Source organism: Pseudomonas amygdali (assembly GCF_002699855.1).
GTDB classification, from domain to species: domain Bacteria; phylum Pseudomonadota; class Gammaproteobacteria; order Pseudomonadales; family Pseudomonadaceae; genus Aquipseudomonas; species Aquipseudomonas amygdali.
The window spans coordinates 1-56398 of the sequence record NZ_LKBW01000146.1 but is presented as its reverse complement, the minus strand read 5'-3'; the positions used below and the strand labels follow the sequence as shown (position 1 = coordinate 56398).

Annotated in this window: 53 protein-coding genes, 1 pseudogene and 1 riboswitch; of the genes and pseudogenes, 39 read left to right on the top strand and 15 right to left on the bottom strand. The window is 58.6% G+C overall.

Going from position 1 to position 56398, the window contains the following annotated elements; translation table 11 throughout:
• Positions 1-195: 195 nt before the first annotated feature.
• Complete coding sequence (locus tag AO277_RS12175; RefSeq protein ID WP_044318079.1) at positions 196-1524, bottom strand: PQQ-dependent sugar dehydrogenase; 1329 nt, start codon at positions 1522-1524, stop codon at positions 196-198.
• A gap of 119 nt (positions 1525-1643) precedes the next feature.
• Positions 1644-1857, top strand: a riboswitch (cobalamin riboswitch).
• Between the two features lie 91 nt (positions 1858-1948).
• On the opposite strand from AO277_RS12175, the gene cobO reads away from it, so the two are divergent.
• From cobO to AO277_RS12115, 13 genes are all read left to right on the top strand, one after another.
• A complete protein-coding gene (cobO, locus tag AO277_RS12170; protein ID WP_044318078.1) occupies positions 1949-2560 on the top strand; it encodes a cob(I)yrinic acid a,c-diamide adenosyltransferase in 612 nt (203 codons plus the stop codon).
• 39 nt (positions 2561-2599) lie between these two features.
• Complete coding sequence (locus tag AO277_RS12165) at positions 2600-3895, top strand: cobyrinic acid a,c-diamide synthase CobB (RefSeq protein ID WP_004657233.1); 1296 nt, start codon at positions 2600-2602, stop codon at positions 3893-3895.
• Positions 3892-4542 carry a 5,6-dimethylbenzimidazole synthase gene (bluB, locus tag AO277_RS12160; protein ID WP_044318077.1) on the top strand — a complete coding sequence of 217 codons (651 nt, stop codon included), beginning with the start codon at positions 3892-3894 and terminating at the stop codon, positions 4540-4542. The genes AO277_RS12165 and bluB overlap by 4 nt, the downstream gene beginning before the upstream one ends.
• On the top strand, positions 4539-5447 hold the full coding sequence (gene cbiB / locus AO277_RS12155) for an adenosylcobinamide-phosphate synthase CbiB (protein WP_044318076.1): 909 nt from the start codon (positions 4539-4541) through the stop codon (positions 5445-5447). Before bluB ends, cbiB begins: the two co-directional genes overlap by 4 nt.
• Positions 5440-6444 carry a threonine-phosphate decarboxylase CobD gene (gene cobD / locus AO277_RS12150; RefSeq protein WP_044318075.1) on the top strand — a complete coding sequence of 335 codons (1005 nt, stop codon included), beginning with the start codon at positions 5440-5442 and terminating at the stop codon, positions 6442-6444. The genes cbiB and cobD overlap by 8 nt, the downstream gene beginning before the upstream one ends.
• Positions 6441-7901, top strand: coding sequence for a cobyric acid synthase (locus AO277_RS12145; RefSeq protein ID WP_044318074.1), 1461 nt, complete (start codon positions 6441-6443; stop codon positions 7899-7901). The genes cobD and AO277_RS12145 overlap by 4 nt, the downstream gene beginning before the upstream one ends.
• Positions 7902-8423, top strand: a complete 522-nt coding sequence (cobU, locus tag AO277_RS12140) for a bifunctional adenosylcobinamide kinase/adenosylcobinamide-phosphate guanylyltransferase (RefSeq protein ID WP_044318073.1) — start codon at positions 7902-7904, stop codon at positions 8421-8423.
• Positions 8420-9472 carry a nicotinate-nucleotide--dimethylbenzimidazole phosphoribosyltransferase gene (cobT, locus tag AO277_RS12135; protein ID WP_002554595.1) on the top strand — a complete coding sequence of 351 codons (1053 nt, stop codon included), beginning with the start codon at positions 8420-8422 and terminating at the stop codon, positions 9470-9472. Before cobU ends, cobT begins: the two co-directional genes overlap by 4 nt.
• Complete coding sequence (cobC, locus tag AO277_RS12130) at positions 9469-10041, top strand: alpha-ribazole phosphatase family protein (protein ID WP_002554594.1); 573 nt, start codon at positions 9469-9471, stop codon at positions 10039-10041. Before cobT ends, cobC begins: the two co-directional genes overlap by 4 nt.
• Position 10042: 1 nt before the next feature.
• Positions 10043-10774, top strand: a complete 732-nt coding sequence (locus AO277_RS12125; RefSeq protein ID WP_044318072.1) for an adenosylcobinamide-GDP ribazoletransferase — start codon at positions 10043-10045, stop codon at positions 10772-10774.
• A 96-nt stretch (positions 10775-10870) separates the two neighbouring features.
• On the top strand, positions 10871-12079 hold the full coding sequence (locus AO277_RS12120; protein ID WP_002554592.1) for an MFS transporter: 1209 nt from the start codon (positions 10871-10873) through the stop codon (positions 12077-12079).
• Positions 12076-12198, top strand: coding sequence for a hypothetical protein (locus tag AO277_RS29100; protein ID WP_044318071.1), 123 nt, complete (start codon positions 12076-12078; stop codon positions 12196-12198). Before AO277_RS12120 ends, AO277_RS29100 begins: the two co-directional genes overlap by 4 nt.
• A gap of 61 nt (positions 12199-12259) precedes the next feature.
• On the top strand, positions 12260-12811 hold the full coding sequence (locus AO277_RS12115) for a glutathione peroxidase (RefSeq protein ID WP_044318070.1): 552 nt from the start codon (positions 12260-12262) through the stop codon (positions 12809-12811).
• 276 nt (positions 12812-13087) lie between these two features.
• On the opposite strand, the gene AO277_RS12110 is transcribed toward AO277_RS12115, so the two are convergent.
• The 3 genes from AO277_RS12110 to AO277_RS12100 form a co-directional block, all read right to left on the bottom strand.
• Complete coding sequence (locus AO277_RS12110) at positions 13088-14371, bottom strand: OmpP1/FadL family transporter (RefSeq protein WP_002554589.1); 1284 nt, start codon at positions 14369-14371, stop codon at positions 13088-13090.
• 242 nt (positions 14372-14613) lie between these two features.
• The gene (locus AO277_RS12105) at positions 14614-14832 is read right to left on the bottom strand and encodes a hypothetical protein (RefSeq protein ID WP_002554588.1); all 219 of its coding nucleotides are present in this window, start codon (positions 14830-14832) and stop codon (positions 14614-14616) included.
• A gap of 480 nt (positions 14833-15312) precedes the next feature.
• Positions 15313-15618 carry a hypothetical protein gene (locus AO277_RS12100; protein ID WP_002554587.1) on the bottom strand — a complete coding sequence of 102 codons (306 nt, stop codon included), beginning with the start codon at positions 15616-15618 and terminating at the stop codon, positions 15313-15315.
• A gap of 748 nt (positions 15619-16366) precedes the next feature.
• Here AO277_RS12100 and AO277_RS12095 point away from each other — a divergent pair.
• Together AO277_RS12095 and AO277_RS29420 are read left to right on the top strand one after the other, a co-directional pair.
• Positions 16367-17731, top strand: coding sequence for a DNA recombination protein RmuC (locus AO277_RS12095; protein WP_169748172.1), 1365 nt, complete (start codon positions 16367-16369; stop codon positions 17729-17731).
• A 198-nt stretch (positions 17732-17929) separates the two neighbouring features.
• On the top strand, positions 17930-18052 hold the full coding sequence (locus AO277_RS29420) for a PA1414 family protein (protein ID WP_101165338.1): 123 nt from the start codon (positions 17930-17932) through the stop codon (positions 18050-18052).
• Between the two features lie 87 nt (positions 18053-18139).
• Here AO277_RS29420 and AO277_RS12090 read toward each other — a convergent pair whose 3' ends face one another.
• Entirely contained in the window at positions 18140-18433 is a 294-nt protein-coding gene (locus AO277_RS12090; RefSeq protein ID WP_002554585.1) for a hypothetical protein, read from the bottom strand.
• Between the two features lie 225 nt (positions 18434-18658).
• Between AO277_RS12090 and AO277_RS12080 the strand changes: the two genes are divergently transcribed.
• Together AO277_RS12080 and AO277_RS12075 are read left to right on the top strand one after the other, a co-directional pair.
• The gene (locus AO277_RS12080; RefSeq protein ID WP_044318068.1) at positions 18659-19258 is read left to right on the top strand and encodes a tRNA-uridine aminocarboxypropyltransferase; all 600 of its coding nucleotides are present in this window, start codon (positions 18659-18661) and stop codon (positions 19256-19258) included.
• A 100-nt stretch (positions 19259-19358) separates the two neighbouring features.
• Complete coding sequence (locus AO277_RS12075) at positions 19359-20318, top strand: DMT family transporter (RefSeq protein WP_044318067.1); 960 nt, start codon at positions 19359-19361, stop codon at positions 20316-20318.
• 18 nt (positions 20319-20336) lie between these two features.
• Here AO277_RS12075 and AO277_RS12070 read toward each other — a convergent pair whose 3' ends face one another.
• Both AO277_RS12070 and AO277_RS12065 read right to left on the bottom strand, forming a co-directional pair.
• Positions 20337-20951, bottom strand: a complete 615-nt coding sequence (locus AO277_RS12070) for an NAD(P)H-dependent oxidoreductase (protein ID WP_002554582.1) — start codon at positions 20949-20951, stop codon at positions 20337-20339.
• Positions 20944-22338: a class II fumarate hydratase gene (locus tag AO277_RS12065; protein ID WP_002554581.1), complete on the bottom strand. Its 1395-nt coding sequence runs from the start codon at positions 22336-22338 to the stop codon at positions 20944-20946. The genes AO277_RS12070 and AO277_RS12065 overlap by 8 nt, the downstream gene beginning before the upstream one ends.
• A 169-nt stretch (positions 22339-22507) precedes the next feature.
• Here AO277_RS12065 and AO277_RS12060 point away from each other — a divergent pair, with 169 nt between their 5' ends.
• The 7 genes from AO277_RS12060 (at position 22508) to AO277_RS12030 (ending at position 30326) form a co-directional block, all read left to right on the top strand.
• Positions 22508-23035 carry a DUF2059 domain-containing protein gene (locus AO277_RS12060; RefSeq protein WP_003314637.1) on the top strand — a complete coding sequence of 176 codons (528 nt, stop codon included), beginning with the start codon at positions 22508-22510 and terminating at the stop codon, positions 23033-23035.
• A 15-nt stretch (positions 23036-23050) separates the two neighbouring features.
• Positions 23051-23344: a BolA family protein gene (locus AO277_RS12055; protein ID WP_002554579.1), complete on the top strand. Its 294-nt coding sequence runs from the start codon at positions 23051-23053 to the stop codon at positions 23342-23344.
• 187 nt (positions 23345-23531) lie between these two features.
• Positions 23532-24470 carry an oxygen-dependent tRNA uridine(34) hydroxylase TrhO gene (gene trhO, locus AO277_RS12050; protein WP_044318080.1) on the top strand — a complete coding sequence of 313 codons (939 nt, stop codon included), beginning with the start codon at positions 23532-23534 and terminating at the stop codon, positions 24468-24470.
• A gap of 3 nt (positions 24471-24473) precedes the next feature.
• On the top strand, positions 24474-25106 hold the full coding sequence (locus AO277_RS12045) for a DsbA family protein (RefSeq protein WP_044318066.1): 633 nt from the start codon (positions 24474-24476) through the stop codon (positions 25104-25106).
• Complete coding sequence (locus AO277_RS12040) at positions 25099-26925, top strand: ABC transporter ATP-binding protein (protein ID WP_044318065.1); 1827 nt, start codon at positions 25099-25101, stop codon at positions 26923-26925. The genes AO277_RS12045 and AO277_RS12040 overlap by 8 nt, the downstream gene beginning before the upstream one ends.
• Positions 26926-27048: 123 nt before the next feature.
• Entirely contained in the window at positions 27049-29511 is a 2463-nt protein-coding gene (locus AO277_RS12035) for an EAL domain-containing protein (protein ID WP_044318064.1), read from the top strand.
• Positions 29512-29540: 29 nt separating this feature from the next.
• The gene (locus tag AO277_RS12030) at positions 29541-30326 is read left to right on the top strand and encodes an iron-containing redox enzyme family protein (RefSeq protein WP_044318063.1); all 786 of its coding nucleotides are present in this window, start codon (positions 29541-29543) and stop codon (positions 30324-30326) included.
• 29 nt (positions 30327-30355) lie between these two features.
• Here AO277_RS12030 and AO277_RS12025 read toward each other — a convergent pair whose 3' ends face one another.
• From AO277_RS12025 to AO277_RS12005, 5 genes are all read right to left on the bottom strand, one after another.
• Positions 30356-31282, bottom strand: a complete 927-nt coding sequence (locus tag AO277_RS12025) for a GGDEF domain-containing protein (protein ID WP_044318062.1) — start codon at positions 31280-31282, stop codon at positions 30356-30358.
• Positions 31283-31496: 214 nt separating this feature from the next.
• Complete coding sequence (locus AO277_RS12020; RefSeq protein ID WP_044318061.1) at positions 31497-32237, bottom strand: YciK family oxidoreductase; 741 nt, start codon at positions 32235-32237, stop codon at positions 31497-31499.
• A gap of 12 nt (positions 32238-32249) precedes the next feature.
• Positions 32250-32921 (bottom strand): N-acetylmuramic acid 6-phosphate phosphatase MupP, encoded by a 672-nt coding sequence (gene mupP / locus AO277_RS12015; RefSeq protein WP_044318060.1) that lies wholly within the window; start codon positions 32919-32921, stop codon positions 32250-32252.
• 3 nt (positions 32922-32924) lie between these two features.
• Entirely contained in the window at positions 32925-33623 is a 699-nt protein-coding gene (ubiG, locus tag AO277_RS12010; RefSeq protein ID WP_002554570.1) for a bifunctional 2-polyprenyl-6-hydroxyphenol methylase/3-demethylubiquinol 3-O-methyltransferase UbiG, read from the bottom strand.
• A gap of 85 nt (positions 33624-33708) precedes the next feature.
• Complete coding sequence (locus tag AO277_RS12005) at positions 33709-35040, bottom strand: TRZ/ATZ family hydrolase (RefSeq protein ID WP_044318059.1); 1332 nt, start codon at positions 35038-35040, stop codon at positions 33709-33711.
• Positions 35041-35160: 120 nt separating this feature from the next.
• On the opposite strand from AO277_RS12005, the gene mtnA reads away from it, so the two are divergent.
• From mtnA to AO277_RS11935, 14 genes are all read left to right on the top strand, one after another.
• Positions 35161-36237, top strand: a complete 1077-nt coding sequence (gene mtnA, locus AO277_RS12000) for an S-methyl-5-thioribose-1-phosphate isomerase (RefSeq protein ID WP_044318058.1) — start codon at positions 35161-35163, stop codon at positions 36235-36237.
• A gap of 304 nt (positions 36238-36541) precedes the next feature.
• The gene (gyrA, locus tag AO277_RS11995; RefSeq protein WP_002554567.1) at positions 36542-39328 is read left to right on the top strand and encodes a DNA gyrase subunit A; all 2787 of its coding nucleotides are present in this window, start codon (positions 36542-36544) and stop codon (positions 39326-39328) included.
• A gap of 204 nt (positions 39329-39532) precedes the next feature.
• The gene (serC, locus tag AO277_RS11990) at positions 39533-40618 is read left to right on the top strand and encodes a 3-phosphoserine/phosphohydroxythreonine transaminase (RefSeq protein WP_044318057.1); all 1086 of its coding nucleotides are present in this window, start codon (positions 39533-39535) and stop codon (positions 40616-40618) included.
• Complete coding sequence (gene pheA, locus AO277_RS11985) at positions 40618-41712, top strand: prephenate dehydratase (RefSeq protein WP_044318056.1); 1095 nt, start codon at positions 40618-40620, stop codon at positions 41710-41712. Before serC ends, pheA begins: the two co-directional genes overlap by 1 nt.
• A gap of 57 nt (positions 41713-41769) precedes the next feature.
• A complete protein-coding gene (locus AO277_RS11980; RefSeq protein WP_044318055.1) occupies positions 41770-43374 on the top strand; it encodes a prephenate dehydrogenase/arogenate dehydrogenase family protein in 1605 nt (534 codons plus the stop codon).
• Complete coding sequence (gene cmk / locus AO277_RS11975) at positions 43371-44060, top strand: (d)CMP kinase (protein WP_002554563.1); 690 nt, start codon at positions 43371-43373, stop codon at positions 44058-44060. Before AO277_RS11980 ends, cmk begins: the two co-directional genes overlap by 4 nt.
• A gap of 121 nt (positions 44061-44181) precedes the next feature.
• Entirely contained in the window at positions 44182-45873 is a 1692-nt protein-coding gene (gene rpsA, locus AO277_RS11970) for a 30S ribosomal protein S1 (RefSeq protein WP_002554562.1), read from the top strand.
• Positions 45874-46193: 320 nt separating this feature from the next.
• Positions 46194-46490 carry an integration host factor subunit beta gene (gene ihfB, locus AO277_RS11965; RefSeq protein WP_002554561.1) on the top strand — a complete coding sequence of 99 codons (297 nt, stop codon included), beginning with the start codon at positions 46194-46196 and terminating at the stop codon, positions 46488-46490.
• A gap of 24 nt (positions 46491-46514) precedes the next feature.
• Positions 46515-46757 carry a lipopolysaccharide assembly protein LapA domain-containing protein gene (locus AO277_RS11960; RefSeq protein WP_005731290.1) on the top strand — a complete coding sequence of 81 codons (243 nt, stop codon included), beginning with the start codon at positions 46515-46517 and terminating at the stop codon, positions 46755-46757.
• Between the two features lie 420 nt (positions 46758-47177).
• Entirely contained in the window at positions 47178-48614 is a 1437-nt protein-coding gene (locus tag AO277_RS11955) for an MBL fold metallo-hydrolase (protein WP_044318054.1), read from the top strand.
• A gap of 262 nt (positions 48615-48876) precedes the next feature.
• Positions 48877-49857 (top strand): UDP-glucose 4-epimerase family protein, encoded by a 981-nt coding sequence (locus AO277_RS11950; RefSeq protein WP_044318053.1) that lies wholly within the window; start codon positions 48877-48879, stop codon positions 49855-49857.
• Positions 49850-50866: an MraY family glycosyltransferase gene (locus tag AO277_RS11945; protein WP_005731293.1), complete on the top strand. Its 1017-nt coding sequence runs from the start codon at positions 49850-49852 to the stop codon at positions 50864-50866. Before AO277_RS11950 ends, AO277_RS11945 begins: the two co-directional genes overlap by 8 nt.
• A gap of 99 nt (positions 50867-50965) precedes the next feature.
• Positions 50966-52960 carry a polysaccharide biosynthesis protein gene (locus AO277_RS11940; RefSeq protein WP_004665954.1) on the top strand — a complete coding sequence of 665 codons (1995 nt, stop codon included), beginning with the start codon at positions 50966-50968 and terminating at the stop codon, positions 52958-52960.
• 159 nt (positions 52961-53119) lie between these two features.
• Positions 53120-53467: a ComEA family DNA-binding protein gene (locus AO277_RS11935; protein ID WP_002554556.1), complete on the top strand. Its 348-nt coding sequence runs from the start codon at positions 53120-53122 to the stop codon at positions 53465-53467.
• 104 nt (positions 53468-53571) lie between these two features.
• On the opposite strand, the gene AO277_RS11930 is transcribed toward AO277_RS11935, so the two are convergent.
• Positions 53572-54141, bottom strand: a complete 570-nt coding sequence (locus AO277_RS11930) for a TetR/AcrR family transcriptional regulator (protein ID WP_002554555.1) — start codon at positions 54139-54141, stop codon at positions 53572-53574.
• Positions 54142-54584: 443 nt separating this feature from the next.
• On the opposite strand from AO277_RS11930, the gene AO277_RS11925 reads away from it, so the two are divergent.
• Positions 54585-55862 carry an aromatic amino acid transport family protein gene (locus AO277_RS11925; protein ID WP_044318052.1) on the top strand — a complete coding sequence of 426 codons (1278 nt, stop codon included), beginning with the start codon at positions 54585-54587 and terminating at the stop codon, positions 55860-55862.
• A gap of 72 nt (positions 55863-55934) precedes the next feature.
• Here the strand turns inward: AO277_RS11925 and AO277_RS11920 are convergent, their stop codons facing one another.
• Positions 55935-56141 carry a hypothetical protein gene (locus AO277_RS11920; RefSeq protein WP_002554553.1) on the bottom strand — a complete coding sequence of 69 codons (207 nt, stop codon included), beginning with the start codon at positions 56139-56141 and terminating at the stop codon, positions 55935-55937.
• 123 nt (positions 56142-56264) lie between these two features.
• Positions 56265-56333 (bottom strand): annotated as a pseudogene (locus tag AO277_RS11915) (transcription elongation factor GreAB); the annotation flags it as partial.
• Positions 56334-56398 lie beyond the last annotated feature (65 nt).

The following is a 56398-nucleotide window of genomic DNA, read 5'->3' as shown; positions in this document are numbered from 1 at the left end:
CAGGATGCAGGCCGCCAAGGCAGCGTAAGTGGATAATTGTCCAACCTTCGGGGGGCATACCATCCGGACGTGCGGAACGATCATCGCAATTATCGTGCGACGCGGAGCGTCGAGAACTGCATTCCCACGCTGGAGCGTGCGGAACGATAACTCAACTAACGTACGACGCTCTGCGTCAACCCTCTACGCTCGGCGTTATTGAGCTGCCTTGGCCGAGGTCACGCGCCAGATTTTGTTGCCGACATCGTCTGCCACCAGCAAGCCGCCGCGCTGATCATTGACCACGCCAACCGGGCGGCCCATGGCTTTTTCGTCTTTGTTGAGGAAACCGGTCAGCACATCGACTGGAGCGCCGTTGGGCTTGCCGCCGCTGAAGGGCACGAACACCACTTTATAGCCGCTGTGCGGTTTGCGGTTCCATGAGCCGTGCTGGCCAATGAACAGGCCTTCGTTGAACGGCGCCGCCAGCGTCTTGCCATCGGCGAATACCAACCCTAACGAGGCCGTATGCGGGCCGACTGCGTAATCCGGTGCGATGGCCTTGGCGACCAGTGCCGGGTTCTGCGGTTTGACGTGCTCGTCGACATGCTGGCCGTAGTAGCTGTAGGGCCAGCCGTAGAAAGCGCCATCCTGCACCGAGGTCACGTAGTCTGGTACCAGGTCGCTGCCGATTTCGTCACGCTCGTTGACCGCCGTCCACAGCTTGCCGGTTTTGGGTTCCCAGTCCATGCCGTTGGGGTTGCGAAGGCCCGAGGCGAAAATGCGGTGGTTGCCGGTGGCAGCGTCCACTTCCCAGATGGCTGCACGACCTTCTTCCTTGTCCATGCCGTTCTCGGCCACGTTGCTGTTGGAGCCCACTGTGACGTACAGCTTGCTGCCATCCTTGCTGGCAATGACGTTTTTGGTCCAGTGGTGGTTGAGCGTGCCGCCCGGCAGGTCGACCACTTTGGTCGGCTGCGCGCTGATCGAGGTCTGGCCCGCTTCATACGGGAAGCTGATCAGGCGGTCGGTGTCGGCGACATAGAGCTTGTTGCCCACTAGCGTCATGCCAAACGGCGAATTGAGGTTTTGCAGGAACACGGTGCGGGTCTCTGCGACGCCGTCCTTGTCCACGTCGCGCAGCAGAGTAATGCGGTTGGCGCTTGGCACGCCCGCACCGGCGCGGCCCATGACTTTTTCCATTACCCAGCCGCGAATACCTTTGGAATCATCCGGTTTGGCCGGCGAATTGGTTTCCGCCACCAGCACGTCACCATTGGGCAATACATACAGCCAGCGCGGGTGGTCCAGGTTTTCGGCGAACGCTGCCACCTGTGTGCCCGGCGCGGCGACCGGTTTTGCGCCTTTTTCCCAGCCTACGGCAGGGGCGATGTTGACGGTCGGGATCAGCGTCTTGTTAGGCTCCGGCAGTTTGGGCGAGGGGCCTGTTCCATCCGAGACTTGCAGGGTCGAAGACTCGCCGCAGGCAGCGAGGCCACCGGCAACCAGAAGCAACACTGCGTAGTGGGGTCTGAGTCTGAACATGGTGAATCTCCATAAACAAGGGCGTGGTCCGATAATTGATAGAGGCACTGCGAACCGTCTGGGTTCAATCACGTTTCACAGCGTCGGTGTCGATTGACGCTCCCAGCCCAACCCTCTACCCTTCGCGGTTTGTTTCAGGTGCTCTGCAATCCTTGATTGGCAGGGTGAAACAGGGAAGCCGGTGTGGATCAATCGATCCGATCCCGGCGCTGCCCCCGCAACGGTAAATGAGTCAAGGCTGTGCCTGACGCCACTGTGTTTCGACATGGGAAGGCGCGCAGCCGGGGTAACCCGCTCATGAGCCCGGAGACCGGCCTGAACCACTCAATGGCATCACGGAGGGTGATGCTCTGTGCAGGCCGTTGCCGTGCTGTCCAGTGCTGTCCTTCCGTCTGTTGTCGACTGCCACGAGCGGAGAACCCGGATGAACGAATCCCCCGAACGCGACGAACGCCATCTGGCGCGCATGCTGCGCAAGAAAGCCGTGATGGACGAGCGCATTGCCAGCTCACCCAACAAGTGCGGCCTGCTGCTGGTCTTGACCGGCAACGGCAAAGGCAAGAGCAGCTCGGCATTCGGCATGCTTGCCAGGGCCATGGGCCACGACATGCAGTGCGGCGTGGTGCAGTTCATCAAGGGCCGCAACAGCACTGGCGAAGAAATGTTTTTCCGCCGTTTCCCCGAGCAGGTGCGCTATCACGTGATGGGCGAGGGCTTCACCTGGGAAACCCAGGATCGCCAGCGTGACATTGCCGCTGCCGAAGCCGCCTGGGCCGTGTCTCGGGAAATGCTCCGCGATCCGGCCATTGGTCTGGTGGTGCTCGACGAACTGAACATTGCCCTCAAGCATGGTTACCTCGACCTTGAACAAGTGCTGAGTGACCTGCAGGCCCGCCCACCTATGCAGCATGTGCTGGTGACCGGCCGCGGTGCCAAACCCGAATTGATCGACCTGGCTGATACGGTTTCCGATATCGGCGTGGTCAAGCACGCGTTTCAGGCCGGTATCCGGGCGCAGAAAGGTATCGAGCTGTGAATAATCCTTTATTGGGCGCACTGCAATGAGAGCACTGCAATGAGAGCTCCGCGCGATTGCCCGGCGGTTTTGATCGCCGCGCCTGCCTCCGGGCAAGGTAAGACTACCGTCACCGCGGCACTGGCACGTTTGCACCGCAACCAGGGCCGCAAGGTCCGGGTGTTCAAGTGCGGGCCGGATTTTCTCGACCCGATGATTCTCGAGCGGGCCAGCGGCGCACCGGTCTACCAGCTGGACATGTGGATGGTCGGTGCCGACGAAAGCCGTCGCCTGTTGTGGGAAGCCGCAGATGAGGCAGACCTGATCCTGATCGAAGGCGTCATGGGGTTGTTCGACGGCACACCGTCCAGCGCTGATCTGGCCCGCCACTTTGGCGTACCGGTGTTGGGGGTGATCGACGGCACGGCGATGGCGCAGACGTTTGGCGCGCTGGCGCTCGGGCTGGCGCGTTATCAGCCGGATCTGCCGTTTGCCGGCGTGCTGGCCAATCGGGTTGGCACGGTACGCCACGCGCAGTTGCTGGAAAACAGTCTGACCGAAGGCCTGCGCTGGTATGGCGCACTGTCCCGGGAAGTCGGTTTCGAATTGCCCAGCCGCCATTTGGGGCTGGTCCAGGCCAGCGAACTCAATGATCTGGATGTGCGGCTGGACATGGCTGCCGCCGCGCTGGCCAGCACCTGCGAAGTGGCCTTGCCGCCAGCCGTAACCTTTACCGCGCCCGACCCGGTTCAGGTCGAGCCGTTGCTCAGCGGTGTGCGCATCGCCATTGCCCGCGACGAGGCCTTTGCCTTTCTGTACGGCGCAAGCCTGGACCTGCTGCGAAACATGGGCGCAGAGCTGAGTTTCTTCTCGCCGATCCATGACCGCGAGCTGCCCGACGCCGACAGCCTGTACCTGCCGGGTGGCTACCCGGAGTTGCACCACGTTGCTTTGGCGGAAAACCTGACGATGCAGGCATCGATCAGGGCGCACCATATCGCTGGCAAGCCGATTCTGGCCGAGTGCGGCGGCATGCTTTATTTACTCGAAGCCTTGACCGATGTGGAGGGCGTGCGCGCCGAACTGGTCGGCTTGCTGTCCGGTGAGGCGGTCATGCAGAAGCGTCTGGCGGCGCTGGCCTTGCAAGCGGTTGAGCTGCCCGAGGGTACGTTGCACGGTCACACGTATCACCATTCGCTGACCAGCACCGAGTTGCAGCCGATTGCCCGTGGCGTCAGCCCCAACGGCGGGCGTGGCGCAGAGGCAGTCTACCGCCTGGGTCGTCTGACCGCGTCCTACGTGCATTTCTATTTCCCTTCCTGCCCTCAGGCGATTGCGGCGCTGTTCAAACCATGACCGAACAAGCGTTCAGCCCTGAAGAGCGGGCTGCGGTGTACCGGGCCATCGCCGAGCGTCGCGACATGCGCCACTTCGTCGGCGGCACGGTGGCGCCCGAGTTGCTGGCGCGCTTGCTGGAAGCCGCACACCAGGCACCCAGTGTTGGGCTGATGCAGCCGTGGCGCTTCATTCGCATCAGCGATCCGGCGTTGCGCGGAAAAATGCAGGCGCAGGTAGAAGAAGAACGTATCCGCACTGCCCAGGCACTGGGCGAGCGCACCGACGAGTTCATGAAGCTCAAGGTCGAAGGGATCAATGACTGCGCCGAAGTGTTGGTCGCCGCACTGATGGAAGGGCGTGAACAGCATATTTTCGGCCGCCGCACCTTGCCGGAAATGGACATGGCCTCGCTGTCCTGCGCGATCCAGAACCTGTGGCTGGCATCGCGTGCAGAAGGTCTGGGCATGGGCTGGGTGTCGCTGTTCGACCCCGAGGCATTGGCCGAACTGCTGGGCATGCCTGACGGCGCGAAGCCGCTGGCGATCATTTGCCTGGGGCCGGTCAAGGAGTTCTATCCTGCGCCCATGCTGGTGATGGAAGGCTGGGCGCAGGCGCGTCCGCTGCACGAGCTGCTGTACGAGAATCAATGGGGAGTGGATCAATGAGTGTGGCGCTGTTGAGCGTCGCCGGGGTTGCGCTGGATGCGCTGCTCGGTGAGCCAAAACGATGGCATCCGCTGGTGGCGTTCGGCAACTTCGCCAATCGGGTCGAGCAGCGTTTCAACAGCGGTGGCCGTGGCTGGCGCAGTCATGGCGTTACCGCCTGGGTTATCACCGTAGTGCCGTTGACGCTGCTGGCCACGCTACTGAGCTGGTTGCCCGGTATTGGCTGGCTGGTCGAGGTTCTGGCGCTGTATTGCGCGCTGGGCATGCGCAGCCTGGGCGAACATGTTCAGCCGGTGGCGCAAGCGTTGCGCAGTGACGATCTGGTCGAGGCACGCCAGCGGGTCGGTTATCTGGTCAGTCGCCAGACCAGCGAACTGGATGCCACCGAAGTGGCTCGCGCGGCTACCGAATCAGTGCTGGAGAACGGCAGTGATGCGGTGTTCGCCGCGCTGTTCTGGTTTGTCGTGGCCGGTGCGCCCGGCGTGGTGCTGTACCGGCTGAGCAACACGCTGGACGCCATGTGGGGTTACCGCAACGAGCGCTTCGAGCGTTTTGGCTGGGCTGCGGCGAAGATCGACGATCTGCTCAACTATATTCCCGCACGTCTTGTGGCATTGACTTACGCCTTGTTGGGCAAGACCCGACTGGCGCTGCGCTGCTGGCGTACGCAGGCCCCGGCCTGGGACAGTCCGAATGCAGGTCCGGTGATGGCCGCTGGCGCGGGTGCGCTGGGTGTCGAACTGGGCGGGGCGGCGATCTATCACGGCGAGCTGCATCAGCGTCCGCAATTGGGTGAAGGTGCACCTGCCGATGCAGACTCGATCGATCGCGGCTGGCAACTGGTGCAGCGCGGCGTCTGGTTGTGGTTGCTGGTCATATGCGTGGTAGCTGAATTCTATGCTTGAGCACGGCGGTCGGTTGCGCGCCGCAGCGCAGCATTACGGTATCGAACTGGCTGACTGGCTGGACCTGTCCACGGGCATTGCACCCTGGTCGTGGCCCATCCCGGAGATTCCGACGCGTGCCTGGGCGCGGTTGCCCGAGACCGACGATGGCCTGGAATCGGCGGCCTGCCGCTATTACGGCGTACCTCGCTTATTGCCGGTGTCCGGCTCGCAGGCCGCGATTCAAGCGTTGCCGCGGGTACGCAGCGGAGGTCGGGTTGGCGTGCTGTCGCCCTGCTACGCCGAGCATGCACATGCATGGCGCAAGAACGGCTTCGTGGTCCGTGAGGTCAGCGAGCAGGAGGTCGAATACTTTCTCGACACTCTTGATGTGCTGGTGGTGGTCAACCCGAACAATCCGACCGGTCTGCACCTGAGCGCCGAGCGCCTGCTGGAATGGCATGCGCGACTGGCCGAGCGCGGTGGCTGGCTGGTCGTCGATGAAGCGTTTATGGATAACACGCCGGGCCTGAGCCTGGCTGCCGAGACGTGGCGCACCGGGCTGATTGTGCTGCGCTCGTTCGGCAAGTTTTTTGGCCTGGCCGGTGTCAGGCTCGGTTTTGTCATGGCCGAGCCGGTATTGCTGAGGATGCTGGCGCAGGAAATCGGCCCATGGTCGGTTAGCGGGCCAACACGAATCATCGGTCAGGTGTGCCTCAATGATCAGGAAGGGCACGCCCGTCAGCGTCAACGCAGCGAGCAGGCTCGCGAGCGTCTGGTGGCCTTGCTCGACCAGTACGGGCTGAGCCCGCAGGGCGGTTGTGCGCTGTTTCAGTGGCGGTTGACCCCTGAAGCGCAAACGCTCTATGAGTTCTGTGCGCGACGTGGCGTATTGTTGCGTCTTTTCAAGGGCGGCACACCCGAGTCGTCCAGCCTGCGCTTCGGTCTGCCCCGCGACGAGGCCGACTGGCTGCGTTTGCACACTGTTCTGCTTGAATACCGCAAGGAATACCCATGACCACGCTGATGGTACAAGGCACCACCTCCGACGCCGGCAAAAGCACACTGGTGACGGCACTGTGCCGCTGGCTGACCCGACAGGGCGTCAAGGTCGTGTCATTCAAACCGCAGAACATGGCGCTCAACAGCGCTGTAACGGCGGACGGCGGCGAGATCGGCCGCGCCCAGGCGGTGCAGGCGCAGGCGTGCTTTCTGGAGCCGCACACTGACATGAACCCGGTGCTGCTCAAGCCCAACAGTGATACGGGTGCGCAGGTGATCATTCACGGCCGTGCGGTCACCACCATGAACGCGGTGGCTTATCACGGCTACAAAGAGATCGCCATGCAGGCGGTGCTGGAATCCCATCGGCGCCTGGGTGAAAGATACCCGGTGATCGTGGTCGAGGGCGCGGGCTCTCCGGCCGAGATCAACCTGCGCGCCAACGATATCGCCAACATGGGCTTTGCCGAGGCGGTCGACTGCCCGGTGCTATTGATTGCCGACATCAATCGCGGCGGGGTGTTTGCCCATCTGGTCGGCACGCTGGAGTTGCTGTCGCCCAGCGAACAGGCGCGGGTCAAGGGGTTCATCATCAACCGTTTTCGCGGCGACATCGCCTTGCTGCAACCGGGCCTGGACTGGCTGGAAGCACGCACCGGCAAGCCGGTGGTTGGCGTGCTGCCCTACGTGATGGACCTGCACCTGGAAGCCGAAGACGGCCTGGACCAGCGTCAGACCGACAAGGTCGAGCATGTGCTGAACGTGGTGGTGCCAGTGCTACCGCGCATCAGTAACCACACCGATTTCGACCCGCTGCGCCTGCACCCTCAGGTCAATCTGCAGTTCATCGGTCCCGGCCAGGCGATTCCTCCTGCTGACCTGATCATTCTGCCCGGCTCGAAAAGCGTGCGCAGCGATCTGAACTACCTGCGCAGCCATGGCTGGGACACCGCCATCGAGCGGCATTTGCGTTATGGCGGCAAGCTGATGGGGATCTGCGGCGGCCTGCAAATGCTCGGTGAGCAGGTGCACGATCCTCTCGGGCTGGAAGGCGCAGCCGGGTCCAGCGCCGGGTTTGGCCTAATGGCAATGAGCACGGTGCTGGAAGCGGAAAAGCAACTGCGCAATGTGCGCGGTCGTCTGACCCTGGAAGACGCCGAGGTCAGCGGCTACGAAATTCATGCCGGGGTAACGACAGGGCCGGCGCTGGAGCAGGCTGCCGTGCAACTGGACGACGGGCGTTGCGATGGCGCGCAGAGTGTCGACGGGCAGGTGCTCGGGACTTACCTGCACGGCCTGTTCGAATCACCTGCGGCCTGTAGCGCGTTACTGCGCTGGGCGGGGTTGGCGAACGTGCAGTCCGTCGACTATCACGCCCTGCGCGAGCGCGACATAGAACGTCTGGCGGACCTGGTGGAAAAACACCTGGACGGCCCATTGCTTCGCGAACTGTGTGGCCTGGAGGCGAACTGAATGCTGCAATTGATCCTCGGCGGCGCGCGTTCCGGCAAGAGTCGCCTGGCGGAAAAACTGGCCGCCGACTGCACGCTGAAGGTGACCTACATCGCCACCAGTCAGCCTCTCGATGGCGAAATGAATCAGCGTGTTGCGAGCCATCGCGCACGCCGTCCCGAGCACTGGGGGTTGGTCGAAGAGCCGATCGAGCTGGCGCGGGTGCTGCGCGAAAATGCGGCGCCCGATTGCTGCCTGCTAGTCGATTGCCTGACCCTCTGGCTGACCAATCTGCTGATGCTCGACAACCCCGAGCGCCTGCTTCAAGAACGTGAATCCCTGCTCGACAGCCTTGCCGGGCTGCTGGGTGAAATCATTTTTGTCAGCAACGAAACCGGGCTTGGCGTCGTGCCGCTCGGCGAACTGACCCGTCGCTATGTCGATGAAGCCGGCCTGTTGCATCAGGCGCTGGCCGAGCGTTGCCAGCGTGTCGTGTTGACCGTTGCCAGCTTGCCCCTGACGTTGAAAGGAACCGCGCTATGAGTAATTCCTGGTGGCTCAAGCCTGCACAGGCCATTGATGTACCGATGCGCGAGGCGGCACTGGCCCGTCAGCAACAGTTGACCAAGCCGGCGGGTTCGCTGGCACAACTGGAGCGTCTGGCGGTACAGCTTGCCAGCCTGCAAGGGCGCGAGCGTCCGGCTGCCGACAAATTGTGGATCGCGATCTTTGCCGGCGATCATGGTGTGGTGGCCGAAGGTGTATCGGCCTATCCACAGGAAGTCACCGGCCAGATGCTGCATAACTTCGTCAACGGTGGCGCAGCGATCAGCGTGCTGGCGCGCCAGCTCTCGGCGCAGCTGGACGTGGTGGATCTGGGTACCGTGGCGCCTCTGGATTTGCCGGGCGTGCGTCATTTGCGCATCGGCGCGGGCACCGCCAATTTCGCCCACGGGCCAGCCATGAGCGCCGAACAGGGGCTTGCTGCTCTACAGGCCGGGCGCGACAGCGTGTTGCGCGCCAAGGCGGTCGGCACCGAGCTGTTTATCGGTGGCGAGATGGGCATCGGCAATACCACGGCGGCCAGCGCCGTCGCCTGCTCGGTGCTGGAATGTGCCGCGCCGTTGCTGGTCGGTCCCGGCACCGGGCTGAACGCCGAGGGCATCGAGCACAAGACCCGTGTCATCGAACGCGCACTGGCGCTGCATGCCGAGCAGGCCGGCGACCCGCTACACAGCCTGTTCTGCCTGGGTGGTTTCGAGATTGCCGCGCTGACCGGCGCTTATCTGGCCTGTGCGCAGGAAGGCATCGTGGCGCTGGTCGACGGTTTCATTTGCAGCGTGGCCGCCCTGGTGGCGGTGCGCCTGAATCCGTCTTGCCGCAACTGGCTGTTGTTCGGCCACCGTGGCGCCGAACCGGGCCACCGGCACTTGCTGGAAACGCTACAGGCCGAACCGCTGCTGGACCTCGGCTTGCGTCTGGGCGAGGGCAGTGGCGCAGCGTTGGCGGTGCCGTTGGTGCGTCTGGCCTGCGAGCTGCACAACGGCATGGCAACGTTTGCCGAAGCGGCAGTGGCGGATCGCCCCGCATGACCTTGCGTCTGGACTTGCTGCGTCATGGCGAAACAGAGCTGGGCGGTGGTCTGCGCGGCAGCCTCGACGATGCTCTGACCGAACTCGGCTGGCAGCAGATGCGTGCGGCAGTGGCCAATGGCGGTCCCTGGGAACGGATTGTCAGCTCGCCTTTGCAGCGCTGTGCACGTTTTTCCGAAGAGCTGGCGCAGCGCCTGTCGCTGCCCATGCAACTGGAGCCGGGTTTACAGGAGCTGCATTTCGGCGACTGGGAAGGCCACAGCCCTGCGCAGCTTATGGAAACCGATGCCGAAGGCTTGGGCCTGTTCTGGGCCGATCCCTACGCCTTCACGCCGCCCAATGGCGAGCCAGTGATCGATTTTTCGACACGGGTGCTGAATGCGGTGGCGCGTCTGCATAAGGCGTATGCCGATGAACGCGTGTTGCTGGTCAGTCACGGTGGTGTGATGCGTCTGCTGCTGGCGCAGGCGCGTGGGCTGCCGCGCGAGCAACTGTTGCAGGTAGTGGTCGGCCATGGCGCACTGCTGTCGATTCAGGTCGCTGCTGATGGCGTAATCACGGAGGTCTGAGATGCTGCCGTTCTGGATCGCTCTGCAATTTCTCGGCAGCCTGCCGATTCGTCTGCCCGGCATGCCGCGCCCGGAAGAGCTTGGGCGTTCGTTGTTGTTCTACCCGCTGGTAGGCGTGGTGTTCGGCATGCTGCTGCTGGGTTTCAGCGCGCTACTCAGTGGTACGCCGCTCATGCTGCATGCCGCGTTGGTACTCAGCGCCTGGGTGCTGCTCAGTGGCGGCTTGCATCTGGACGGTGTGGCCGACAGTGCCGACGCCTGGCTGGGCGGTTTTGGTGATCGCGAACGTACCTTGCAGATCATGAAGGACCCGCGTAGCGGGCCGATTGCCGTGGTCACGCTGGTGCTGGTGCTGCTGCTCAAATTTGCAGCGATTCTGGCGCTGATCGAAAGTCACAGCAGTATCGGGCTGCTGTTGGCGCCGCTGATCGGACGCGCTGCCATGCTTGGGCTTTTTCTGGGAACGCCGTATGTGCGTTGCGGGGGATTGGGGCAGGCGCTCGCCGATCACCTGCCGCGTGGCCCTGGACGCAAGGTTTTGGCCGCCACTGCCATTGCGTGCGTGCTGCTCGCCGGCTGGTCAGGGGTAGCTGTATTGCTGGTCTGCGCCGTTTGTTTCTTCTGGCTGCGGCAGTTGATGATGCGCCGTCTGGGCGGCTGCACCGGCGATACGGCCGGGGCATTGCTCGAGCTGCTGGAATTGGCGGTGCTGCTGACGCTGGCGCTGCTTTGAGACCCTGCACAACGCTTTGTTGACAGCTTTTACCGGCAGCGCGTAGCTTCGCGATTCGCAGGTAAAACCATGTAACAAAGTGCAGGGAGCTTAACCATGACATCGATCTGGCGTACCAGCGGCTGGGTTCTGCTGGGCAGTGCGTTGATCCTTGCGCTTTCGCTAGGCACGCGGCACGGTTTCGGCCTGTTTCTGGCGCCCATGAGCGCGGATTTTGGCTGGGGGCGTGAGGTCTTTGCCTTTGCCATCGCCTTGCAGAACCTTATGTGGGGTCTGGCGCAGCCGTTCGCCGGGGCGCTGGCAGATCGATTTGGAGCGGCCAAAGTCGTCTTCGTTGGCGGTGTGCTGTATGCGGCAGGGCTGTTGTGCATGAGTATGGCTGATTCGTCTCTGAGTCTTTCCCTTAGTGCTGGTTTGCTGATCGGTATTGGTCTGTCCGGCACGTCTTTTTCGGTCATTCTGGGTGTCGTCGGGCGCGCGCTGCCTGCGGAAAAACGCAGCATGGGCATGGGGATCGCCAGCGCGGCGGGTTCATTCGGCCAGTTCGCCATGTTGCCCGGCACACTGGGTTTGATCAGCTGGTTGGGCTGGTCCGGTGCCTTGCTGGTGCTGGGCGTGATGGTGGCGCTGATCCTGCCCTTGGTAGGCATGCTCAAGGATACGCCGAGCGTGTCTACCGGTATCGAGCTGACGCTGGGCGAGGCGCTGCGTGAAGCCTGCTCGCATTCGGGGTTCTGGCTGCTGGCACTGGGTTTCTTCGTCTGTGGCTTTCAAGTGGTGTTCATCGGCGTGCACCTGCCAGCCTATCTGGTGGATCAACACTTGCCCGCCAAGGTCGGTACAACGGTGCTGGCCTTGATCGGGTTGTTCAATATCTTTGGCACCTACACCGCTGGCTGGTTGGGCGGGCGCATGTCCAAACCTCGACTATTGACCGCGCTTTATCTGTTGCGCGCTGTGGTGATCGTGTTGTTTCTCTGGATTCCGCTGAGCCAGACCACTGCCTATCTGTTCGGCGTAGCAATGGGCCTGCTGTGGCTGTCGACTGTGCCGCTGACCAACGGCACGGTCGCGACACTGTTTGGTGTGCGTAACCTGTCGATGCTGGGCGGTATCGTCTTTCTGTTTCACCAGTTAGGTGCATTCCTCGGCGGCTGGCTCGGCGGGTTGGTGTATGACCGCACCGGCAACTACGACCTCGTCTGGCAAGTCTCGATACTGCTGAGTCTGCTGGCCGCCGCGTTGAACTGGCCGGTGCGTGAGCGCCCGGTGGCCAGGTTGCAGGCGCAGGGTAGCCTGGCATGAGCCGTCGCTGGCCTCTGCTGGCGGCGTTGCTGGCAGGCGCGGTGGTGTTGGGGCTGGTCTGGTGGGCCTGGCAGCACGTTGGGCTGGCTGCGTTGCAGCTGGGAATGGGCGCTTGCTAGGCAGACAGCCTGGCATGGGGTAGCGTGTCGACAAACGACAACATTATCCAGGGCCGCCATGATGAACATTCGCTTTGTTTCGATACCTCTTCTGCTGCTGGCCATGAGTGGCGCTGCAATGGCTGCCGACTGTCCGCCGCTGCTGCAGGGCGAGTTGCCCAAGCTGCGCGCCAAGGAAAACATCGACCTGTGCAAACGCTTTGCCGGCATGCCGCTGGTGGTGGTCAACACCGCCAGTTTCTGTGGCTTTGCCCCGCAGTTCAAAGGGCTTGAAGAGCTGAGTCAGCGCTACAAGAGGCAGGGGCTTGAGGTGTTGGGCGTGCCGTCCAATGACTTCAAACAGGAAGCCAAGGATGGTGAGGAGACCGCCAAGGTCTGCTACGTCAATTACGGCGTGACTTTCACCATGACCGAGCCGCAGGCCGTGCGCGGCGATGATGCGACCCATTTGTTCAAGGTGCTGGCCGAGCAAAGCAGTGCGCCACGCTGGAATTTTTACAAGTACGTGGTTGATCGCCAGGGTAAGGTCATTGCCAACTTCTCCAGCATGACCAAGCCGGATGATCCTGAGCTGATCGCAGCCATTGAAAAGGCGATTGCGTCGAAGCCTTAGGGCGGGCTTGAGTGTTGTCTGAATCTGCCTGACATCGTAGAAGCCTTGTGTGACGCTGAGCGCCACAAAGAGGACGCAGAGCGTCCAGAACTGCATGCCGACGCGGAGCGTCGGCACGATAGTCAGTCATGAGGCAGAGCATCTGTACGGTAGCCAGTCAATGACGCGGAGTATCTGTACGGCAGTCAATCAATGCGGGTCTGAGCGCACCAGGCACGCAATAAAAAGCCCGTAACCATTACTGGTTGCGGGCTTTTTTCAGCCTGGCAGTTGCTATCAGAAGCGATAGGTAACCGAAGTGCCCAGGCCGTGAGCGGTGTTGCGGTAGTCGGCGCTGTACGAACCTTTGGTCGCGCTGGAGTCGCGGATCTTGGTTTCGTCTTCACGCAAGTACGAGTACGCCACGTCGATGGTTAGGTCGTCGGTCGGGCTCCAGCCTGCGCCGAAACTGATGATCTTGCGATCGCCAGTCGGGATGCGTGGGGAGCGGTTGACGTTGTTGGTCGGCGACTGATCAACGGAGAAACCTGTGCGCAGGGTCCACTCTTTATTGACCTTGTACGAGGCACCGATGGCGTGCGCCCAGGTGTCGTGCCAGTTCTGTTCTTCGGTGATGGTGCCGATTGGGCCGGCAGAACCGCCCAGCAGAGCAGGGACGCCATCGTTGTTGACGGTGATGTCCTGCAGGCGGCTCCAGCGAGTCCAGGTACTGCCTGCGTAAACAGTCCAGTTCTCGTCGAGTTGCTGGGTGATGGAGAAGTCCACCGACTCAGGCGTGGAGATGTCCAGCGAAGCATCGTACTTCTGGCCGCCGAACGGGCCGAAGCCCGAGCCTTCGATCTTGGTCTTGCCCTTGAGCTTGTAATCGACCTTGGAGTGGTAAGTCAGGCCCAGACGAGTGGTGTCGGTAGCCTGCACCAGGATGCCGGCATTGAAGCCGATTGCGGTGTCATCGCCTTCGATCTTCACCTTGCCGTCATTACGGCCCGGTGTTGCGGCGTTCAATGTTGCCGAGGTCAGTTCACCGTCGATGCGGTTGATGGTCGGGCCGAAACCGATGGAAACCTTGTCATTGAATGCATAGCTGACAGTTGGCTGGAAGGTCACGATCTGGACGTGACTCTTGTCGCCCCAGTAGCGGCCGGCGAAGCCTTTTTCGTAATCAGTGACCAGGCCGAACGGGACGTACACGCCCAGACCAAATGCCCAGTGATCATCGATAGGTTTGACGTAATAGCCCATTGGCACGCCGACCACCGGAACCATGTCACCGTCGTTGCTGCCGCCGAATGTGCCGCGACCGTTGTCGATGTCGGTCTTGGCAATCACGGCTGCGGCGCCGACGCTGATTTGTTCGCGTTTGATTCGGGACATGCCGGCAGGGTTGCCGAATACGGTGCTTGCATCATCGGCTGACGAGGAGCGACCTGCAAAGCCTGTGCCCATGCCGCTGATGCTTTGTTCGTTTAGGGCAAAACCGGCTGCAAGCAGTTGAGAAGAAGCCAGACCCAGGGCGAGTCCAAGTGTTGTCCGGTTCAGTGTTTTTGTCATTATTTTCATTATTAGAACTCCTTGTTGTTCACCGGTCGAAAATTACCAACATTTTCGATGGCGCGCTATAGGCTGAGGAGCCCGATTTAGAGCTATTCTTGTAGGACAATCTTGATAAAGCCGTGGGAATTGCAATTTAGACGGAGTCTCAGTGCTGCACATTGGTCAATGTCGTCAATTCAATATAGAGCGGGCATAAAAAAGCCCCGCTTTGCAGGGCGGGGCTTTTGGCGAGCGGTGAATCGTTTGCGTCAGGCGATGAGTGCTTGACGAGTACGCTCGATCACGGCTTGCAGCGGTTCGGCGCTTGCGTACTGATCGGGGTACAGGCGTTCGCTGTGACGGGCGATGCCGTGTTCGTTGACGATTGTAAAACTGAAACAGCCTTTGCGAGCGGCCATGATCAGGCAGTTCATCGGGGCAAAAGCATTGGTCAATGTGTGAATTGCGTGTTGGGTTTGAGTATTCATATTCAAGGTGTTTCCTGAAACAACACGGAACAATACCGTGCATAAATAAAGATTCCAGTAAACGCGGGCCGACATTTGATACAAAAGCCTGGCTGGGCGGAGAACCTGACTGGAACAAAGACAGGCAGTTGAAGCGCGCTTTATCGTATGGCGCTCTGGCTGACCGGTAGGTACTTAGGAGGGCAGGCAACACAACAGGAGCAAAGGTTCTACGCTCCAGGTGAAGATCCTGATCAATTGCAGGCTGGTTGAAGCAGACCATGAGAGCCATGACTGCACTGTCACCCCAAATGGTGCATCAGCGCGAAAGGTTCATGTCTGGAAACCATCGAGGTGGTCGATCCCTTGTTGCCAACATTCTCGTCGCATGGAGGAGTGTCTGTCGGGGGACTTGTCGACCGGAATTGATTTTCAGCTTGGTACCAACGGTGGTCATGCTACCCGCCATTTCGAAGTATTGCAAGCGTCGGTAAATAAAATTCACCAGTGCCCGACCATACGGTAGATCAGCACGGTCACGGATGCGACCATTGAGCACCCGAGCAGGTAGGCAGCGATGGTAAGCCGCAGGGACTTGCGGCCTTCGATGGCGCGCATGATGTCGCCTGTCTTGTTGATACGTCCATTGCTCAGGTCGCTGCAGATGATCAGCAGCAGGGCAATTGCAGACAACAGCACGCTGTAGGCGAAGACGCCGCCGTCCGGCGGTGGCAGGACAATACTGGTGGCCAGGGCGACGATGCAGACGGCCATCAGCAGCAGGAAGAACTTCACTATCTCCTTCATGGGGCCTTCACTGAATCCTTGGTGGCTGATATTTGGTCTTTTTTGGCAGTGCTTGGACCGCGAGATGCATGATTTGTCGCCTGCATTGTTTTCAAGGCGTCTGGTGAGGTGTGGACTGCGTCGGCGACAGGTCGATCCCAGTGGTTGAAAGGCTGCTGAAAGCCACGTATTCATTGAGAATAAGATGCAATCGAGCAACAATCATATGATGCCCGAAATGGCTGAAAAGAGCCCCGGCAGGGAGTTGTGCACATTAGCTGAACAAGCTGCCATATCACTGTCACAAGCGTTGCTAAGGGTTTGATTTATGATGGTGAATTATTAAGTCAATGAAAAACATCGTTTTTTTTTAGTTGGTGAAAAAATCGTCAGTTTGAGCGCAGGCCGCATCCTGCTTGCGTTTGCGGAAGTTAAAGGGGGGTTGTCCACTGAGTTATCCACAGCTTCTGTGGATTGTCCCGGCTGAAATGTCCCCGAAATGGGGGCTGTGCGCGTTGCTGAAAGCGCGTATAATCCTCTCCCCCGATTTGCCCCCGCCTGTTGATCTTGCATCGCCCTAGACGACGTTTCTGCTGCACTATCACGCGCTTACCCACACTGCCGCTGGCGATGATTCAGCCTGCATGGAGTCTTTATGGCACTGGACCTGAACAGCCTGTTACTGGGGCTTGCTGCAGCTGCTGTGCCCTTGTTGGCATTGCTCTGGCAGTTGCAGCGTCGTCTGGCACTTCGTCAGGCCGAGAGCGCGCTGCTGGACGAGCGCCTGAGCATGGCGCAGATGGCGCAGGAAGGCCTCAATGCGCAACTGGATGCCTGCCGCGACGAGGTGAGTGACCTCAGCCAGGCCAATGCGGCCAAACAGGCCGACCTTGCAGCGCTGCGGCGCGAGGTCGAGTTGCTGCGTCAGGAAGGCGATAGCGCTCGCGAAACGGCGCATGCCTGGAATCATGAACGTGCCGGCAGAGAAGCCGAGTTGCGTCGTCTGGATGCGCAGTGCGCGGCATTGAATGCCGAGTTGCGTGAACAGCAGGACAGCCATCAGCAGCGCCTGAATGATCTGCAGGGTTCCCGGGATGAGCTGCGCGCGCAGTTCGCCGAGTTGGCAGGCAAGATCTTTGATGAGCGTGAGCAGCGTTTTGCCGAAACCAGCCAGCTGCAACTGGGGCAATTGCTCACACCGCTCAAGGAGCGCATCCAGTCGTTCGAAAAGCGCGTCGAGGAAAGTTATCAGAACGAAGCCCGCGAACGTTTTTCGCTGGCGAAGGAGCTGGAGCGTCTGCAGCAGTTGAATCAACGTTTGAGCGATGAAGCCACCAACCTGACGCGCGCCTTGAAAGGGCAGAAGACCCAGGGTAACTGGGGTGAACTGATTCTTGAGCGGGTGCTGGAGCATGCCGGGCTTGAAAAGGGCCGTGAATACCAGACGCAAATAAGCCTCAAGGGGCCGGATGGCGAGCGCTTTCAGCCTGATGTGCTGATCATGCTGCCCGGTGACAAACAAGTGGTGGTCGATGCCAAGGTCAGCCTGACGGCTTATCAGCAGTACGTATCGGCTGATGACGACGTTATCGGTCAGGCTGCGCTCAAGCAACATGTGCTGTCGCTGCGCAATCACGTCAAAGGCCTCTCGGGCAAGGATTACAAGCGTCTTGAGGGGCTTCACAGTCTGGATTTCGTTCTACTCTTCGTGCCTATCGAAGCGGCTTTTTCTGCAGCCTTGCAGGCGGAGCCGAATCTGTTTCAGGAAGCTTTTGATCGCAACATCGTGATTGTCAGCCCCACCACACTGCTGGCCACCTTGCGGGTCATCGACAGCCTGTGGAAGCAGGAACGTCAGAGCCAGAACGCGCGCGAGATTGCCGAGCGGGCAGGTTGGCTGTACGACAAGTTTGTGTTGTTCATTCAGGATCTGGACGAGGTAGGCAACCGTCTGCAGCAACTGGACAAGGCCTATTCGGCGGCGCGCAACAAGCTGACGGAGGGGCGCGGCAACCTGATAAGCCGTAGCGAGCAACTCAAGCTGCTGGGTGCGCGTGCCAGCAAGAGTCTGCCCGCGGACTTGCTCGAACGGGCTATGACTGACAATGACGGCCTGATCAGTCCGCCTGAATGATCAGTTTGGCTCGTCGGCGCAACGTTCAGTAACAGGCCGTCCGTCGCAAAGACTAGAAGCGAGCCTGTACAAATGTCACATTGGCTCTATCGGAAAATTGTTTTCCGTAGCACTCGGCTAACGGTTCATTTGCTTCTATGATCTCTAGTGAGTGATGTGTACAGATTGACTGCCGGGTATTTCCCTCAAGGGGGCTCTATGAATAGCAAACTGCAAGAATGGCTCCATGACGCAGGCGTTGCATTGGGTCTTATAGAACGACCAAAACTGCAGCCCATTCCGGTTCGTGCCGATGATGATCGTCGTCGCCAACGCCGGTAAACCTCTCGCCTGACCCTCTTCGCTGGGCAGAGCGCATATTGAATCTGGTCGGGACGCACAAGAGTGTCCCGATACAAGGGCTGGCATTCAATGCCGATGTCCGGGTTTTATCCTGGTTTTGTTGCCTTCGTTTCCCATCAACAGAATTAGCTCGATGATCATGTGCAGGGAAAAGTCCTCGGGCTTTGTGATGGCCTGTTCCTTGATCTGGTCAGGAAACGCGAAGTTGAAGATGTCCCCCAGCGCCGCGAACAGACACTCTATGTCATCGTCCTCAAAAGCCAGGTCGATGAAGGTGGCACCTTCGTGAATCATGCTTTTATCCACTAGAATGATGCCTAGCGCGTCAAACACCTTCTGTTTGATTTCTTCGCGATTCATGAAAGCCCCTGAGGTTGATCTTGTCAGATTCAGCAGGCGTACTTCATTTCACCAGCCCAGACCTCAAGGCTAGCTCAAATCGCTGTTGCAGCTACGGTTCACCCCCGTGCAATGGGGGCTATCCGGTTAAACTGCGCCGCAGTTCGACAGGCGGTTGTGATGAGCTCAAGGTCATGGCGCAGCGCGGCATGTTTTAACCTTTTTGGATTGTCCGAGTAAGAACCGATGCCCCGCGCCCGCTGTAAACGTTGCCTGCGTCCCGTCCCGCACTGTCTCTGCGCCTTGATTACGCAATTGGACAGCCGCACGCGAGTGTTGATCCTGCAGCATCCCGATGAAGCCGGCCATGCGTTGAATACGGCGCGACTGGCCGCACTGGGTCTGGTCAATGCGCAGTTGCGGGTGGGGGAAGTGTTCGATGATCTGCAAACGCTATTGAACCCGCCCGGCTATCAGGCGCGGTTGCTGTTTCCGGGTGACGCTGCCGAGACGTTGCTGCCCTATGTGCAGAACTCGCTGCCCATGTTGCTGGTCGTGCCGGATGGCACCTGGCGCAAGGCGCGCAAACTGCTGCACCTCAACCCCTTGTTGGCGGGCCTGCCAAGGGTCACACCAGGCATTGTGCCAGTTTCGCGTTATCGCTTGCGCAAAGCGCCGGGTCCGGATGCCTTATCGACGCTTGAGGCTATCGTTCATACGTTGCAGACGCTGGAAGCGCCACGCTCTTTCGAGGCGCTGCTGAAGCCTTTCGACGCCTTGATCGAAGGTCAGATTCAGGCAATGGGCAGCGAGACGTATCAGCGCAATCACGGCGGTCAGGGGTAAAGAACACAATTGGCGGCGTTAACTGCGCCCAGCTGTAACTGTTGCTTTGCAGATCAGCGCCTAGAATGAGCAACTGGTTCTATCTCTTGCGGAAGGTTCAATGCACATCTCGTCTGGTCGCTGGGTCTATGGCCTTTGTCTGTCGCTGTTGACTGCGTTGCTCTGGGGCATTCTGCCAATCAAGCTCAAGCAGGTCCTGCAGGTGATGGACCCTGTCACTGTGACCTGGTTTCGCCTGGCTGTTTCCGGCGCGCTGTTGTTCATCTGGCTGGCGTCGGTCAAGCGCCTGCCCAGCTTCAAGGTGCTGGGACGCAAGGGTCAGGTACTGGTGGGGCTGGCGGTATTCGGCCTGGTCGGCAACTACGTGCTGTACCTCATCGGCTTGCGGCTGCTGAGCCCCGGTACCACGCAATTACTGGTTCAGGTCGGCCCGATCTTCCTGTTGATCAGCAGTATCTTTTTGTTCAAGGAACGTTTCAGTCTGGGGCAGGGCATTGGTCTGGCCGTCTTGCTGATCGGTTTCGGCTTCTTTTTCAATCAGCGTCTGGTGGAGCTGTTCACCTCGTTGGGCGATTACACCCTTGGTGTGCTGGTGGTGCTCCTGGCCTCGACCATCTGGACGTTCTATGGATTGAGCCAGAAGCAGCTCCTGACCGTGTGGAATTCGCTGCAGGTGATGATGGTGATTTACCTGTTCTGTGCGCTGTTGCTAACGCCTTGGGCGCACCCCGCCGAGGCGTTATTGTTGAGCCCGTTGCAGGGCTGGCTGCTACTCGCCTGCTGTCTGAATACACTGGTGGCCTATGGTGCTTTCGCTGAGGCGCTGGCGCATTGGGAGGCATCACGGGTCAGCGCGACGCTTGCGATGACGTCGCTGGTTACGCTGACCGCCGTGGCTGCCGCAGCGTGGCTATGGCCTGATTATGTGCAGGCAGAGGAATTGAACGTGATGGGTTACGGCGGCGCGCTGCTGGTGGTGACGGGGTCGGCGCTGACCGCGCTTGGTCCTTCACTGGTCGCTGGCCTCAGAGCGCGCAAGGCAAGGCTCGCACAGGCCTGAATTCACCGCCCGGACAGATCAGCGCTTGCCCAGTGCCTGTGCCTGGAGAATCCATTCCTGGCGTTGCTGTTCGCTGGCACTGTGCACCGGGGCAAATTCGCTAAGGCGTTTGGTTTTTATCCCGCAAAAGCCCAATATCGTCCGCACCATCTGCCGGTGGGCCGGCGCGCCGTAAATCCATTGAAAGTAGCGTGGCGGCGTGTCCATGGCGACCAGCAGCTCCGCAGTGCGGCCTCGGAGCAGCTCATTGGAGGAATGCTTGCGGCCGTGGGTCTTGAACGCAAAACCGGGCGTCAGTACCCGGTCGAAAAAGCCTGTCAGTAGCGCCGGCAAGCCGCCCCACCAGACGGGATAGACGAATACCAGATGCTCGGCCCAGTGAATCTGGCGCTGGGCGTCGAGCAGGTCCGGTTCAAGTGTCTGGGTTTGATCGTAGCCGTTGTGCAGAATAGGATCGAAATCCAGCTCGCCCAGCTTGAGTTCCCGCACCACATGCCCTTCACTGCGCGCAGCCTGTGCATAGGCTTCGCCAAGGGCATGGCAGAGGCTGATGGCTTTCGGCGTACCGTAAACCATCAGAATCCGTTTGCCGTTACCTTCCAGTGGCGTTGCGCCGCTTCTGGCATCAGCCATTACTGCCTGCCTCAAGCATTTTGTCCGGACGCACCCAGGCGTCGAACTCCTCATCGGTCAGATAACCCAGCGCCAATGCGGCTTCACGCAGGGTCAGGCCTTCGGTGTAAGCCTTCTTGGCAATCTGCGCCGATTTGTCATAACCGATATGCGGATTGAGTGCAGTAACCAGCATCAGTCCGCGCTCCAGGTGCTCAGCCATTTTTTCAGCATCCGGCTGCATGCCTGCAATGCAGTGTTCATTGAAATTGCTGCAGCCATCGGCCAGCAAGCGGATCGATTGCAGCACATTGTGGATGATCACCGGCTTGTAGACGTTCAGTTGCAGGTGGCCCTGGCTGGCGGCGAAGCCGATGGTCACGTCGTTGCCCATGACCTGGCAGGCGAGCATCGACAAGGCCTCGCACTGGGTCGGGTTGACCTTGCCGGGCATGATCGAACTGCCGGGCTCGTTGGCTGGCAGCCTGACTTCGGCCAGCCCGGCACGCGGGCCGGAACCCAGCAGGCGCAGGTCGTTGGCGATTTTCATCAGGGTTCCGGCCAGGGTCTTCAGTGCGCCGGAAAGTGCTGCAAGCGGCTCGTGACCGGCCAGTGCGGCGAACTTGTTGGGCGCAGTGACGAACGGCAGCCCGGACAGTGCAGCCAGCTCTGCTGCGATGGCCTCGGCGAAGCCTTTCGGCGAGTTGAGCCCGGTACCGACCGCAGTACCGCCCTGAGCCAGCTCATAGACGGCGGGAAGCGCAGCGCGAATGGCCTTTTCTGCGTAATCCAGTTGCGCGACAAACCCCGACAGCTCCTGGCCAAAGGTGATAGGCGTCGCGTCCATCATGTGCGTGCGCCCGGTCTTGACCAGTTTCATGTGCCGCGCAGCCTGTTCGGCAAGCCCGCTGGAAAGCTCGGCGATGGCGGGCAGCAGCTGTTCCTTGACCGCTTGGGCAGTGGCGATGTGCATGGCTGTCGGGAAGCAATCGTTGGAGCTTTGCGAGCGGTTGACGTGATCGTTGGGGTGAACTGGTGATTTACCGCCACGGCCCTGACCTGCCAGTTCGTTAGCTCGGCCTGCGATCACTTCGTTGACGTTCATGTTGCTTTGCGTGCCGCTGCCGGTCTGCCAGACCACCAGCGGGAATTGCGCGTCGTGCTGACCGTCGAGCACCTCATCGGCGGCCTGTTCGATCAGGCGGGCAATGTCGGCGGGCAGATCGCCGTTACGGTCGTTTACGCGTGCCGCGGCTTTCTTGATCAGGGTCAGCGCGTGCAGAACGGGCAGTGGCATACGCTGATCGCCAATCGCAAAATTGATCAGTGAGCGTTGGGTCTGCGCGCCCCAGTAGGCATCTTCGGGGACTTCGATCGGGCCAATGCTGTCGGTTTCGGTGCGGCTCACTGTTATTACTCCTTTAAGTGTGTTGCAGGGTTAGGTGTCCATATGCCTACAGGGTTCCCGCGCAGTGCTTTTTAACCGCTGGGTGAACCGGGGGTTGAGCCAAAAGCCCAGATAAGCGCAGAATGGTCGGCCCTGGGGTAATGCCTCGTTTGCTAGATAAGGAAACTCGATGACCCGTCTTCGTGCCATTTGTACCGCGGTAGCCCTGGTCTGTGCCAGCGGCCAGGTCTTCGCCGACACCGCCAGTCACAACGCGAGCGCCGAAACGTTCCTGAAGCTTGCCAACGCCGATCGCCTGGGCGCTCCGGTCTATGCGCAGGTTCAGCAGATGTTCGCTCAGCGTTTTGCTGAAACCAAGGCACCTGCATCGAAAAAAGCCCTGCTTGAAACCTATCAGGCCAAGGCCAACACCGCTCTGGACCAGGCTATTGGCTGGAACAAGCTCAAGCCTGAGATGGTCAAGCTGTACACCGCCAACTTCACCGAAAGCGAGCTGAAGGACCTGGTTGCGTTCTACCAGTCTCCGCTGGGCAAGAAAGTGATGACCAAAATGCCTGAGCTGGCTCAGCAATCGGCCCAACTGACCCAAAGCAAGCTGGAAAGCGCAGTGCCGGTCGTCAACAAGCTTCTGGCTGACATGACTGCCGAACTGGAACCTGCCAAGGCAGCCGCTCCAGCTCCTGCCAAAAAGCCCTGACAGGCGATTGCTGCCATGACCATGCAACAACGAATCGAGTCGGCGCTTGCGCTGCTGCAACCGCACCATCTGCAAGTGCTCGACGAGAGCCACATGCACAGTCGTGGTCAGCAGACCCATTACAAGGCTGTTCTGGTCAGTGATCAGTTTCAGGGCCTGAATTCGGTCAAGCGGCACCAGAAGGTTTACGCCACGCTGGGTGCCCTGATGGGCGAGTTTCATGCGCTGGCGTTGCACACTTACACGCCTGAAGAATGGTCGAAGGTCGGTGCAGCGCCTGCTTCACCGACCTGTGCTGGCGGTCACTGATCAGGGTTTTTGGCTGATTTGCGCCCTTTTACCGGGGCTATTGATCCGCTGACCTGCCTGCTGCACTCCGGTTTTTGCTAGAATCCGCACCGCGCCGCCTGGCCGGTGCGTTTTTTTGTCCGCACATTTTTACCCGGTAGGCCCTTTGCGAGGGTCGCCACTGGAGAGATACATGACTCAAGAGCCGATGACTCAGGCGATCGTCGTGGCTGCGCTATACAAGTTCGTGACCCTCAGCGATTACGTGGAACTGCGCGAGCCCCTGTTGCAGGCGATGGTCGACAATGGCATCAAGGGCACACTGTTGATCGCCGATGAAGGCATCAACGGCACGGTGTCCGGCAGCCGCGAAGGCATCGACGGCCTTATGGCCTGGTTGAAGAGCGATCCGCGCCTGATCGACATCGATCACAAGGAATCCTACTGCGACGAGCAGCCGTTCTATCGCACCAAGGTCAAGCTCAAGAAAGAGATCGTGACCCTGGGCGTAGAGGGTGTCGACCCCAACAAGAGCGTCGGCACGTACGTCGAGCCCAAGGATTGGAACGCCCTGATCACTGACCCTGAAGTGCTGTTGATCGATACCCGCAACGACTACGAAGTCTCGATTGGCACCTTCGAGGGCGCCATCGATCCGAAGACGACGTCTTTTCGCGAGTTTCCGGAATACATCAAGGCGCATTTCGACCCGGCGGTGCACAAGAAGGTCGCCATGTTCTGTACCGGTGGCATTCGCTGCGAAAAAGCCTCCAGTTACATGCTGGGCGAAGGTTTTGAAGAGGTCTATCACCTCAAGGGCGGGATTCTCAAATATCTGGAAGAAGTCCCCGAGCAGGAAAGTCAGTGGCGCGGCGAGTGTTTCGTGTTCGACAACCGGGTTACGGTGCGCCACGACCTGACCGAAGGCGATTATGATCAATGCCATGCCTGCCGCACGCCGATCAGTGCCGAGGATCGCGCCAGCGAGCATTACTCACCGGGTGTCAGCTGCCCGCATTGTTGGGATTCGCTGAGCGAGAAGACTCGTCGCAGCGCCATCGACCGGCAAAAACAGATCGAACTGGCCAAGGCACGTAACCAGCCCCATCCGATTGGTCGCAACTATCGTTTGCCCTCCGAGGCCTGAGCCATGTCTGCCCGCCTGATCTATGTCATGGACCCTATGTGCTCCTGGTGCTGGGGCTTCGCTCCAGTTGCCGACGCGTTGGTGCAACAGGCTCGGGCAGCGGGCGTGCCGCTGCATCTGGTCATGGGCGGTCTGCGCTCTGAGGGTGCAGCGCTGGAGCCGGCCAAGCGTCGTTACATTCTCGAGCACTGGCAGGCGGTCGAAGAGGCCACCGGCCAGCCGTTTCTTCGCGAGGGTGCGCTGCCGGAAGGGTTTGTCTACGACACCACGCCTGCCTGTCTGGCCGTCACTGCGGCACGGCAGTTGGACCCGGACCGCGCCTGGGAACTGGTCGGGCTGATTCAGCGGGCTTTCTATAGCGAAGGTCGTGACGTAACACGCCCTTCATTGCTGGCCGAACTGGCCGAGCAGGCGGGGCTGTCGCGTCAGGCATTTGCCGATGAATTCGAGAGTAAGGAGCGGCAAGCTGCCACGGCAGCTGATTTCGCCTGGGCGCAGGATCTGGGCATCGCCGGTTTTCCGACCCTGCTTGCCGAGCGTAACGGCCAGTTGGCGCTGTTGACCAACGGTTATCAGCCGTTGAGCAGCCTTTCGCCCTTGCTGGGTCGATGGCTGGAGCGTGCAGCCAGTGCGTGATGAATCGCCCGATGCCGCCCGGCGGTCGCAAGCCAAGCATGGCGATGCGTTGAGTTGGGCCGAGATCCGGCGTCTTGCGTTGCGTCATAAAAAAGCCCTGTGGCTGGCCAATGGTGTCGCGGTTCTGGCGACACTGTGCAGCGTGCCGATCCCGTTGTTGTTGCCGTTGCTGGTTGACGAAGTGCTGTTGGGGCGCGGCGATGCGGCACTGAAAGTCATGAATCACTTGCTGCCTGACGGCCTGCAAAAGGCGGCGGGCTACATCGGCCTGATGCTCTTGCTGACTCTGGTGCTGCGTGTCGGAGCGCTGGTGTTCAACGTTCTGCAGGCGCGGCTGTTTGCCGGGCTGGCCAAGGATATCGTCTACCGTATCCGGCTACGTTTGATCGAACGGCTCAAGCGCATTTCCCTGCGTGAGTACGAAAGCCTGGGCAGCGGCACGGTGACTACGCATCTGGTGACCGACCTGGACACGCTGGAAAAGTTTGTCGGCGAAACCCTCAGCCGACTGCTGGTAGCCACGCTGACCCTGGCAGGCACGGCGGGCATTCTGATGTGGATGCACTGGAAGCTGGCGCTGCTGATTATGCTGTTCAACCCGCTGGTGATTCTGCTCACGGTGAAGCTGGGCAAGCGGGTCAAGCATCTCAAGAAGCTGGAAAACGACAGCACGTCGCGTTTTACCCAGGCGCTGAGTGAAACACTGGATGCGATTCAGGAAGTCAGGGCGGGTAATCGACAGGGTTTCTTCCTTGGTCGGCTGGGCATGCGGGCGCAGGAAGTGCGTGATTACGCCATCAATTCGCAATGGAAAAGCGACGCCTCGGGGCGTGCCAGCGGGCTGCTGTTCCAGTTCGGTATCGATATCTTTCGTGCCGCCGCAATGCTCACGGTGTTGTTCTCGGACCTGTCGATCGGGCAGATGCTCGCGGTGTTCAGCTACCTTTGGTTCATGATGACGCCGGTTGAGCAACTGTTGAATCTGCAATACGCCTATTACGCGGCGGGTGGTGCTCTGACGCGTATCAACGAGCTGCTGGCGCGTGCCGATGAGCCGCAATATGTCGGCGGCACTGACCCTTTCGCAGGGCGCGAGACCGTGGGGGTCGAGGTGCGTGGCCTGAGTTTCGGTTATGGCGAAGACCTGGTGCTGGATCAGTTGAACCTGAGCATCGCGCCGGGTGAAAAAGTCGCCATCGTCGGTGCCAGTGGTGGCGGCAAGAGCACCTTGGTGCAGTTGCTGCTGGGCTTGTACACGGCCCGCACCGGAGTGATCCGTTTTGGCGGCGTCAGTCAGCAGGATATCGGTCTGGACACTGTGCGCGAGAACGTTGCCGTGGTACTGCAGCATCCCGCCCTGTTCAATGACACGGTGCGCGCCAACCTGACCATGGGTCGTGACTGCAGCGACGAAGCCTGCTGGCGTGCGCTGGAAGTTGCGCAACTCGATTCTGCGATCCGCGATCTGCCACAAGGTCTGGATAGCGTGGTAGGGCGCTCCGGGGTCAGAATGTCGGGTGGCCAGCGTCAGCGCATGGCCATCGCACGCATGGTATTGTCCGACCCTAAAGTGGTTATCCTCGATGAAGCTACCTCCGCGCTGGACGCGGCTACCGAGTACAACCTGCATCAGGCCCTCGCACGTTTTCTGCGTAGTCGCACAACGCTGATCATCGCGCACCGCCTGTCGGCCGTGAAGCAGGCTGACCGGGTGCTGGTGTTTGATGGCGGGCGGATTGTCGAAGACGGCGGACACCAACAGTTGATTGCCGATGGAGGTCTTTACGCAAAGCTGTACGGACACTTGCAACAAATCTGATGTGCGATGCCTCGATCAGCGCACAGCTTGGCTCGATGGCGGGAGAATCACCCGCCATCATTTACGAATTTAGCCTAGTCTCTGCGCTAGACGTTTATTCAGGCATGTGGTGAGGTGAAACCCATGAATCAACCATGGACCTTCTCCAAGCCCCGTCTGTTGGGCATCGTATGGCCATTCATTGCCGTCGCGCTGTTTCAGGCGTTGCTGGGGTGTGTCAGTCTCTACACCATGTCTGCGGTGCGCAGCTATTTGGCGGGCGAGAGTCTCTGGTCCAAGGGCCAGAAAGACGCCATCCATTACCTGAGCCTATACGCCATCACGCATGATGAGCGTGACTATCTGAAGTATCAAAACGCCTTTTCCGTCCCTCAGGGCGGCCACGCCTTGCGCAAGGCGCTCGATCAGCCTATTCCGTCCATGGCGGATGCCAGGGCCGGGATCATCCAGGGCGGCAATCACCCCGATGACGCGAACGGCATCATCTGGATGTACCTGAACTTCCATAACTTCAGCTTCATGAAGCAGGCCATTCACTTTTGGGAGGTGGGTGATGGCTACCTCATGCAGCTCAATGAACTTGCGCGGAATATTCACGACCGGGTCGGTGAGGGTGAGGTGACTGCCGCCGAGGTCAATCAGTGGCGAGTGCAGATCAATGTCATCAATGAAGGGGTAACACCCGCAGCGCGGGCGTTCAGTGATGCGCTGGGCGAGGGGTCCCGGTTCATCCTCAACCTGCTGATTGCGGTCAATCGGGTCACTGCCGTTTTACTGATTCTTCTGGCGCTGCTGCGTGTGCGTCGTCTGATTGTCCAGCGGCGCGTGTTTGCTGATGCCCTGCAACTTGAGAAAGAGCGCGCCCAGATTACCCTGGAGTCCATCGGCGACGGAGTGATCACCATCGACGTGGCCGGGGCCATTGTCTACATGAACCCCGCAGCCGAGGGCCTGACGCACTGGAAAAGCACCCAGGCCAGCGGGCTTCCGCTGACAGCGCTGTTCAATCTGCTGGATGAAAACGATCAGAAGGACACCTCGACGCTGGTCGAGCAGATCGTCACCGGCAAGCTCAAGGGCGGCAGCGCCAACAGCAAGCTTATCCAGCGGCTGGATGGCAGTACGGTCTCGGTAGCACTGGTCGGTACGCCGATCTACAACGAGGGCGTGGTCAGCGGGGCGGTGCTGGTGCTGCATGACATGACACAGGAGCGTCAGTACATCGCCGATCTGTCATGGCAGGCCGCCCATGATCCGCTGACCGGGCTGGTCAATCGCAGTGAATTCGAGCATCGCCTGCAGCGGGTACTGGATGGTATTGACGATCAGGCGAGCAGCCACTGTCTGATGTTTCTTGATCTGGATCAGTTCAAACTGGTCAATGACACCGGTGGTCATGCGGCGGGCGATGAGCTGCTGCGCCAGCTTTGCCGGGCATTGCCGCAGGGCTTGCGCGACGGTGACACACTGGCCCGGTTGGGAGGTGACGAGTTCGGCGTGTTGCTGGTCGATTGCCCTGCCGACACGGCCCTCGATATAGCCGAGGGGTTGCGCGAGATCGTGCAGACCCTGCATTTCATGTGGAAAGGTCGGCCATTCATGACTACCGTAAGTATCGGTCTGGTGCAGCTCGACGATACACCCGCCACGCTTGAAGGGTCGTTGTCTGCTGCCGACATGGCCTGTTATATGGCCAAGGAGAGAGGCCGCAACCGGGTTCAGGTCTACAGTGTTGACGACCTGACCCTGTCGATGCGGTTCGGCGAGATGGCCTGGATACAACGTCTGCACATGGCAATGGATGAAAATCGCTTTTGCCTTTATGCGCAGGAAATCGCTTCGATCAAAGGTGAAGGCGGTGAGGTACGGCACATAGAAATCCTCCTGCGCCTGCGTGATGAGTCCCGACGAATGGTGGTTCCGGACAACTTTATCCCGGCTGCGGAGCGCTACGGTCTTATGACGACGCTGGATCGTTGGGTGGTGCACAATGTCTTCAAAGTGATCGCCCAATGCCAGAGTGATGATCGGCATCAGGCACCGCAGGCGCTATGTGCTATAAATTTGTCAGGTTCAAGTATCGGCGATGATACGTTCCTCGAATACCTGAAACAGCAGTTCAAGGCATTTGCCGTATCGCCCGTAATGATCTGTTTCGAGATCACTGAAACCAGTGCCATTGCAGACCTGGACAGCGCGATTCGCTTTATCAACGAGTTGAAGGGGCTGGGCTGTCAGTTTTCCCTTGATGATTTCTGTTCGGGCATGTCGTCCTTTGCCTATCTCAAACACTTGCCTGTGGATTTTCTGAAAATCGATGGCAGTTTTGTAAAGGACATGCTCGACAATCCGATCAACAAGGCTATGGTCGAGGTCATCAACAATATTGGTCATGTGATGGGCAAACGCACCATTGCCGAGTACGTAGAAACGCCGCAGATAGAGTTTGCGTTGCAGGAAATGGGCGTGGATTTTGCACAAGGGTATCTGATATCACGCCCTGAATTGTTCACTTGCGATAGTCTGTACATTCAGCCCGTACGGCCTGACCCCCTGATGTTCGGCGCGCCAGGAACGCTACGTTAATCAGTTGAAACCCTATGAGGAGATACCCAGTGATCGACACTTTCGAGAGAACCGGTCCGCTCATGGAAGCCAGCAGTTATCCGGCCTGGGCGCAGCAGTTGATCAAGGATTGCAGCGCTGCAAAGGCACGGGTGGTCGAGCACGAGTTGTACCAGCAGATGCGTGACGCGAAGCTGAGTCCGCAGATCATGCGCCATTACCTGATCGGCGGTTGGCCGGTTGTCGAGCAGTTCGCGGTGTACATGGCCAAGAACCTCACCAAGACCCGCTTTGGTCGTCATCCTGGCGAAGACATGGCGCGCCGCTGGCTGATGCGCAATATTCGCGTCGAACTCAATCATGCCGACTACTGGGTGAACTGGTGTGCAGCGCACTATGTGACGCTTGAAGACCTCCACGATCAACGGGTTGCGCCTGAGCTGCACGCACTGAGCCACTGGTGCTGGCAGACCAGCTCTTCGGACTCACTGGCTGTTGCGATGGCGGCCACCAACTATGCCATTGAAGGAGCGACGGGCGAGTGGTCGGCAGTGGTCTGTTCCAATGGTGCGTACGCCGAAGCATTCCCTGAAGAAACCCGCAAGAAAGCCATGAAATGGCTCAAGATGCATGCACAGTACGACGACGCGCACCCTTGGGAGGCGCTCGAGATCATTTGCACGTTGGTGGGTAACAAGCCGAGCCTGCAGCTGCAAGCTGAGCTGCGTCAGGCCGTTACCAAGAGTTACGATTACATGCATTTGTTCCTGGAGCGCTGCATGCAGCTGGACAAGGTCAAGCCTGCGCGTGGGCGTGTTGCCGCGCTGGAAGTTTAGAGGCTGGGCGAGAAAGGCAGGAAAGAGTGCTAGCTGGCCATGGCAAGACGGTTGCGACCTACGCGTTTAGCAACATACAGGGCGTTGTCGGCCCTGCGCAGCAGGCTGTCGGCGGTTTCTGCCGGCAGTAGTGTTGAGCATCCCAGGCTGACTGTCATGGTCAGGGCTGGGTCAAGCTCGCGAAACTCGAGGTTCCGCACGGCCTGACGCAGGCGTTCGCCGATCAGTTCAGCCGAACTGGCTCCGGTGTTGGAAAGAATCACCACGAACTCTTCACCGCCATAGCGGAACACACGATCGATATTGCGCAGTTGCGCTTTCAGGCTTTGCGCAACGGTTTTCAGTACATCATCGCCAGTATGATGGCCGTACTCATCGTTCACTTTCTTGAAATGATCGATATCCAGCATCAGCAATGAAAGCGGTTGCTTGTGACGACGCGATATCTCTATCTCGCGAGCCAGGCCCTGATCCATTGCGATACGGTTACCGGTACTGGTCAAAGGGTCGCGCAACGCCGTCTGTGTCGCAATGCGATACAGCAGGGCGTTCAGCAGCGGGTACACCAGACAGACCAGCAGCGATTCAAGGTCGCTCAGCTGCCGGGTATCAAATGGCTTGGCGCCTTGAAACTCCAGCTCACCGATGCACTTGCCCTCGTGACGCAGGTGAAAGGTGGCGCTGTCGGATGACATCTCGCCCAGACGCAGATTCAGGTCGCTTTCGATATGTCGATAGGCCAGACCACTCAATGGCAGGAACCGTTGCACACCCTGAAAAAACAGGGTCAGTATCCGCTCGGCTTCCAGGCTGGTCTGCAATTGTCGCCCAAGCTGATAAACCAGCTCGGGCAGTGACGGGGGTGGAAGTATGGCGTCGGGTCGATTTCGAAAACCCAGGCGTTGCAGTTCAGCCGTATCGAAATCGATTGCATGGGTCTGGGTAGGAAAATTCATCTCTTCGCTCCTCAGCACATATTGCTGGCTTGGCTGGGTTAGAGGGGATGTCGTGCCATTCGGTTCATTTTTGCCCGGACTTATTAAAATCAGTGGTTTAGCTGACGCCATCTCTCTGACAGTGAGGGCGAGTCGGCAATTCCTTGACTTAAAATGCCGCTAAAAACGCCTGCCGTGACAGTTTTCCGTCACGGCAATGTCTGGTTATTTTTGCTCACTGAGCATTCAGCGCCTGCCCGTTTATGCTCTTACTGTCCGGTCCCATCAAGTACAGGTAGACCGGCATGATGTCTTCGGGCGCGGGATTGTTCTGCGGGTTTTCGTCAGGGTAGGCCTGCGCACGCATACCGGTGCGGGTAGCGCCCGGGTTGATGCTGTTGGCCCGCACACTGGTGACGCCTTCAAGCTCGTCGGCGAGAGTTTGCATCAGGCCTTCGGTAGCAAATTTCGATACCCGGTACGCGCCCCATTGCGCGCGGCCTTTGCGACCAACGCTGCTGGAAGTGAAGGCCACCGATGCATCGGTCGAGCGCCGAAGCAGTGGCAGCAATGCCTGGGTGAGCATGAAGGTGGCATTGACGTTGACGTGCATGACCTGCATGAAGTCTTCGCCTGGCAGGTGTTCCACTGAAGTGCGCGGTCCGATGATCGAGGCGTTGTGCAGCAGCCCGTCAAGACGGCCGACTTTGCGCTCGATCATGGTCGCCAGGTCGTGATACTGCGCGGGGTCGGTGCTTTCCAGGTTGAAGGGTATGACCAACGGCAGCAGATGACCTGCTGCCTGTATCTCGTCATGGACCTGAGCCAGGCTGGCTTCAGTTCTGCCCAGCAGCAGAACAGTCGCGCCATGCGCTGCGTAGGTTTTTGCGGCTGCAGCACCGATGCCGCGAGCGGCACCGGTGACCAGAATGATCCGGCCCTTGAGCAGTTCCGGGTGCGCGGAGTAGTCAAACATGTAAAACCTCGTTCAGCAGCTGCACAGTGCGTTATCCAGCACCTTGCGCAGTTCCAGCGGATGATCGACCACCACGTCGGCACCCCAGTGGTCAGGATTGTCGTCGGGGTGGATGTAGCCGTAGCGCACGGCAGCAGTCTTGGTGCCTGCGTCGCGGCCGGACTCAATGTCGCGCAGATCGTCGCCTACGAACAGGACGCTGGCCGGGTCGAGGTCGAGCATCTTGCAGGCCAGAATCATCGGCTCGGGGTGTGGCTTGCTGTGCGTGACGTGGTCCGGGCAGATCAGTACGGCGGAGCGTTCGGCCAGGCCGAGCTGTTCCATTATCGGCTGAGCGAAGCGCACCGGCTTGTTTGTCACCACGCCCCAGATCAGGCCGGCCTTCTCGATGTCGACCAGCAACTCGCCCATGCCATCGAACAGTCTGCTGTGGATGGCGCAGTCACGCTGATAGCGCTCCAGGAACTCGAGGCGCAATGCTTCGAATTGCGGCGCTTGCGGCGACATCGCGAAGGTCGCTGCCACCATGGCCCTGGCGCCACCTGAAACTTCATCGCGGATCAGTTTGTCCGGTACGGGGGGAAGGCCGCAGTCGGCCAGCATCGCCTGAGCAATGGCGATGAAGTCCGGTGCGGTGTCGAGCAGGGTGCCGTCCATGTCGAATAAAACCGCTCTCAAACGCATGTCTCACGCCTCCCGCAGAGTCTGGATCATGTAGTTGACGTCGACGTCGGAGGCCAGCTTGTAATGCTTGGTCAGCGGATTGTAGGTCAGACCGATGATGTCCTTGACCTGCAAGCCTGCATCGCGGCTCCAGGCACCCAGTTCGGAAGGGCGGATGAATTTTTTGAAGTCGTGGGTCCCGCGTGGCAGCAGGTTGAGGATGTATTCGGCACCGACCACGGCGAACAGATAAGCTTTCGGGTTGCGGTTGATGGTCGAGAAAAACACCTGACCGCCCGGCTTGACCATGCGATAGCAGGCGCGGATCACCGACGATGGGTCCGGTACGTGCTCAAGCATTTCCAGGCACGTCACCACATCGAACTGCTCGGGCATCTCTTCGGCCATGTCCTCGGCGGTGATCTGCCGATACTCGACGCTGACGCCTGATTCAAGCTGATGCAGTTGTGCGACGGCCAGCGGCGCTTCGCCCATGTCGATGCCGGTGACCGTTGCGCCGCGCAGGGCCATCGCCTCGCTGAGAATGCCGCCGCCGCAGCCGACGTCCAGTACTTTCTTGCCTGCCAGGCCGACACGCTCGTCGATCCAGTTGACGCGCAGCGGATTGATGTCATGCAGCGGCTTGAATTCGCTTTCGCGGTCCCACCAGCGATGGGCCAAGGCCTCGAATTTAGCGATTTCTGCGCGGTCGACGTTGCTCATGGGTGTCCCTCTTGAACTCAAAATTCTTTTTCATCAGTCAGGCTTATAGATAAGCCTGACTGGCATGTGTTCGGTCCGAATCGAATTATTCGGCTTTACCGGAAATACGCTGGCCCCACGCAATCGCGGTGTCGCGCAGTGCGGGTTCATCCATGCGAGTCAGCCGGCGAGCGTCGAGCAATTGCTTGCCGGCCACCCAGACATGGCTTACGCAATCGCGGCCAGTGGCATATATAAGCTGCGACACCGGGTCGTAGATCGGTTGCTGGGCCAGGCCCGACAGGTCGAAAGCGACCATGTCTGCCGCCTTGCCGATCTCCAGCGAGCCGGTCTCTGCCTGAATACCCAGGGCGCGAGCGCCATTCAGCGTCGCCATGCGCAGCGCACGGTGTGCATCCAGTGCTGTGGCCGAACCGGCAACAGCCTTGGCCAGCAAGGCGGCGGTGCGGGTTTCGCCGAGCAGGTCCAGGTCATTGTTGCTGGCGGCACCGTCGGTGCCCACCGCAACATTCACTCCGGCCTGCCACAGCCGTTCGACCGGGCAGAAACCGCTGGCCAGCTTGAGATTGGATTCTGGGCAATGAATCACGCTGGTATTGCTTTCCACCAGCAGGGCCAGATCGTCGTCGTTGATCTGTGTCATGTGCACGGCCTGGAAGCGCGGGCCGAGCATGCCCAGCCGATTCAAGCGGGCGAGAGGGCGCTCCTGGCGCTGTTCGACAGCCTGTTCGACTTCGAATGCGGTCTCATGGACATGCATCTGAATCATGGCGTCCAGTTCATCGGCGATAACCCGGACCTTCTCCAGATTCTCGTCGCCCACGGTGTAGGGCGCATGCGGGCCAAAGGCGATCTTGATGCGTGGATGATGGGCGAGGTCGTTGAATAGCTCGATACCGTTGTGCAGTGCTTCATCCGTTGTGTGAGCCCCCGGAATCGGGAAATCCAGTACCGGAACGGTGATCTGCGCGCGCATGCCGCTGGCGTGGACGCGCTCGGCAGCCACCTTGGGGTAGAAATGCATGTCCGAGAAGCAGGTGATGCCGCCCTTGAGCTGCTCGGCGATGGCCAGGTCGGTGCCATCGCGAACGAAGTCTTCGTTGACCCATTTGCCTTCGGCGGGCCAGATATGGTCCTGCAGCCAGGTCATCAGTGGCAGGTCATCGGCCAGCCCGCGAAACAGTGTCATGGCTGCATGACCGTGGGCGTTGATCAGGCCTGGGCTGAGCAGCATGCCGGGAAGCTCCTGCACCTGCACTGCGTTTTGCCTCAATGCCTCGGTCCGCGGCCCTATATAGACGATACAGCCGTCGCGCACGCCGATACCGTGGTCCTTGAGCACCACGCCTGCGGGCTCGACCGGCACCAGCCAGGCGGGCAGGAGCAAAAGGTCGAGCGGTGCTGTAGCGTTCGGCATGAGAAGGTTTCCATCGTTTATTACGTTGATGGCGAAGTATACCCGAGCGTCTTCGCAGGCGGCTCGCTATAATCAGCGGCTTTTGATGCTGGGTTTCGGATGTTCAAGATGGAGTTGGCGATGCGCGATCGACTGTTGGCTGCAGAGAAAGTTAAGGCCATCGATTGGCGAGACGACGCTCTGTACCTGCTGGACCAGTGGGTACTGCCGTTCGAGGAAGTCTGGCACCGCTATACCACCGCCGAGGGAGTCGCCGAGGCGATTCGCACGATGGTCGTGCGCGGGGCACCGGCCATCGGTATCAGTGCCGCCTACGGTGCGGTGCTGGGCGCACGTGCGCGCATTGCCGAAGGCGAAGACTGGTATCCGGCGCTGGAAGAAGACATGCAGTTGCTGGCCGACTCACGCCCGACCGCCGTGAACCTGTTCTGGGCGCTGAACCGGATGCGTGATCGTCTGATGCGTGTGAAGGACGGTGACGATCCGCTCGTGGCCCTTGAGGCAGAAGCCGTGGCGATTCACTTGAGTGATCGCGAGGCCAATCTGACCATGGCGCAACTGGGCGCCGACCTGATCCGCAGGCATCAAGGCAACTTGCAGACGGTGCTCACCCACTGCAATACCGGAGCGCTGGCCACCGGTGGGTTCGGGACTGCGCTGGGCGTGATCCGCGCAGCGCATCTGGAAGGCATGATCGAGCGGGTCTATGCCGATGAAACCCGGCCCTGGCTGCAGGGGTCGCGGCTTACCGCCTGGGAGCTGGCCAATGAAGGCATCCCGGTCACCCTGAATGCAGACTCCGCCGCTGCGCACCTGATGCGTACCAAGGGTATTACCTGGGTCATCGTCGGGGCTGATCGCATCACCGCCAATGGCGATGTTGCGAACAAGATCGGCACCTATCAGCTTGCCGTAGCCGCGATGCACCACGGGGTGCGCTTCATGGTGGTGGCACCGAGTTCGACCATCGATATGGAGATGGCCAGCGGCGACGACATCATCATTGAAGAGCGCGACGGCCGTGAGCTGCTTGAAGTGGGCGGTCAGCGGGTCGGTGCACAGGTCGAGGCCTTCAATCCGGTGTTCGATGTGACACCGGCAGACCTGATCGATGCGATTGTGACCGAGAAGGGCATTGTCGAGCGTCCCGATACAGCCCGGATGGCGCAATTGATGAGCCGTAAACACCTTCACTGATGCGGTCGGGCTCGAGCCGTTGCCGCTGTGCAATGCGGCTGGGCGGGCCTGTAAGCGTTTCTCAGGCGTCTTGCACGCCGGTGGCTCGTTTTCAGCGCCTGCAAAGGATGTGAGCGCCTCGGCGATTGTGGTAGTATCCGGAGGTTATCGGGGACACTGATTGTAGTCGCCCACGCTTCGTAGATTCATGGCATAACTCGTTGATTTGTCGTAAGTCGCTGCCCTGCACATGCTGGCAGCGGCGAGCTTCGTATACCCCGAATGGGTTTGCGAGGTTTCACCAGAAAAAGGAATCAGGCTTCTCATGGGCGAACTGGCCAAAGAAATCCTCCCGGTCAATATCGAAGACGAGCTGAAGCAGTCCTACCTCGACTACGCGATGAGCGTAATCGTCGGTCGAGCACTGCCCGATGCGCGCGACGGCTTGAAGCCCGTGCACCGGCGCGTGTTGTTCGCAATGAGCGAGCTGGGTAACGACTGGAACAAGCCGTACAAGAAATCCGCCCGTGTGGTTGGTGACGTGATCGGTAAGTATCACCCGCACGGCGATACGGCCGTGTACGACACCATCGTTCGTATGGCTCAGCCATTCTCGCTGCGCTACCTGCTGGTAGACGGTCAGGGCAACTTCGGTTCGGTCGATGGCGACAACGCTGCGGCCATGCGATACACCGAAGTGCGCATGACCAAGCTGGCGCACGAGCTGCTGGCCGACCTGCACAAGGAAACCGTGGACTGGGTGCCGAACTACGACGGCACCGAAATGATCCCCGCGGTCATGCCGACCCGTATTCCCAACCTGCTGGTCAACGGTTCCAGCGGTATCGCCGTGGGCATGGCGACCAACATTCCGCCGCACAACCTCGGTGAAGTCATCGATGGTTGCCTGGCACTGATCGACAACCCAGAGTTGACGGTCGACGAACTGATGCAGTACATCCCCGGCCCGGATTTCCCGACAGCGGCGATCATCAACGGCCGTGCGGGTATCATCGAAGCCTATCGCACGGGTCGTGGACGCATTTACATGCGTGCCCGCTCCATCGTCGAAGACATCGACAAGGTCGGCGGACGTCAGCAGATCGTCATCACCGAGCTGCCTTACCAGCTGAACAAGGCACGTCTGATCGAGAAGATCGCCGAGCTGGTCAAGGAAAAGAAACTCGAAGGCATTACCGAGCTGCGCGACGAGTCCGACAAGGACGGTATGCGCGTGGTCATCGAGCTGCGTCGTGGCGAAGTGCCAGAGGTTGTTCTCAACAACCTTTATGCCCAAACCCAGCTGCAAAGCGTTTTCGGTATCAACATCGTTGCCCTGATTGACGGCCGTCCACGCATCCTGAACCTCAAGGACCTGCTGGAAGCCTTTGTTCGTCACCGTCGCGAAGTGGTTACCCGCCGTACCGTATTCGAGCTGCGCAAGGCGCGTGAGCGTGGCCATATCCTTGAAGGTCAGGCTGTTGCGTTGTCCAACATCGACCCGGTCATCGCCCTCATCAAGGCCTCTCCGACACCTGCAGAAGCCAAGGAAGCGTTGATCAAGACGCCTTGGGAATCAAGCGCAGTGGTCGAAATGGTCGAGCGTGCAGGTGCCGATTCGTGCCGCCCTGAGAACCTGGACCCGCAATACGGTCTGCGTGAAGGCAAGTATTTCCTGTCACCGGAACAGGCTCAGGCCATTCTGGAACTGCGTCTGCATCGCCTGACCGGTCTGGAACACGAGAAGCTGCTGGGCGAGTACCAGGAAATCCTTAACCAGATCGGCGAGCTGATCCGCATCCTCAACAGCGCAACGCGCCTGATGGAAGTGATCCGCGAAGAGCTGGAAGTGATCCGCTCCGAGTACGGCGATGCCCGTCGTACCGAGATTCTCGATGCACGTCTGGACCTGACCCTGGGTGACCTGATCACCGAAGAAGAGCGTGTGGTCACCATCTCCCATGGCGGCTATGCCAAGACCCAGCCATTGGCGGTCTATCAGGCTCAGCGTCGTGGCGGCAAGGGCAAGTCGGCCACCGGCATCAAGGATGAGGATTACATTGCTCACCTGCTGGTCGCCAACAGCCACACCACGCTGCTGATGTTCTCCAGCAAGGGCAAGGTGTACTGGCTCAAGACCTATGAGATCCCGGAAGCGTCCCGCGCTGCCCGTGGTCGTCCGTTGGTCAACCTGTTGCCGCTGAGCGACGGCGAATACATCACCACCATGCTGCCGGTTGACCTCGAAGCCATGCGCAAGCGTGCCGACGAAGAAGGCGAAGCCCTTGAGGGCGAGCTGGACGACGCGGAAAACAGCAGCGAGACCGAAGAAGAGCGCAAGGTCCGTATCAAGGCCGCCGACAAGAAGAAGGCTCCGTTCATCTTCATGTCCACCGCCAACGGTACCGTCAAGAAGACCCCGCTGGTTGCATTCAGCCGTCAACGCAGCTCGGGCCTCATTGCCCTTGAGCTGGACGAGGGCGACATCCTGATCTCCGCTGCCATTACCGATGGCGAACAGGAAATCATGCTGTTCTCCGATGGCGGCAAAGTGACCCGCTTCAAGGAATCCGATGTGCGCGCCATGGGGCGTACCGCTCGTGGCGTGCGTGGCATGCGTCTGCCAGAAGGGCAAAAGCTCATTTCGATGCTGATCCCGGAAGAAGGCAGCCAGATCCTCACCGCTTCCGAGCGCGGCTACGGCAAGCGTACGGCCATTTCCGAGTTCCCCGAGTACAAGCGTGGTGGTCAGGGTGTCATCGCCATGGTCAGCAATGAGCGTAACGGCCGCCTGGTTGGCGCAGTTCAGGTGCTTGATGGCGAAGAAATCATGCTGATTTCCGATCAGGGCACGCTGGTGCGTACCCGGGTGGGCGAAGTGTCCAGTCTGGGCCGTAACACTCAGGGCGTGACCCTGATCAAGCTGGCCAGCGACGAGAAACTGGTCGGTCTGGAGCGTGTTCAGGAGCCGTCGGAAGTCGAAGGCGAAGAGCTTGAAGGTGAAGAGGTTATTGACGGCGTGATCGTCGATGCCGCTGAAGTGGAAGTGGACGATGCCGGTGAAGACCTGCAAGCGGACGCTGCGCCAGATGAAGACGAACCGCAGAACTAAGCTGTAACGTAAATCAGGTAAGGGCTGGCTCGTCTGTGAGTGCATGTGCATTCCAGGCAAGTCCTTCCCTTGCGGCATTCGGCCAGCCCTGCAGCCGGATCAGAATTTCAGCAAGGAGCTGCCAGTCGCTGCGGCGTCTGTCTGCTCGTGGCAAGCAACCAGAAACAAGCGCGTACAGACCCAACGTATTTGACGAGAGTGGATATGAGCAAGCGAGCCTTTAACTTCTGCGCAGGTCCTGCTGCGCTTCCTGAAGCTGTTCTGCTGCGTGCCCAGGCGGAACTCCTCGACTGGCACGGCAAAGGCCTTTCCGTCATGGAAATGAGCCACCGCAGTGACGAGTTCGTCTCCATTGCCACCAAGGCCGAGCAGGATCTGCGCGATCTGCTGTCCATCCCCTCCAATTACAAAGTGCTGTTCCTGCAAGGCGGCGGGAGCCAGCAGTTCGCGCAGATTGCGCTGAACCTGCTGCCGGAAAACGGCAAGGCCGACTACATCGATACCGGCATCTGGTCGCAGAAGGCTATCGACGAGGCATCGCGCTACGGCACGGTCAACGTCGCCGCCAGCGCCAAGCCTTACGACTACTTTGCCATTCCCGGTCAGAACGAGTGGAAGCTGTCCAAGGATGCTGCCTACGTTCACTACGCGCCAAACGAAACCATTGGTGGTCTGGAATTCAACTGGATTCCCGAAACCGGCGACGTGCCGCTGGTTGCCGACATGTCTTCGGACATCCTCTCGCGCCCGGTGGACATCTCGCGTTTCGGCATGATCTACGCTGGCGCCCAGAAGAACATCGGCCCCAGCGGCATCGTGGTGGTGATCATTCGTGAAGACCTGCTGGGCCGCGCACGTTCGCTGTGCCCGACCATGCTCGACTACAAAGTCGCTGCCGACAATGGCTCGATGTACAACACGCCGCCGACCCTGGCCTGGTACCTGTCGGGGCTGGTCTTCGAATGGCTCAAAGAGCAGGGCGGTGTAGAGGCAATCGGCAAGCGCAACGAAATCAAACAGCGCACGCTGTATGACTTTATCGACGCCAGCGAGCTGTACAGCAACCCGATCAACAAGCCCGATCGTTCATGGATGAACGTGCCGTTCCGTCTGGCTGACGATCGTCTCGACAAGCCGTTCCTGGCCGGTGCCGATGCAAACGGTCTGCTCAACCTCAAGGGCCATCGCTCGGTGGGCGGCATGCGTGCATCCATCTACAACGCAATCGATATCAACGCCATCAACACGTTGGTGGCCTACATGAAAGACTTCGAGAAGGAGCACGGCTGATGTCCGAGCAAGAACTCAAGGCGCTTCGCGTCCGTATCGACAGCCTCGATGAGAAAGTTCTGGAGCTGATCAGCGAGCGTGCCCGCTGTGCCCAGGAAGTGGCCAGGGTCAAGATGTCCTCGCTGGCTGAAGGCGAAGTGCCTGTGTTCTATCGCCCGGAGCGCGAAGCTGCAGTGCTTCGGCGAGTCATGGAACGCAATCGTGGTCCGTTGAGCAACGAAGAGATGGCGCGGCTGTTTCGCGAAATCATGTCTTCCTGCCTCGCGCTTGAACAGCCGCTCAAGGTCGCCTATCTCGGCCCTGAGGGTACGTTTACCCAGGCCGCCGCGATGAAGCATTTCGGGCATGCAGTCATCAGTCTGCCGATGGCTGCGATTGACGAAGTGTTTCGTGAAGTGGTTGCCGGTGCCGTGAATTTTGGCGTGGTCCCGGTGGAAAACTCCACCGAAGGCGCGGTCAACCACACGCTCGACAGCTTTCTTGAACACGACATGGTCATCTGTGGAGAAGTCGAGCTGCGTATCCACCACCATTTGCTGGTGGGCGAAAGCACCAAGACGCAAAGCATCACGCGCATCTATTCCCACGCTCAGTCGCTGGCCCAGTGCCGCAAATGGCTGGATGCCCATTACCCGAATGTCGAGCGCGTCGCCGTTGCCAGCAACGCCGAAGCCGCCAAGCGGGTCAAGGGCGAGTGGAATTCGGCGGCTATCGCTGGCGATATGGCGGCAGGCCTGTATGGTCTGACGCGTCTTGCGGAAAAGATCGAAGATCGCCCGGACAACTCCACGCGCTTCCTCATCATCGGCAACCAGGAAGTCCCGCCGACCGGCGATGACAAGGCCTCGATCATTGTGTCGATGAGCAATAAGCCGGGTGCGCTGCACGAGCTGCTGGTGCCGTTTCACGAGAGCGGTCTGGACCTGACACGCATCGAAACCCGCCCGTCGCGCAGTGGCAAGTGGACTTACGTGTTTTTCATCGACTTTGTCGGCCATCACCAGGACCCGCTGGTCAAGGCCGTGCTGGAAAAAATCAGCAGTGAAGCCGTTGCCTTGAAGGTGCTGGGTTCCTACCCGAAAGCGGTTCTTTGAGGGCGTTGTGCATGATCCGTTTGTTTGTTGTCTTGTCGGGCTGTCAGGTGTGTTCGCGTGGTTGATGTAATTTCGGAACAACCGGCCCGGCCGTTGATCGGTCGTCTGGTGGTCGTGGGGCTTGGGCTGATCGGCGGCTCCTTTGCCAAGGGCGTGCGCGAAAGCGGCCTGTGTCGCGAAGTCGTCGGCGTCGATCTTGATCCGCAGTCGCGAAAGCTGGCTGTCGAACTGGGGGTAGCGGATCGCTGTGAGGCCGATCTTGCCTTGGCCTGTCATGGTGCCGACGTGATTCAGTTGGCGGTGCCGATTCTGGCTATGGAAAAGCTCCTCGCGCTGCTTGCGCCGCTGGATCTGGGTAACGCAATTCTCACCGATGTCGGCAGTGCCAAAGGCAACGTGGTCAGCGCTGCGCGCCAGGCATTCGGCCATATGCCGACACGTTTTGTGCCCGGGCATCCGATTGCCGGGTCCGAGCAGAGTGGCGTTGAAGCGTCCAATGCGGCGCTGTTCAGGCGTCATAAGGTCATTCTGACCCCGCTGGCTGAGACCGATCCTCAAGCGGTGGCGATTGTCGACCGGTTGTGGTCTGTCTTGGGCGCCGATGTCGAGCACATGCAGGTCGAGCGTCACGATGAGGTGTTGGCTGCAACCAGCCATCTGCCGCATTTGCTGGCATTCGGTCTGGTCGACTCACTGGCCAAGCGTAATGAAAACCTGGACATATTCAGGTATGCCGCTGGCGGTTTCCGTGATTTCACGCGTATTGCAGGCAGCGATCCGACCATGTGGCACGACATCTTCATGGCCAATCGGCAAGCAGTACTGCGCACGCTGGACAGCTTTCGTACGGATCTCGATGCCTTGCGCGATGCGGTAGACGCTGGCGATGGCGCACAACTGAAGGATGTGTTCACCCGCGCTCGCGCAGCCAGGGAGCACTTCGGCAGAATTCTGGCCAGTCGTGCCCGGGTCGATACAGCGTCTGGCGACCATCGTGAGGTTCGCGGCGGGCCTGCGGATGGCGTGAGCCACCACATCAAAGGGCCGGTGGATGTCATGTCTGCGGTGCTGTTCATGGTGGCAACGTCGATCAGCGAAGGGTGCGACTTGCTGCTCGAGGACGTTCCGGTCAGTTCCCTTTGTGAGGGGGCGATCGATATCCTGCGCCTGATGGGCGGCGACATCGTGCTGCAAAATATCCGCAAACTGGCGAGCGGGACGCTCGCAGACCTGCATGTCCGCTCCGCCCGGCTGAAAGGGGCTGATATTCCTGAAGCGCTGGTGCCATTGGCGATCAATACATTTCCGGTGCTGCTTGTTGCCGCAGCGTGTGCAGAAGGGCGTACCATTCTGCGCGGCGCACAGGCGCTGCAAGCCGACGAGTCAGAGTGCGTCAGGCTGATGGCCGATGGTCTGCTGGCTCTGGGTATCGAGGCCGAGCCTGTGCTGGATGGCATTATTATCGAAGGCGGTGTGCCAGGTGGCGGCGAGGTTGACGCTCGCAGCGATCAGCGTATCGTCATGGCGTTTCGCGTTGCATCGTTGAGGGCTTCGGCGCCCATCCGTATTCAAGCGTGCGCGGATGCCGCCGCATCGTTTCCCCATTTTCTGGCGCTGTGCGCTCAGGTTGGCATGCGTGTAGCGCAAGAGGACAAAAAGTGAAAATCAAAGCTCCCGTTATCACCATCGACGGACCCAGCGGTTCCGGAAAGGGCACTGTAGCCGGGTTGCTGGCCAGAAAACTCGGCTGGTGCCTGCTTGATTCCGGTGCGCTGTATCGTCTTCTGGCTTTTGCCGCGCGTAATCATGGCGTCGACCTGACCAATGAAGAGGCGCTCAAGCTTCTGGCCGCTCATCTGGATGTGCAGTTCGAAGCGACTGCGGCAGGACAGGGGCAGCGCATCATTCTGGAAGGCGAGGATGTCACCCATGCCATTCGCAACGAGCAGGTAGGCAGCGGCGCGTCGCAGGTGGCTTCGCTGCCGGCGGTGCGCGACGCCTTGCTGTTGCGCCAGCGCGCTTTTCAGGAGGAGCCGGGCCTTGTTGCAGATGGTCGCGACATGGGCACCGTGGTGTTCCCGGATGCACCACTGAAGATATTCCTCACTGCCAGTGCCGAGGAGCGTGCGCGCAGGCGTTACTTGCAGTTGAAGGCTAAGGGCGATGATGTTAGTCTGTCGAGTCTGCTAGATGAGATATGTGCACGCGACGAGCGTGACACCCAGCGAGCGGTAGCCCCGCTGAAGCCGGCGCACGACGCCATACAGCTGGATTCCACTGAATTGTCCATCGAGCAGGTGCTGGAACGCATTCTGAGCGAAATCGCGCTTCGCGGTATCGCCGGATGACGAAGAAGCGTGTGGGAGACCAGTCATAGTCCCGCAGGCTTTCTTTTACTTGAACGAAACCCACGTTGTCTGGAGCGTGGCAGATGGGCGTATTCTTCGCCCTTGATCAACAGGAATTAAAATGAGCGAAAGCTTTGCAGAACTTTTTGAAGAAAGCCTAAAGACCCTCAACCTTCAGGCTGGTTCGATCATCACCGCTATCATCGTGGATATCGACTACCAGGCAGGTTGGGTTACGGTTCACGCCGGTCTGAAATCTGAAGGCCTCATCCCGCTGGAACAGTTCCACAACGACGCTGGCGAGCTGACCATCAAGATCGGCGATGAAGTTCACGTTGCGCTGGACGCGGTCGAAGATGGCTTTGGCGAAACCAAGCTGTCCCGCGAAAAAGCCAAGCGTGCCGAGTGCTGGATCGTTCTGGAAGCGGCTTTCGCAGCTGAAGAAGTGGTCAAGGGCGTTATCAACGGTAAGGTTAAAGGCGGCTTCACTGTCGACGTTAACGGCATCCGTGCGTTCCTGCCTGGTTCTCTGGTTGACGTCCGCCCTGTGCGTGACACGACTCACCTGGAAGGCAAAGAGCTCGAGTTCAAGGTCATCAAGCTGGACCAGAAGCGCAACAACGTTGTCGTTTCCCGTCGCAGTGTCCTGGAAGCCGAGAACAGTGCCGAGCGCGAAGCTCTGCTCGAGTCCCTGCAGGAAGGCCAACAGGTCAAGGGTATCGTCAAGAACCTCACCGATTACGGCGCATTCGTCGATCTGGGTGGCGTCGATGGCCTGCTGCACATCACCGACATGGCCTGGAAGCGCATCAAGCATCCATCGGAAATCGTCAACGTTGGCGATGAGATCGATGTAAAGGTCCTGAAGTACGATCGCGAGCGCAATCGTGTTTCCCTGGGTCTGAAGCAACTGGGTGAAGATCCATGGGTTGCTATCAAGGCTCGCTACCCGGAAAGCACCCGCGTTACCGCGCGTGTTACCAACCTGACCGACTATGGCTGCTTCGCAGAGCTGGAAGAAGGCGTGGAAGGCCTGGTACACGTTTCCGAAATGGACTGGACCAACAAGAACATCCACCCTTCGAAAGTCGTTCAGGTTGGCGACGAAGTGGAAGTCATGGTTCTGGACATCGACGAAGAGCGTCGTCGTATCTCCCTCGGCATCAAACAGTGCAAATCCAACCCATGGGAAGATTTCTCTGGCCAGTTCAACAAGGGCGATAAAATCTCCGGCACCATCAAGTCGATCACCGATTTCGGTATCTTCATTGGTCTGGACGGCGGCATCGACGGCCTGGTTCACCTGTCCGATATCTCCTGGAACGAAGTGGGCGAAGAAGCTGTACGTCGCTTCAAGAAGGGCGACGAGCTCGACACCGTGATCCTGTCTGTTGATCCTGAGCGTGAGCGCATCTCGCTGGGTATCAAGCAGCTGGAAAGCGATCCGTTCTCCGAGTACGTCACTGTCAATGACAAGGGCGCTATCGTTCGCGGTATCGTTAAAGAAGTTGACGCCAAAGGCGCCATCATCACCCTGGCCGACGACATCGAAGCGACCCTCAAAGCCTCTGAAATCAGCCGTGACCGCGTTGAAGACGCGCGTAACGTTCTGAAAGAAGGCGAAGAGATCGAAGCCAAGATCATCAGCGTTGACCGCAAGAGCCGCGTAATCAGCTTGTCCATCAAGTCGAAAGACGTTGAAGACGAGAAAGAAGCCATTCAGAGCCTGCGTAGCAAGCCTGAAGTCGCTGAAAGCACTGGTCCTACCACCATTGGTGACCTGCTGCGCGCGCAAATGGAAAAACAGAACTAAGTTCTGCTTGACCACAAAAAGGACGACTTCGGTCGTCCTTTTTTATTTCTGCTGCTAAGGCCTTACAGGTTCTTGTTTCAGGAATGTCTGCACAGGCACTGCCCAGGCTGCCAAATGTCCTCAGTGGCCTCTCAGGCCGTCTCTATTCTTCGAATGCTCCAGCTCCCTTCCGATACGTCTCGCCTGTAATGTGGGTGTAATCTTTTCATGCCTGGTAGACAGTATTGAACATAAGTCAATAGATGGGCTGTTCAAATTCATCCGGTCATGCTAAAACCTTCCAAGCGCTGATCTAGCTGCTTGAAAAAGAAGGGAAAAATATGACGAAGTCGGAGTTGATCGAACGAATTGTCACCCATCAAGGGCTGCTCTCATCCAAGGATGTCGAGCTGGCCATCAAGACCATGCTTGAACAAATGTCCCAATGCCTGGCGACCGGTGACCGAATCGAAATTCGGGGTTTTGGCAGCTTTTCACTGCATTACCGTGCACCGCGAGTAGGGCGCAACCCGAAGACCGGCCAGTCGGTTAGTCTCGACGGCAAGTTTGTCCCGCATTTCAAACCGGGCAAAGAGTTGCGGGATCGGGTCAATGAGGATGAAGAAGAGGGCTTTTGAAGCCATTTACCACAGGATCACCAGATGCGTATCTTCAAACGAGTCATTTTGATCGTCGCCGTGTTGCTTGCTGTTTTGGCAACAACCGTGTTCGTGCTTGAAAACCGGCAATCTGTCGCGGTAACTTTTTTCGGCTGGTCAGCGCCTCAGCTTCCGTTGGCATTGCCTGTTGTCCTCGCTCTGCTGCTGGGAATGATTATCGGCCCAGTGCTGACATGGATAGCCCGTCTTCGAAAAAAACGTGCACCTTCCCCTCGCTCCGTCTGAGCATCACAGCAGCGCTGATCAGGCGTCGCCGCAGGCATTTCTGGCGACGTGATATGCGCATTCTCCACGCCCTTGCGCTCAATTGAATGCCATGCGGCGTTTTGAGGCTGGCGTGTAATTCATGTCTATAGTCGGTATTTTTCAAAAAAAGCCGACTTATAATTCTGTCAGTTTATTCTTATGTTTTACGAGGAATAGTTACTTCGGTATGTAGGAATATTCTCTTTTTAATTAAGGTGCCCATTCTAAAGGGCTATCCGGTTATCTTCTTTAGCAGCGTCTATTGCTGCTGTTCTGACGGCTTTGTGTCAAGTCTTGAAAATAAGCCTTTCACGTGCAGAATGCGCCGAAATTTACTGTTCAGATCCGATGCCGGATGTTGCAAACATCAAGTGAAGGCTGGCAAGAAAAGGTGACTGCATGTCTTATCCGGAAATTATTCATCATGGTGCTGTCGATACGGTAACGGGCTCATGCCATCAACTGTGTATGGATGTCTCGAGTAACCTGTTGATCGACTGCGGCTCGGTGCAGGAGCGTGGTGAGCGTGCCGCCTCATTCGGGTTCGATCCCGAGACTATCAGGGCGCTGCTGGTCACCCATGTACACAATGACCATGTCGGGCGTATCCCCGAGTTGCTGGCCTCTGGCTACAAGGGGCCCATACTGTGCAGCGAGCCCAGCGCCCATCTGCTGCCACTGGTCATGGAAGATATCCTGAAGATCGAGTTTGCGCATGACCCCGAACAAATACAGCGTTACCTGGAGCTCATCAACAAGAGAATCATCGCGCTGCCATTCGATAACTGGTTCAGTCTGGTCGAACACGAAAAATTGCACTGCCGGGTTCGTCTGCAGCGTGCCGGACATATACTCGGTTCTGCCTATATCGAGTGCGATCTGCATTACCCTGCGCAAGGGCGTTCCCTGCGTGTAGTGTTCTCCGGTGATCTCGGCGCAAGTCACACACCGTTTCTGCCAGCCCCCAAGCCCCCGGAACGCGCGGATGTTCTGATTCTGGAAAGCACTTACGGTGATCGCCTTCACGAGGATCGCAGCATTCGCCAGCAAGCACTTGAGCGGATCATTGACAAGGCACTCGAAGATAGCGGCACCGTTCTGATACCTGCGTTCAGCATCGGCCGTACTCAGGAATTGCTCTACGAGCTGGAGGACATTCTGCGGCGCAAAATGCCGTTGAATCACTCTGTCGAAAACAGTGCGCTCCCGGCTGGAGGTGAAGTACCGCCTGCCGATTGGTCGAGATTGCCGATCATTCTTGACTCACCTCTGGCGAGCCGGTTCACGAAGGTTTATCAGGCATTCGAAGACTATTGGGATGAGGATGCCCGGCTAAGGCTTGACGCTGGCAGAAAGCCGCTGGGTTTCGAGCAGCTGATCACCGTCGATACGCATGAGGAGCACCTGCGTACCGTCAACTACCTGACCAGCACTGCGCGTCCGGCCATCGTGATTGCCGGCAACGGCATGTGCGTCGGCGGCAGAATTGTCAATTACCTGAAAGCCATGTTGGGCGATGCCAGGCATAACGTGGTGTTTGTCGGCTATCAGGGCAAGGGAACACCCGGTGCAGCCATCCAGATGCACGGTCCTTTGGGTGGCTATGTCGAACTGGATCGTGAACGCTTTGATATCCACGCAGGGGTTCATACTGCCAAAGGTTACTCCGCCCATGCGGATCAGGCAGGACTTGTCAGTTTCGTGACCGGCATGAAAGAGTGGCCTGCGCAGATTCGACTGGTGCATGGCGAGGCAACTGCGAAAAAGATGCTGGGGGATATTCTGGGTCGTAAATACTCGCTTGAAAAAAGAACGGTAGAGCTGCTTATTCCTTGATAGGCGAGCGCGCTAGTTATCGGTTGAAGGCGTAATTGAATTTTCAAGGTGTGCACCTGGCCCTGATTAATGTAAATCACCTACGTCCCATACTGGAGGCCCGAGGGTCACTGATGCAGGCATTTATACAGTTGATTCAGGTGCACTGCCGAAAAGGGTTTTTTACGCCGACGGGAAAGTTATAAAATGGACTGAAGATATTTTCAGTTGTCAAAAAGCGTCACATACGGAATATTTGGCTAATTTTGAAGGGCGTTCTTGCATGAGCGGTGATGTTGCATTGGTTGCAATAACAGGTGCGACAGGTTTCGTGGGCAGTGCTGTTGTGCGCCGATTGATCGAGCGCACCGGTCATTCTGTTCGGGTTGCGGTGCGGGGTGCCTATGCCTGCTCTTCAGAACGCATCAAGGTTGTCAGCGCACAGTCGCTGGCTCCGGATAACCAGTGGTCTGATCTTGTAACCGGGGCGCATGTGGTTATTCATTGTGCTGCCCGGGTCCATGTACTCAATGAGACTGCTGACGAGCCGGATCAGGAATACTTTCGCGCCAATGTCACTGCGACGCTGAATCTTGCCGAGCAAGCTGCAGCAGCGGGGGTCAGGCGCTTTATCTTCCTCAGCTCCATCAAGGCCAACGGCGAGTTCACCCATCCCGGTGCGCCGTTCAGAGCCGACGATCCCTGTAATCCACTGGACGCTTATGGTGTTTCCAAGCAGAAGGCCGAGGAGGGGCTACGCGAGCTTTCTGCCCGATCCGGTATGCAGGTTGTGATTATTCGTCCGGTTCTGGTCTATGGCCCGGGGGGCAAGGCCAACTTCAAGAGCATGATGCGCTGGCTCGACAAGGGGCTGCCGCTTCCGCTCGGGTCCATCAACAATCGTCGAAGCCTGGTGGCGGTGGATAATCTGGCTGATCTGGCCATGGTCTGCGTCGATCATCCTGCTGCAGGTGACCAGACATTTCTGGTCAGTGACGGGGACGATCTGTCCACTACCCGACTTCTGCGTGAAATGGGCAAGGCCCTCGGAAAACCGGCACGCTTGCTGCCGGTGCCTGCAGGGCTGTTGAAAAGCGCTGCTGCATTGCTTGGCAAGAAAGCCTTTTCACAACGGTTATGCAGCTCGCTGCAGGTCGATATCAGTAAAACCTGTACGATGCTGGACTGGCATCCACCTGTGAGTATTGAACACGCCATGCAGGATACTGCTCGATATTATCTGGAACACGACAAACATGATTGAGTGGCTGTCAGTCATTGCTATTGCCTTTGTGTCTCTGCTTCTGACGGCGTTGCTGCGCAAGTATGCCCTCGCCAGAAGTTTGATCGACGTTCCAAATGCCCGCAGCTCACATTCCACACCTACACCCAGGGGCGGTGGCGTTTCTATCGTCGTTACCTTTGTCATGGCGATGGCAGTTCTGGCTTGGGCGGGGGATCTATCTGCATCGGCTCTTGCTGCAATCGTCGGCTCGGGAGGGCTGGTCGCCGTGATCGGTTTCATGGACGATCATGGGCACATCGCCGCACGATGGCGCCTGCTGGGGCATTTTTTTGCCGCTGCCTGGGCGTTGTTCTGGCTGGACGGGCTCGCTCCGGTTGACATCATGGGGTGGACATTCACCCCTGGTGCAGTCGGCCAGGTACTCGCGGCGTTCTACCTGGTATGGATGTTGAATCTTTATAACTTCATGGACGGTATTGACGGGATCGCTGGTATCGAGGCAGTTACGGTGTGCCTGGGCATGAGCATCATTTATGCGCTCGGTGACTATGTCGGGCTGTCGTGGGAGGTGCTTTTGCTGGCTGCCGCCGTTGCCGGTTTCCTTTATTGGAATTTTCCGCCGGCGAAGATATTCATGGGCGATGCAGGCAGCGGATTTCTCGGAATAGTGCTCGGTGTGCTATCCATTCAGGGTTCCTGGGCCTCGCCTCAGTTACTCTGGTCCTGGCTGATTCTGCTGGGTGTGTTTATTGTCGACGCAACGGTAACGCTTGTCCGGCGTCTGTTGCGCAAGGAAAAGCTCTATGAGGCCCATCGCAGCCATGCTTATCAGTTCGCGTCACGTCATTACGGCAGGCATTCGCCGGTCACGCTGGCTGTGGGGCTGATCAATCTGGTCTGGTTGTTACCTATTGCGATGTGGGTGGCACTGGGCGATGGCGAAGGGCTGATATGGACGGTAATTGCGTACATCCCCCTTGTTTTTCTGGCGCTAAGGTTCCGCGCCGGTGAGGCGGAAATCAGGTAACGAAGCGGTTTTCTGGTTGTCTCAGGCTCGTAGCTGTTTCACAGATACTGGTATGAGGTGATGGTTCAGCCGGTATCATAACGGAGCATTAAACAATTGATGAGCAGGTTGCGGGCCAGTTTGCTGGCTCTACCACGCCGCAAAAAGCGAATAATTCAGGTCGCTGCTGACGTTCTTCTTGTCTGGCTCGCGCTGTGGATGTCGTTTGTCGTGCGCTTGGGAATTGATGAGTTGATCAATCCTCTGGAAAAACATACCTGGCTTTTCATCAGTGCGCCGCTGGCTGCTATCCCATTGTTCATTCGTTTTGGCATGTACCGCGCGGTGATGCGCTATTTCGGCAACGACGCCCTGATTGCGATCATCAAGGCCGTCACGATGTCCTCTCTGATCCTCGGTTGCATGGTCTACGTTTACAGCAATCACCAGCAATTGGTGCCGCGCTCGGTCATCTTCAACTACTGGTGGCTGAGCATGGTGATGATCGGCGGCCTGCGCCTGGCCATGCGGCAGTATTTTCTCGGCGACTGGTTCGCCGCAGCGCAACACGTACCCTTTGCCAAGAGTGACAACGGTCTGCAGAAGGTCGCCATTTACGGCGCTGGCGCGGCAGGAAACCAATTGGTTGCTGCCTTGCGCATGGGACGCCTTATGCATCCGGTGGCGTTCATTGACGATGACGAGTCGATTTCCAATCGGGTGATTTCCGGCCTTCAGGTCTACAAGCCCCGAAATATCCAGCGAATGATAGATTCCACTGGTGCTCAGGAAATCCTGTTGGCGATCCCGTCTTCATCGCGCGGGCGTCGCCGGGAAATTCTGGGCTTTCTGGAAGGCTTTCCGCTCCACGTACGAAGCGTTCCCGGCTTCATGGACCTTGCCGCTGGCAGGGTCAAGGTAGACGATCTTCAGGAAGTCGATATCGCGGACCTTCTGGGACGCGATGCAGTTCCGGCCCGAGACAACCTGCTTGAGCACTGCATAAAGGGCAAAACGGTGCTGGTAACCGGCGCAGGCGGCTCGATCGGCTCAGAGTTGTGCCGACAGATATTACTGTTGCAGCCCACCCAGTTGCTGTTGCTCGACCACAGCGAGTTCAACCTCTACAGCATTCTTACCGAGCTTGAGCAGCGAGCGGCTCGCGAGTCTCTCTCGGTCAAGTTGCTGCCCATACTCGGGTCGGTACGCAATCACCCCAAGCTGCTGTCGATCATGAAAACCTGGAAGGTCGACACGGTCTATCACGCTGCAGCCTACAAGCATGTCCCTATGGTCGAGCACAATATTGCCGAGGGAGTCATCAATAACGTCGTCGGTACGCTCAATACCGCACAGGCGGCGTTGCAGGCGGGTGTTTCCAACTTCGTTCTGATTTCCACCGACAAGGCAGTGCGCCCGACCAACGTGATGGGCAGCACCAAGCGCCTTGCCGAACTGATACTGCAGGCGCTGAGTCGCGAGACCGCGCCGGTGATATTCGGTGACAAGGCCAACGTTTATCAGGTCAACAAGACGCGCTTCACAATGGTTCGTTTCGGCAATGTGCTCGGGTCGTCCGGTTCGGTTATTCCGCTGTTTCACAAGCAGATCCAGTCAGGCGGACCGTTGACGGTGACGCATCCCAAGATCACCCGTTACTTCATGACCATCCCCGAGGCCGCGCAGCTGGTCATTCAGGCGGGTTCCATGGGGCATGGTGGAGATGTGTTCGTTCTGGACATGGGCGAGCCGGTCAAGATTGTCGAACTGGCCGAGAAAATGATCCACCTGTCCGGTCTGTCCATTCGCTCCGAAAAAAACCCGCAGGGAGATATCTCCATCGAATTCACCGGGCTGCGTCCTGGTGAAAAGCTCTATGAAGAGCTGTTGATCGGGGACAACGTCGTTGCCACCGAGCACCCGATGATCATGAGTGCGAATGAAGATTTCCTGCAGTGGGATGTCTTGAAGGGCCGTCTTGTAAAACTGCTGGATGCGGTAGATCGCGACGATTACAACAGCGTGCGTCAATTGCTGCGAGAAACCGTAAACGGGTATGCACCGGAAGGTGAAATCGTTGACTGGATGTATCAGGAACGCAGCGGCGAACCGTGATTTGATCAACGATTACCGAGTGCCCGGCAACGGCAGACATACGTTGATTGATCTGGACATAGACAGCAACGCTCGACTTCTTTTCCAGGCGGCAGCAGTGCTCTAAGTTTCAGGCACAGCATGTGAAATGCTGCCTTTAACTGTTATGGAGCCTTATCTATGCGAACCCGTATCTTCAGTGCTTTGATCTTTGCCTTGCTTACCAGTGCCTCGGTTGCGGTCAACGCCACTGCGGCACCGTCTTCCTCCGCCGTGTCGCCCGCCACCATGGAAAACGCAGCGCCCGCGGCCGTTCACGAGCAACGTAACGATAAGGTCAATCTCAATACCGCTGATGCGCAAATGCTTCAGAAAGAACTGGCGGGTATAGGAAAAAACAAGGCCGATGCCATCGTTGCTTACCGGGACGCCAATGGCGAGTTTACCTCCGTCGATGAATTGATCGAAGTAAAGGGCATTGGCAAGGCTATTCTGGAGAGGAATCGCGAGAAGCTGGCAATTGATTAACCCTTGCTCTATCCACTAAACAGACAGGCCGATCAATGATCGGCCTGTCTGTTTATGCACGCTTTATCGAGAACGGATCTTGATAACGTTCTGTTTTCGATAAGTCAGTTGGCGCTCTTCTTTATCTCCTGTTTGAGATAGTCCCGGGTCGTGTCCAGAATGCGCTGCGACAATTCTTCGTTAAAAGCACTGCGGGCGAGTACCAGGCCGCCTACCAAGGTAGACAGCACCGGCAGGCTCTTGGATTCAGCACCCGTCTGCGCCAGAGACTGATCGAACAGTTCCAGCAAGTGAAGAATGATTTTATCCGTTGTTGCGCTGGGCTGGTCTCGCTGACCCAGTTCCAGGCACATGGTCGGTAGTGGACAACCGCCGTCTGGCGAATCGCGACTGTCTATAGAGAGGTAGAGATCAATGAATTCACTGAGCGAGTCCTGTCTGGCGAAAACGTCGCTGGTGATTCCTTTTACATTGTCGAGGGCGTGACTCAATGCCTGTTCAACAAGATCATCCTTGGATTTGAAATGCGCGTAGAAACCGCCATGGGTCAAGCCCAGTGCCTTCATCAAAGGTTGTAGGCCCGTAGCACCAATGCCATCGCGACGAAAGCGCATGGACGCTTCCTTGACGATACGTTGATGGGTTTGGGCCTTATGATCGAGCGCGTAACGCATGCGCTGAGTCTCCAGAGATGGGCCAATGTGTAACAGCACTTATACATGGATAGATGAATCGATGCAGCAGGCTTTCAATCGTGATGAGAACTTGTACCGGAATCAAGTGAAAGAACGCCTGTCTGCTTATCCAGCTAATGAGTGAGGCTGGCTGAAAAACGCAAACTGTTCCCGCGCAGAATGCAGGCACGGGTGCTCACTGAGCGCGCTGCCCTGTAAAACCACGACGTCGTCGACAAGAGGTCGATCATTCTCCAGCCCTTTGTGCAGAAGGCGTGCACGGGATTGCCTGCCTACAGTCCGGAAATTGTTGTCCTACAAGCCTTTGACTTCTGGCGTCAATCCCGGAGAATCTCGCCCGCTGTTTTCGAGGGGAGCGCTGAACTGCCGGCTTTTTCGACGCGCTGCCCTTTTTGATAAACCGGCCACGGAGAGTCGACCGGATGAATGATCAGGCTAACGGCGTCGTAGAACGCCTGGATGTAGCTCCCGAGAGCATCGCCTCTTGGAACCGTAATGACACCACCTGGATGCTCGGATTGTTCGGTACTGCCATTGGCGCAGGTACGCTGTTCCTGCCCATCAATGCAGGCATCGGTGGTTTCTGGCCACTGATGGTGCTGGCGTTGCTGGCGTTTCCCATGACGTTCTATGCCCACCGCGGGCTGACCCGTTTCGTACTGTCCGGGCGTGCAGGGGCCGATATCACTGAAGTGGTCGAGCAGCATTTCGGCAAAAGCGCCGGCGCGATGATCACCTTGCTGTATTTTTTTGCGATCTTTCCGATTCTGCTGATCTACAGCGTGGCCCTCACCAATACCGTGGGCAGTTTTCTTGAGCATCAGTTGCACATAGCGCCGCCGCCACGCGCAGCGCTGGCGTTCGTGCTGATCATGGGCCTGCTGGCCGTGGTGCGTTGTGGCGAGCGGATCATCGTCAAGGCGATGAGCCTTATGGTTTACCCTTTCATCGTCGCACTGCTGTTTCTGGCGGTATTCCTGATTCCGCACTGGACCGGTGGCATCCTGAGTACCGCGACCACCTTTCCCGAGCCTTCAGCGTTCCTGCCTACCCTGTGGCTGGCCATTCCGGTAATGGTATTTTCGTTCAACCACACGCCGATCATCTCGGCGTTTGCCGTTGATCAGAAACGTCAGTACGGCGAAAACGCCGAGGTACGCAGTTCGCAGATACTGGCCCGCGCCCACGGTTTGATGGTGGTGATGGTGCTGTTCTTCGTGTTCAGTTGCGTATTAACGCTCTCGCCAGCCCAATTGGCCGAGGCCAAGGCACAGAACATTTCGATCCTTTCCTACCTGGCCAACCACTTCAACAACCCGACCATCGCCTTCGTGGCGCCGCTGATTGCGTTCGTGGCTATTTCCAAGTCGTTTCTCGGCCACTACATCGGTGCAAGCGAGGGCCTGAAAGGGCTGGTTCTGAAAACCGGGCGTCGTCCTGCACCAAAGGCGCTGGATCGTCTGACAGCAGTCTTCATGCTGGTGGTGTGCTGGATGGTCGCAACGCTGAACCCGAGCATTCTGGGCATGATCGAGACCCTGGGCGGGCCGGTGATTTCGGCGCTGCTGTTCCTGATGCCGATGTATGCCGTCTACAAAGTACCCGCCATGCGCAAATATGCAGGTGCATGGTCGAACTACTTTGTGGTGGCCGCCGGTGTGGTGGCGATCTCTGCACTGATTTTTTCGCTGACACGCTGAACCCGGCAGACATGATCCTGGAAGCTGCGCCGATATACCGGCGCAGCCTTTGGCCAGGCTCTGCAATCAGGGTCAATCCACAGGTTCGGGATACAACGGCCTGGACAAATGCATGATGCTGGCATAGTCATAGACGTACTGGCGTCCCGCATGGCTGGTGGAACGCAATTGGTCGATCAGCTGTCGCTCTTTCTTGTTCAGGTATCTCAACGCCGGATCTTGACTGGACTTCAGGCGATCACGTTCATGGGCGTCAGGGAAAGCGATGACGTTCGTCATGAAAAATCTCCTTGGGTTTTAGTCCTTGTTTGCTTTGATGTTGCCCCGGTTGCGGTGATGATGGCGACGCTTCACCTTACCCACAAAAATTTGGTGCGATCAACCCTGTAGATGCCGGGTGTGTCACATCGTTTGTGTGATCTCGTAGGATTGTCCGCTGCCGTTGATGACAATCTGTACGGCATCGTCTTCGAGACTGTCAGAAATTTTGTGTTCGGGCATAACATGTAGCTAGAGGTGCATGTATGCCGACCAAA

What these genes read in the sequence shown, in the direction of transcription:
- AO277_RS12175 (WP_044318079.1), bottom strand. Translation starts at nt 1,524, where the DNA reads ATGTTCAGACTCAGACCCCACTACGCAGTGTTGCTTCTGGTTGCCGGT.
- cobO (WP_044318078.1), top strand. Translation starts at nt 1,949, where the DNA reads ATGAACGAATCCCCCGAACGCGACGAACGCCATCTGGCGCGCATGCTG.
- AO277_RS12165 (WP_004657233.1), top strand. Translation starts at nt 2,600, where the DNA reads ATGAGAGCTCCGCGCGATTGCCCGGCGGTTTTGATCGCCGCGCCTGCC.
- bluB (WP_044318077.1), top strand. Translation starts at nt 3,892, where the DNA reads ATGACCGAACAAGCGTTCAGCCCTGAAGAGCGGGCTGCGGTGTACCGG.
- cbiB (WP_044318076.1), top strand. Translation starts at nt 4,539, where the DNA reads ATGAGTGTGGCGCTGTTGAGCGTCGCCGGGGTTGCGCTGGATGCGCTG.
- cobD (WP_044318075.1), top strand. Translation starts at nt 5,440, where the DNA reads ATGCTTGAGCACGGCGGTCGGTTGCGCGCCGCAGCGCAGCATTACGGT.
- AO277_RS12145 (WP_044318074.1), top strand. Translation starts at nt 6,441, where the DNA reads ATGACCACGCTGATGGTACAAGGCACCACCTCCGACGCCGGCAAAAGC.
- cobU (WP_044318073.1), top strand. Translation starts at nt 7,902, where the DNA reads ATGCTGCAATTGATCCTCGGCGGCGCGCGTTCCGGCAAGAGTCGCCTG.
- cobT (WP_002554595.1), top strand. Translation starts at nt 8,420, where the DNA reads ATGAGTAATTCCTGGTGGCTCAAGCCTGCACAGGCCATTGATGTACCG.
- cobC (WP_002554594.1), top strand. Translation starts at nt 9,469, where the DNA reads ATGACCTTGCGTCTGGACTTGCTGCGTCATGGCGAAACAGAGCTGGGC.
- AO277_RS12125 (WP_044318072.1), top strand. Translation starts at nt 10,043, where the DNA reads ATGCTGCCGTTCTGGATCGCTCTGCAATTTCTCGGCAGCCTGCCGATT.
- AO277_RS12120 (WP_002554592.1), top strand. Translation starts at nt 10,871, where the DNA reads ATGACATCGATCTGGCGTACCAGCGGCTGGGTTCTGCTGGGCAGTGCG.
- AO277_RS29100 (WP_044318071.1), top strand. Translation starts at nt 12,076, where the DNA reads ATGAGCCGTCGCTGGCCTCTGCTGGCGGCGTTGCTGGCAGGCGCGGTG.
- AO277_RS12115 (WP_044318070.1), top strand. Translation starts at nt 12,260, where the DNA reads ATGAACATTCGCTTTGTTTCGATACCTCTTCTGCTGCTGGCCATGAGT.
- AO277_RS12110 (WP_002554589.1), bottom strand. Translation starts at nt 14,371, where the DNA reads ATGAAAATAATGACAAAAACACTGAACCGGACAACACTTGGACTCGCC.
- AO277_RS12105 (WP_002554588.1), bottom strand. Translation starts at nt 14,832, where the DNA reads ATGAATACTCAAACCCAACACGCAATTCACACATTGACCAATGCTTTT.
- AO277_RS12100 (WP_002554587.1), bottom strand. Translation starts at nt 15,618, where the DNA reads ATGAAGGAGATAGTGAAGTTCTTCCTGCTGCTGATGGCCGTCTGCATC.
- AO277_RS29420 (WP_101165338.1), top strand. Translation starts at nt 17,930, where the DNA reads ATGAATAGCAAACTGCAAGAATGGCTCCATGACGCAGGCGTTGCATTG.
- AO277_RS12090 (WP_002554585.1), bottom strand. Translation starts at nt 18,433, where the DNA reads ATGAATCGCGAAGAAATCAAACAGAAGGTGTTTGACGCGCTAGGCATC.
- AO277_RS12080 (WP_044318068.1), top strand. Translation starts at nt 18,659, where the DNA reads ATGCCCCGCGCCCGCTGTAAACGTTGCCTGCGTCCCGTCCCGCACTGT.
- AO277_RS12075 (WP_044318067.1), top strand. Translation starts at nt 19,359, where the DNA reads ATGCACATCTCGTCTGGTCGCTGGGTCTATGGCCTTTGTCTGTCGCTG.
- AO277_RS12070 (WP_002554582.1), bottom strand. Translation starts at nt 20,951, where the DNA reads ATGGCTGATGCCAGAAGCGGCGCAACGCCACTGGAAGGTAACGGCAAA.
- AO277_RS12060 (WP_003314637.1), top strand. Translation starts at nt 22,508, where the DNA reads ATGACCCGTCTTCGTGCCATTTGTACCGCGGTAGCCCTGGTCTGTGCC.
- AO277_RS12055 (WP_002554579.1), top strand. Translation starts at nt 23,051, where the DNA reads ATGACCATGCAACAACGAATCGAGTCGGCGCTTGCGCTGCTGCAACCG.
- trhO (WP_044318080.1), top strand. Translation starts at nt 23,532, where the DNA reads ATGACTCAGGCGATCGTCGTGGCTGCGCTATACAAGTTCGTGACCCTC.
- AO277_RS12045 (WP_044318066.1), top strand. Translation starts at nt 24,474, where the DNA reads ATGTCTGCCCGCCTGATCTATGTCATGGACCCTATGTGCTCCTGGTGC.
- AO277_RS12035 (WP_044318064.1), top strand. Translation starts at nt 27,049, where the DNA reads ATGAATCAACCATGGACCTTCTCCAAGCCCCGTCTGTTGGGCATCGTA.
- AO277_RS12025 (WP_044318062.1), bottom strand. Translation starts at nt 31,282, where the DNA reads ATGAATTTTCCTACCCAGACCCATGCAATCGATTTCGATACGGCTGAA.
- AO277_RS12020 (WP_044318061.1), bottom strand. Translation starts at nt 32,237, where the DNA reads ATGTTTGACTACTCCGCGCACCCGGAACTGCTCAAGGGCCGGATCATT.
- mupP (WP_044318060.1), bottom strand. Translation starts at nt 32,921, where the DNA reads ATGCGTTTGAGAGCGGTTTTATTCGACATGGACGGCACCCTGCTCGAC.
- ubiG (WP_002554570.1), bottom strand. Translation starts at nt 33,623, where the DNA reads ATGAGCAACGTCGACCGCGCAGAAATCGCTAAATTCGAGGCCTTGGCC.
- AO277_RS12005 (WP_044318059.1), bottom strand. Translation starts at nt 35,040, where the DNA reads ATGCCGAACGCTACAGCACCGCTCGACCTTTTGCTCCTGCCCGCCTGG.
- mtnA (WP_044318058.1), top strand. Translation starts at nt 35,161, where the DNA reads ATGCGCGATCGACTGTTGGCTGCAGAGAAAGTTAAGGCCATCGATTGG.
- gyrA (WP_002554567.1), top strand. Translation starts at nt 36,542, where the DNA reads ATGGGCGAACTGGCCAAAGAAATCCTCCCGGTCAATATCGAAGACGAG.
- serC (WP_044318057.1), top strand. Translation starts at nt 39,533, where the DNA reads ATGAGCAAGCGAGCCTTTAACTTCTGCGCAGGTCCTGCTGCGCTTCCT.
- pheA (WP_044318056.1), top strand. Translation starts at nt 40,618, where the DNA reads ATGTCCGAGCAAGAACTCAAGGCGCTTCGCGTCCGTATCGACAGCCTC.
- rpsA (WP_002554562.1), top strand. Translation starts at nt 44,182, where the DNA reads ATGAGCGAAAGCTTTGCAGAACTTTTTGAAGAAAGCCTAAAGACCCTC.
- ihfB (WP_002554561.1), top strand. Translation starts at nt 46,194, where the DNA reads ATGACGAAGTCGGAGTTGATCGAACGAATTGTCACCCATCAAGGGCTG.
- AO277_RS11960 (WP_005731290.1), top strand. Translation starts at nt 46,515, where the DNA reads ATGCGTATCTTCAAACGAGTCATTTTGATCGTCGCCGTGTTGCTTGCT.
- AO277_RS11955 (WP_044318054.1), top strand. Translation starts at nt 47,178, where the DNA reads ATGTCTTATCCGGAAATTATTCATCATGGTGCTGTCGATACGGTAACG.
- AO277_RS11950 (WP_044318053.1), top strand. Translation starts at nt 48,877, where the DNA reads ATGAGCGGTGATGTTGCATTGGTTGCAATAACAGGTGCGACAGGTTTC.
- AO277_RS11945 (WP_005731293.1), top strand. Translation starts at nt 49,850, where the DNA reads ATGATTGAGTGGCTGTCAGTCATTGCTATTGCCTTTGTGTCTCTGCTT.
- AO277_RS11940 (WP_004665954.1), top strand. Translation starts at nt 50,966, where the DNA reads ATGAGCAGGTTGCGGGCCAGTTTGCTGGCTCTACCACGCCGCAAAAAG.
- AO277_RS11935 (WP_002554556.1), top strand. Translation starts at nt 53,120, where the DNA reads ATGCGAACCCGTATCTTCAGTGCTTTGATCTTTGCCTTGCTTACCAGT.
- AO277_RS11930 (WP_002554555.1), bottom strand. Translation starts at nt 54,141, where the DNA reads ATGCGTTACGCGCTCGATCATAAGGCCCAAACCCATCAACGTATCGTC.
- AO277_RS11925 (WP_044318052.1), top strand. Translation starts at nt 54,585, where the DNA reads ATGAATGATCAGGCTAACGGCGTCGTAGAACGCCTGGATGTAGCTCCC.
- AO277_RS11920 (WP_002554553.1), bottom strand. Translation starts at nt 56,141, where the DNA reads ATGACGAACGTCATCGCTTTCCCTGACGCCCATGAACGTGATCGCCTG.